Here is a 43,618-nt window from a genome sequence, read left to right as displayed (position 1 = left end):
TTATCAAATTTGGAGAACGATGCAAACTAAAACTCTAATAGCAAAATATAATTGACACAGTTTAATGAACACTACCGTTAGATGTTTGTAATGCCTTATTTAAAGTGTATCGGATGAGTTATCCGATAGGTTTGCAAAACACAATAAAGCAGGTGATTTCAAAAACATAACGAATTGTAAAATAGTGTTATTCTCTTGGTATCGGTTCTTCATCGGCTGTTGTTTAACGTCGGGTTTTTCGGTAATGACTAATGTATCCTTTATAACGCTGGGGATTTCGTCAAAATAGATATTTCCCGGCATCTCGGATTTCATCAACCAACTCTTTCAAATAAGTATAGGCTTTGTCTCGCAATAATTTCGATTGATTTTGATCGGCTTTATCGCCATTGGCCAAGCCTAATAGATTGCCCATTTCTTCGGCTTTAGTCGCTGCAAGATCTAATTTTGAGAGGTCGAAGCCAATCTTTACGATAAGTATAGCGGAAAGTATGGAGCAGTTCATTGCGAAGATCATAGGCTTGCGGAGAGAGTCGTGACCAATCACGTTGGGCTTCTTGTTGCGAATAGCGGTCCTTAAACCAGATGGATTGAGTTTCGCGGCAGGCGCCGGTTCTGACTGGGAGATCCTCTATTTGCTCGGAAGTAATTCCTATTGTTGCCAGTTGTTCCTGGTCGTCACGGCTCCAGTGGTAGAGGTTTTCGGCTTCCTGTAAGTAAACATCAACAGAAATTGTTGAGTGTTGAGAATGGGGATATTCTCGATATGGCTCCTCATAAAATACCTCAACGCAAAGCTTTCATAGGAAAATGTCTGTTGTTATTGAGATCCACTGATACTCCGGGTGATATTACAATTTCGGCATATGCAAAAGGATTAAATTCTGCAACGTTGATGTTAAGGTCACATTAACATCTTTATATAGGTGTTTAAAGAGATGCTGAGAAATTAGGCATCAATTTCTAAAAGTATCATTTTTGTAGGTTAATTCTAACTATTAGAAAAAGACTTAAATATTTTTTTTAAAAAGACGATATGAAAAAGTTACTTACCCTGTTTAGTCTTATGTTTTTTTTTACAAGTGTATGCAGACCATCAACCTAGATTTTCCAAAGCAAGGTTTTGTAAACGTTGTTGACCAATTTATGTTGGGTGAAGACATCCTGGTTGCCCCAGTTGTGGAAAAAGGTGCTCGGAAACGTACGGTTCAATTGCCAAAAGGAAAATGGGAAACCCCTTCAGGCAAAGTCATAAGAGGAGGTAAAAGCCTGGAATTTGATGTTGCCTTGGATGAATTGTTGTATTTTAAATTGAAATAGAAAATAAGACAAAATGGTAAACAAAGTACGAAGTTATTCCAAATATTTTTTAGTCAATATGGGAGTATTAGGCTCTCTAGCCGGTTTCGCTACCGAGCCACGAGATTCCTTAACGACAAATAACCAGATAGAAAATGAATATGCTAAAGTGTGGCCACAAGTAGAGTCTGTTACTAGTGTTGCTAATAGTCCTAATTTACTATTGATTACAAGTGACCAGCAGCATTGGATGAGGATAGGATACAATGATCCTAATATACAAACGCCCAATTTAGACCGATTGGCTAGTCGAGGCGTTATTTTCGATCGGGCCTATACTGTTAATCCAACTTGTACGCCAACAAGAGCCAGTTTAATTACCGGAAAGTTTCCGTCCCAACACGGAGCATGGTCCTTAGGGACGAAACTACCTGAAGATGAAAAATTCATAGGAGATTATTTATCCGATGCCGGATACTTTACGACTCTCATTGGGAAAGCTCATTTTCAACAGCTAAAAGGAACTTCGGAATACCCATCGCTGGAAGCATACCCGGTGCTTCAGGATTATGAATTTTGGGAAGAGTTCACAGGTCCTTTTTATGGGTTTGATCATGTCGAGCTATGCCGAAACCATACCGATGAGGCGCATGTTGGGCAACACTACGTGCTTTGGATGGAGAAAAAATTAGCGGCAGAAGGAAAAGATCCAAAAGCATGGAAAGCATGGTTTCGTATGCCTACAGGAACAAGTAAGGCTCAGTATGGAGAATGGAATATTCCGGAGGAGTACCATTACAATGTGTTTATTGCTGAGCGAACAAACGCCATGTTGGAAGAAGCCGTAAAAAATGATCAAAAATTCTTTGCCTGGGCAAGCTTTTTTGATCCGCATCCATCCTACATTGTTCCAGGGAAATGGGCAAGCATGTACGATCCAGAGGATATGCAAGTTCCTAAGTTAGTACCTGGTGAATTGGATGATATGCCGGAACATTATCAGATGACGCAGGCTTCGCCCAAAGAAGCGGATGCGTATTTTAAAAAGTTTCAGGAAGAAAATGGGAACTGGTGTCATGGATTTCATTCACACACAACTTACGCTGGAGCTAAAGTTACCGAAGCGCGAAAAGCCAGAGATATGGCTATTTATTATGGTATGATCTCAATGATGGATCATTATATTGGTAAAATCCTCGATAAAGTTGATGAACTGGGAATTGCTGACAATACATTAATTGTATTTACAACAGACCACGGACACTTCCTCGGAGAACACGGCTTGGTTGCCAAAGGCCCTTTTCACTATGAAGATGTGCTAAAAGTACCGATGATCGCATCTTGGCCGGGAATTATCCCCCAAGGAAAGAGAACAGAGGCCTTACAGTCCTTAGTTGACATAGCACCAACATTAATGGCTGCAGCTGGGCTAAAAGTTCCATTAACCATGGCCGGTCAAAATAGGCTTGAAAACTGGAAAGATGACACCGTTGATGTCCGTAATCATGTTTTGATAGAAAACAGGCATCAGCCAACAACAATCTATCAAAAAACTTATATCAACAATCGGTACAAACTTACTTGGTATATGCTTCAAGATGAAGGGGAGTTATTTGATTTGAAAAATGATCCTCAAGAGCTTCATAACCTATGGAATAAGCAGGAGTATAAAGAGCTTAAACTAGAACTTTTACTCAAGGCTCTAAAAGCTGATATGCAGAAAGAGCCATTAGTTATGCCAAGAGTGGGAGCTGCGTAGTTAATATTAATTTCCCACCCTTTTCCGCCTTCTTCCAGCTATGGGGGAGGTGCTCTTCCAAGGGGGAGCAGGATTTCCAATACATTTTGTAAGTTCTTCCAGCTAAAAAGCCAATCTTTCCAGCCAGGTGGGGGATCACTCCTCATCTTGTGGCTGTAGGGATTGGCTTTTGTTATTATTATTTTGACTTCATCGATGCATGTCTATCCTTTCTTCTCTGCTTTTATTCGTTTTTTTATAGCTTTAAGCCTTTGAAATTATGCTGTCGGAAAGAGAGTCATTGACTAAACAATTCTCTTCCAGGGACAGCAACCTGATAAAACGCTACTCATGAATACACTAAGAAAAAAGATTCCGGGGCTGGTTTCAGCTTCTATGGCAAGTTTAATGCTTGCACCTTCCTGCACTCCGGGAAGTCAATCCGAAACAAGTTCGCCAAAAACGCCCAATATTGTTATTATCTATGCGGATGATTTGGGTTATGGTGATGTCAGTTGTTATGGTGCAACAGAACTAAAAACGCCCAATATTGATAAGCTGGCAGGCGAGGGAGTAAGGTTTACGCAGGGCTACTGTACTTCGGCTACCTGCACGCCCAGTCGGTATGGAATGTTAACCGGGCAATATCCGTGGCGCAATAAGCGCGCTCAGGTACTCCCCGGCGATGCGCCGTTGTTAATTGAGCCGGGTAGTGTAACCCTTCCATCGATGCTAAAAGAGGCCGGATACCGGACGGGGATTGTCGGTAAATGGCATCTGGGTTTAGGCGAGGGAAGTATTAACTGGAATGAAGAAGTTAAGCCCGGGCCCCGGCAAGTGGGGTTCGACTACGACTTCATTATGGCTGCTACGAATGACCGTGTTCCAACGGTTTATCTGGAAAAAGGCCATGTGGTTGGCTTGGATCAAAATGATCCGATTGAAGTTAATTACAGAGAGAATTTTGAGGGGGAACCATCGGTCCCCGAAAATCCGGAGTTGATCAAGATGAAATCAAGTCATGGACATGATAATTCGATTGTGAACGGTATTGGTCGGATTGGTTTTATGAAGGGCGGCGAAAGTGCCCGATGGATTGATGAGAACATGGCAGATACTTTTCTGGTGCGTGCTCAAAAATTTGTTGAGTTAAATAAAGACGAACCTTTCTTCCTCTATTATGCTTTGCATCAGCCTCATGCTCCCCGTGTTCCTCATCCTCGTTTCGCCGGAAAGTCAGGACTCGGACCAAGAGGAGATGTCATTGTTGAAGCAGATTGGTGCATTGGAGAGTTTATGAAGACTCTGAAAGAAAATGGGCTTGACGAAAACACGATTGTCATATTTTCGAGCGATAATGGGCCGGTTGCCGATGACGGTTATCACGATGAATCCGAAACCTTAATGGGAAATCACACACCTGCCGGACCTTTACGCAGCGGAAAATACAGTTTGTATGATGGTGGTACGCGTGTCCCATTTATCGTGCGCTGGCCAGGACAGGTAAAACCAGGGGTGTCTGATGCCATGGTTTGCCAAATGGATTTCCTGGCATCTTTTGCTTCGTTATTGGGGATTCAAATTGAAACAAAAGATAGCGAAGATATCCTTCCTGCTTTGTTAGGAAAGACGGAGAAAGGACGTGAAGACCTGGTTGTTCAGGGAATGAGGACCACGGCATACCGTAATGGCGACTGGTCATTGATTCTTCCACAGAAAGGGCCCAAAATGGTGCCATGGGGAGTGAAAAATGAAACAGGTTTCGACACCGATGTACAGCTTTACAATCTGGCCAGCGATATTGGTCAAAAGGTTAATGTTGCCGAAGAAGAGGTGGAAAAAGTAAAGGAACTTACCACTAAGTATCAAGAGATCTTGGACGATGAGCTGTAGTTAAGTTTTAGGAAAGGTCATTTTCCAAGCTTTTTCGCCTGCCTGTAGCGCTGGGAGCAGGCTTTCCAATTCATTTACAAGCAAGATGAATTAAAACATCCCAATGTCAACAACAAAAGCGCCCAAAGCCCGATTCCCATAGGCTTTGGGCGCTTTTTGCTTTAAGGGTAGAACCATCATCTTCCATAAGATCGTCATGATCTTCTACCAGAGAATGCCTCGCTGACGGGGTAGCGTCATCATCTTATACCCGATAGCCTCCATCGGGCGGGGTAGGATCATCATCTTCCATAAGATAGTCATCATCTTATACCAGAGAATGCCTCGCTGACGGGGTAGCGTCATCATCTTGTGCCCGATAGCCTCCATCGGGCGGGGTAGAACCATCATCTTCCATAAGATAGCCATGATCTTCTACCAGAGAATGCTTCGCTGACGGGGTAGCGTCATCATCTTATACCAGATAGCCTCCATCGGACGGGGTCGGATCATTCGCTGATGGAAGATGACTTTCCTCTTTTAATGCTGAAAACAGGGGGTTTAGTTGGGAGCAACGGGGCAAAAAAAATTCCGCCTCGGTAGTGAAGCGGAACTTTTAACGATTGCAAAATTACTTTTTGCGTAGCTGGCGCAATTGATGCACCAAACTGTTGTCCTTCCCCAGTAAACCTTCAATCAGGTTTATGAAAGCCGATGCATCGTCGTAAGCTACTTTAAGCGTAGCATTCGCATGTTTGGTGGCATCAAGCGCAATGGCCTGGGCTTTTTGTTGTTCTCCCTCGGCTTCATCGGCTGTTTGCAGTTTTGTTTTTAGCTCGGCAGAGCGCGCGGTCGGATCGTAACCCGCATCGGTAAGCATGCTGGCATTTTGATCGACCATGACAATGACCTGCGAAACAAAATCACGACTTTCTTTTTCATTAAGTGTTGCCATAATGATTAAATTAGGCGATTAGAATAACGAAGAATTTCGTTGTTAACTGTGGGCCGCCCGAAGTTTCGAAGGCCGAGGGCGGCCTCTTTATCAACCGGTCTTATGAAAGGCGGAGTACATACCAATGCCTTGGTATGTGAACAGAGCTGGTTAAAAATTGAAACGATAAACGAGGCTAATCGTGCCGTTATTTTTAACTAATCCACAAATTATGAATATTATTCATAATGGGCAAACTGTTTTGGAGCATTCAAAACTGAAAATGGAGTCTTGACACGGCACGGGATTAAGGGGCTACACACATCTGGCAGTCTGAAATCTGAAAATCGAAGGAGCTATTTTAATGATTTTGGCTAGCTTTAGAGGATCTAAATAGACACTTAATTACTACTAAAACTATGAATTTTAAAACGCTCATTGGTCTGTCAGGCCTGTCTTGCCTTTGCTTTTCACATTCAACAGCACAGGAAAATACCTTGAAGCAACCTCCCAATTTCATTCTGATTGTAGCTGACGATTTGGGCTACGGTGATTTGGGCTTTACCGGAAGTACGCAGATTAAAACGCCCAACATCGATCGGTTGGCGGCCAACGGGGCTGTCTTCTCGCAGGGCTATGTTTCATCGCCGGTTTGCAGCCCTTCGCGGGCAGGGATATTAACCGGGAGAAACCAGGTCTCATTTGGACACGACAATAATATTGGAGGCAATCAGCCCGGTTTTGATGAGGCGTTTTTGGGCTTGCCTTTAACCGAAAAGACCATTGCCGATCGCTTACATTCCCTGGGGTATATCAATGGTCTGGTGGGGAAATGGCACCTCGGCGGTCAGCCTCATTTCCACCCCTTAAAACGAGGCTTCGACGAATTTTGGGGCTATACCGGCGGCGGTCATGACTACTTCACTTCAGAACCGGATGGAAAAGGTTATAAAAGTCCGATTGAATGTAATTATAAAGAACCATCAGCAATTACCTACATTACGGACGACAAGGGGGCCGAATGTGTTGATTTTATCGGGCGTCATAAGGACGAGCCTTTTTTTCTGTTTGCTTCGTTTAATGCACCTCATACGCCCATGCAGGCTACCAAAGCAGATTTGGAATTATATCAGCACATTGAAAATCAAAAGCGGCGAACCTATTGTGCCATGGTGCATCGCCTGGATGTAAATGTGGGCCGGATTATGGATGCTGTTGAGGCAAACGGAATAGCCGATAATACCTTGATTGTTTTTATCAGCGACAATGGTGGGCCTACGAATTCCAATGCTTCAATCAATGCCCCATTTAACGGGCAAAAAGGAATCTTACTGGAAGGCGGTATCCGAACCCCGTTCATCATGAACTGGAAGAACACTATTCCTGCAGGGACTGTGTCAGCAGATCCTGTTATTTCGCTGGATTTAGCTCCTACTTTTTTTGAATTGGCAGGCGGCAAAACTACCGGGGAAGAACAATTTGATGGCGTTAATCTTTTGCCATACATCAAAGGAGAGATTGATGGGAAGCCGCATGATTCTTTTAACTGGCGGTTTACCATTAGTGCTGTTATTCGGGAAGGAGACTGGAAGCTGATTCGACTGCCTGATCGTTTTCCTGTCTTGTATAATTTGAAAGAGGATTTATCCGAACAACATGATCTTGCGCTTGAAAATATCGAATTGACAAAGGCATTGCTAAAGAAACTGGGGACTTGGGATGTTGCTCAACCGCATCCGGTATTTCTGGAAGGAGCTGAGTGGCGAGCGAATCAACTAAACTTGTACGATAGAACCTACCAGTTAAGTCAACCAGAATGAGATGTCATTGGGATATTAATTCCGCTTAACGATAGTATATGCGAGCGTGAGCAAGTCTATATCTTAAAAAGAAGTAAAGATTCTAGATGTTAGATATTAGACGCTAGAACGTGGACTCTAGTAATTCGCCCCCCTGGAAATTGTCAATGAAAAAAACGATCTGATTAATCTTTCAGTTTTTTTCTAATTTTATCAGTTCAAAAGTTCCATGACAATAGTTTTTTGTCGCACCAGAAGCCCGATAATGAAAGGAAGGAGCAGGCTAAGACTGAAAACTATTGATGGATATCTAAAAATCTAAAGTCTAGTGTCTAACAGCTAGTCTCTTATTTGAAAAAGGATGGAAATTTCGCCGGATAAACTTCAAAAACTAGCAACCCGAATTCGTGGTGGTGAGATCAAAGCTTTTGATGAACTCTACGAGCTCTACAGCCAGCGGTTGTATGGCTTTGCATTTTCAATGCTGAAAAACAAGGAGGATTCGAAAGAAATTGTGCAAGAGACTTTCTTGAAAATTTGGAGTCGACGAGCTGAGATAGATACTTCGCATTCATTAAAATCATTTCTGTTTACGATTTCCCATAACCTAATTATTGACCTTTTTCGCAAAAGGGTAAAAGAAACAGAATTTCAGTCTTATCTGAAATATTATTTTAGCCTGAACAGCTCTGAATCAGCAATCATGGTGGAGTTTCAGGAGTTGAATGAGGAAGTTCAGCGCTTAATTGCCGAATTGCCTGAAAAACGTCGTCAGATTTATAAGATGAGCCGGGAGGATGGACTAAGCCACAAGGAAATAGCATCAAAGTTGGGGTTAAGCACGAAAACGGTTGAAAACCAAATCAATTTGACCTTAAGGCATCTTCGTGCTCATATTGATTCCAATAGTCTATTGGTGTTACTTTTTATGGCTTTATTTAGTTGATAGTCTGTTTTCGGTTTTCAGATACTATCGTCATCACGAGTGAAACGAAGTGATCTGTCAACGGAGAGGACTTAGGTTTCAAGTTCGAAGTGCTTAAAGTTGAGGAAGAAGTTTGAAACGGTTTGAAATAGTTTGAAGGGGGGGATGGGTTCGAATTCCCAATTTCCAGTTTGTCCGAACATCTGAGAATCTGAAAGTCTAGCATCTATTGTCTTCTTGTCTTGGCTCTTGAGGCCTAATGTCAGGAATTTTCAAAAAAATAATAATTTCTTTTGGGGGGTAGACCACGTTTTGGCGTAATGCTTTTGACCGGGCTTAGAATGAAGATCTAAAGTAACAACAGCATGCCGAAAACGAGTTGGATAAAAGCATCAAACAAGAAGAAGTATTTTGAAGAAAATACATCAAAAAAAGGTTTGTCACAGATGATCACAAATAATTTCAATCAATGAAGAAAAAAGATGAAATAACGACTTTAATCCAGAAGTATCTGGAAGACAACTGCAGCACGGAAGAACTGGACGAGCTCATTCATCTTTTAAATAAAGATGGGGATCATCAACAAGTTGAAGGCGCGCTTTATGCGTATTGGAAAAATAAATCGTCCTATAAAAATGAACTGGAAAAAGAAGAGCTGGATGAGATGTTAGCGCTTATCCATCAGCAGTTGATTACGGCAAAACCTCGCTCTAAAGCACCCATTCTAAGAAGCCTGAAAAATTATTTTGTGCGGGCTGCAGCCATTTTATTTATTCCCTTATTGCTTGGAACACTTTGGCTGACTGTGGATAAACTAAAAAGTAAGCAGCCAGCAACCATGGTTGAACTGGCAACGCCTTTCGGATCAAAGATTAGAACAACTTTACCCGATGGAACCGAAGTGTGGCAAAATGCAGGAACCATATTGCGGTACCCAAGCTATTTCTCCGGAAAAAATCGCGAAGTGGAGTTGATTGGAGAAGCCTACTTTCATGTTGTGTCAGACAAAAGCAATCCGTTTTATGTGAAAACAAAAGCCGGAAAAGTGAAAGTAACCGGAACGCGATTTAACCTATCTGCCTATGAAGAGGATGCTTATTCGTCGTTAGTCCTGGAGGAAGGAGAAGTCCATTTCCTTACTGAAAAAGGGCAGGAGATTAGGTTGCTTCCAACCGAAAAGCTTGTTTATACGAAGCAAACGGGAGAGTTGGTCAAACAAAAAGTGGATGTGGAGAAATACACTGCCTGGACTGAAGGAAAACTGATTTTTAGAAATGATCCTTTGGCCGATGTGGTTCAACGGCTGGAGCGCTGGTTTCATGCAGATATTGAGTTGGTGGATCCCGATGGTAGCCTGGCAAATCACACGTTTACACTTACCATTGAGCATGAAACCTTACCTCAGGTGCTGGATTATATCACGCAAGCTGCTGATTTGAATCTGGAGAGTAAGCGAATAAAATCCACAGATGATAAATCAATACATAATGCACAATATCGAATATCAAAACATAAAAACTAGGAGCCTATGTAAATACGGAAAGGAATTAAAAAAACTAAAAAGGAGGATGCTGGAACATCCCCCTTGCAATTAGTTAATTAGACAATCTTCTGGAAAAAATTGTAAAATTCTAACGATCACAAAATTATGAAAAAAAATCGAAACCGGTTTGGCTTGGTTCTGCCTATTTGTCAAGTCCGGAAAATTACACGGATTATGAAACTATTCGTATTATTAATGACTATTTTAATTAGCCAGACTTTTGCTATTAGTAGCTATTCGCAAGATAAGCTGCTCTCATTAAGACTGACTAATTCCACGGTAAAAGATGCTTTAATCGAAATTGAAAAAAGCAGTGAGTTTTATTTTTTGTACAGCAACCTTCTTGTTGATGTTGACCGACAGATTAATGTCGATTTGAATAACAAGAAAATAGAGGAGGTGTTGGCCGATATTTTTCAGGGAACAGAAACGATTTTTGTCATTAACGACCGACAAATCATTCTCAAACCTGATTCGAAAGATGCTGATTGGCTGGGAATGCAACAGAAGCGAACTGTAGCAGGTAAGGTGGTGGATGAAAATGGTCAACCCCTTCCCGGAGTAACCGTGTTGGTGAAAGGAACCACTCAGGGAACAGTTACCGATTTTGACGGAAACTACACGATTGATGATATCCCCTCCACAGGCGTATTGATTTTTTCTTTTGTAGGAATGCAGGCGCAGGAAATTGTTGTTGGGAATCAAATGACTGTTAATGTGACGATGGCAGAAGATGCGATTGGAATTGAGGAGGTTGTAGCTGTGGGTTATGGAGTGCAGAAAAAGAGTGATATTACCGGAGCAATAACATCTGTCGATAAAGAGGTGTTGGAAAAAGGAACTTCAGCAAATTTACTGCAAACCTTGCAAGGAAGGCTTGCCGGTATTAACATCACTAACCAATCTGCAAGTGCCGAACAAAATGCGGTAATGATGGTACGCGGTCCCTCTTCTCTTAAATCATCATCTGGAGAGTTTAATACAGCAAATGCTCCGTTAATAATTGTTGACGGAATTCCATACAGTGGGAGTTTATCGTCTATAAACCCAATAGATGTTGAATCAATAGAAGTATTAAAAGATGCATCATCATCAGCAATTTATGGAACCCGGTCATCAAATGGAGTAATTCTTATTTCGACTAAGAAAGGAGAGAAGGGCAAAATTTCTTTACAATATCGGGGTACTTACGGAATTTCTGAAATTACCAATATCCCTCATATGATGTCGGCTCAGGAATTTTACGACTGGAAGCTAGCCTATGATGAATCGGCATCAAACGATCCTACTAAGGCTTTTACAACAAGCGAACTTGAGAACTACAACAATGGTGTGTTTACGGATTGGATTGATCTTGGAACACGAACAGGAAACCAGCAAGAGCATACTTTTTCTATTTCTGGAGGTTCTGAACGTAACAAATATTATTTCTCGGCAAATGTACTTCAGGTAGAAGGAATTGCTGAAAACGACAAATTTGACAGATATAGTTACAGGCTAAATTTGGAACAAGAAATTACAAAGTGGCTGAAATTTGGAACCAATACCAATATGCTTTATGCAAACAGAGATGGGAAAAGCATCAGGTTTCACGATGCTTTTTATATGAATCCACTTGTTAGCCCATATGATGAAAACGGTGAGATTAAAATAAATCCCTGGCCTGAAGATGTTTTCTTCGACAACCCTCTGGAACCATTAAATCATGATAATCAAGACCGTGAATACAAGGTAATCACCAATAATTATATTGATCTCGATGTCCCGTTCGTTAAAGGATTAAATTACCGATTAAATACCGGTATTCTTTTCCTGTATCGTAATATGGAAAACTACGAAGGAGCTGGAACCAAAAAAGGATTTACAAATAATGGAGCACTGAGTGTTGATAACAGGAATACAAACAATTACACTGTTGAGAATATCTTAACGTATAAACGTAGGTTTGATGATCATTCGTTGTACTTTACTGGTCTGTATAGCTTTGAAATGAACGAGCTAAAAATCAGGAAACTGAGTGCTTCAAATTTTCCTCTCCATATTCTTGGCACCTATGGGGCGCACACCGGAGGTTTGATAATTCCTGATGACGGATACTCAAAATCTACTATTTCATCGTTAATGGGACGTTTAAACTATAACTATAAAGGGAAATATCTGCTGACAGGAACAGTGCGACGTGATGGATATTCTGCATTCGGAGATGATACAAAATACGGGATTTTCCCATCGGTTGCAATTGGATGGAATATTGGAGATGAAGCTTTCATTGATGACAATATCTCATGGATTGATCAAATTAAACTAAGAGGATCTTGGGGAAGAAACGGGAACCAGGCAGTTAGTTCATATTCAACTCTTGCAAAAACCATAGAAAGAAGTTATCTGGGAGGGAGTAATGCCACCGAAACTGCAATTGGCTACGTGCCTGGATCTCTTGCCTCTCCTGATTTGGGCTGGGAGTTTTCAACAACTATTAATGCAGGTATTGATTTTAGTTTAAATAAAGGACGTTTTTCTGGAAGCTTTGAGATATACAAAAAAGAATCAGAGCAGATACTTGAGGAGAGAATTCCTGCAATTTATGGGGTAATTGGGAATAAACGCTTGCGTAATATTGGTATAACAGAGGTGAAAGGACTAGAACTAACTCTGAATACAAAACTAATAACTAATAGGGATTTTAGCTGGGATGCTGGTATTGTTATTGATGGATTCAGGGATAAAATTGTTTCTTTAACACAAGGCCAAACCGACGATGTTGCCAACAAGTGGTTTATTGGTGAGCCGTTCATTGTTTATTACGGCTATGAATTTGATGGAATATGGCAAGAGGGTGATAATATTGTTGAGGGACGTGAACCCGGAGATGTAAAAGTGAAAGATTACTTTAAAGATGGTGTCGTCGACATGAATGACAGACATATTATAGGACAATATTATCCTGATTTTTCTTATTCAATCAATACAAATTTTAAATACAAAAATCTGAGTGTTGATATGCTGTTCCAGGGAGTATACGGTAATGAAAGACCTAATGGACTATACGATTACGAACAGCACTGGGATGCAAGGAGAAACAGTCTTTTCATTAAGGAATACTGGACCCCGGATAATCCAATTAATACATATCACTCTAATAAATTATATGGAAATCATCCAACCTACCATGTTGACTTTTTTGAAGATGCTAGTTATCTGCGCTTTAAGAATTTGAATATTAGCTATGATTTTACACATTCAAAACTTAATGTAGCGAATTTTGCACAATTAAACCTATTTTTTAACGGAAGTAACTTGTTTACCCTTTCCAAATGGACTGGTTTAGATCCTGAATTTTCCGATCAAACAAGTCAACCACTATCCAGGACATATTTAATTGGAGTAAATGTTACATTATAAAATTTAGAACAATGAAAGGAATAAAATATACTATAATACTGGGCATATTTTTATTTGTGATGCCGTTGTTTAACGCTTGCACAAATAATGATTTTTTAGATGAAGACGTAAAAGACAGGATTCTGATAGATAACCTTTACCAAAATCATGTTGGTTTTGAGGTTGGATTAAATGGACTTTATGCAACTTTGCTTCAAGAACATCGTGGCAGTATAGGGGGTGGTACTGCATATCCTACATTTACAATGATGAAGGGAGGAATGGATAATGTTTTTGCGGTCCTTTGGCCAGATGATAATATAGCAGTTCAAGACCTTAAGGATAAAAGTAATCCGGAAGTTTTTTTGTATTATCACACATGGTCATGGCTTTACGAGGTTATTAATGCGGCTAATACAATCATTTCACGTGCAGAAAATGAGAATGTTGATTGGGGGGGAGGTAAAGATGACGCAAAAAACCTCTCAAATAAAAACATTGTTATAGCAGAAGCTCGTTGTATAAGGGCATGGGCTTACCGTCACTTAACAAACCTTTGGGGCGATGTCCCTTTGCGGCTGGAAGAGTCTGGAAGTAACAATATCACAAGGACTACTGAAAGAACAAATGTTCGGGAGATTGAAAATCAAATGGAGGAAGATTTTAAATTTGCTGTACTCCACTTACCCAATGTTCCAGAAAGGCCTGGTAAAGTATCTAAAGCAGTGGCACAACATTACCTTGCAGAGTTATACCTGAAATGGGGAGATTATGCGAAAGCAGAACAAATGGCTGATAATGTAATCAACAGTGGAGACTATACGCTTGTAACAGACAGGTACGGTGTAACTCAAAATAGACCTGGCACGCCATTCTCTGATCTATTTTTGGAAGGTAATGTTGGAAGAAGCCAGGGGAATACCGAGGTTTTGTGGTCATGGCACAGGGAGTTCAGCGTTATCGGAGGTGAAAACTTTTCAATTCACCGAAGGTGGTGTGTGTGGCCTTATGACCGTTATTATTACGACGATGTCAGTGGAAAGAAACTGAAAGTTACTTATGAACGGGGAGGCCGTGGCCTTGCTGCTATGGCTATGACCAAATGGGCATTGGAATTGTACGAAGATGGTGATGATCGTAACAGCGAGCACGCAATGCGCAGGTTCTTTATTTTGGAAGATTCGGAAGAGGTTAATCTTGAATACAATAAGTTGGGCGACACCATTTGGATTGACATAACAAATACAGAAGAGAATTTTACGTTGAAAACAATGTGGCCTTCTGCAAGGAAAAATGAATGGGCTCTGAAGGAGAATCCTAGTGATGCCTATCAATATGATGACAGCAACTATCTTCGGTTGGCGGAAACCTATTTTTTACGCGCAGAAGCAGAAATAAAGCTTGGCAAATTGGATGAAGCAGCTGAAACTATCAATATAATAAGAAGACGGTCAAATGCTTCAGATATAACAGCAACAGAAGCAACTATCGATTTTTTGCTTGATGAACGATCAAGAGAGCTTGTTTGGGAAGAACACAGAAGATATGTACTGGTTAGGAATAATAAATATGTTGAGCGTCTTCAGGCATATAATCCTCTCGCTGCTCCAAATGTAACCGAGAGAGACAGATTATTTCCAATCCCACAGGTAGAGATGGATCTTTCGCCAGAGACAATGGTTCAAAATCCTGGATGGAAATAGTAATCTTAGGCAAAACATTTAAAACAGGAAAGAGTAATCCTTTCCTGTTTTAAAACAAAATTAACTACAATTATTAAGAAAAAATTGTTTAAAATATTGATGCGTACTGCATAAAAACGTTGATGGAAAAGGGGAAACATCAGTAGAGTTTGTTACTGACTGTTTGCTCTTTTTAATAAAACAAAATATTAATTGAGAAATATGAACTCAAAAAAGAGCTTTCTAATTATTTTGATGGGAATAACAGCATCAGTATTCTTTGCTGGATGTTCATCAGATAACACCGGTGAAAAGGCAGATAATACAAAACAAAGAGAATGGTACAACCTAATCTACGATAGAATAGGTACTGCTCCTGTTGATGGTGGTTTACAAATGGAAGATTACTGGGTTTGGGGAAGTGCTGTGGTAAAAGGTGATGACAGTTTGTATCATATGTACGCCAGCCGTTGGCCTAAAAAAAATCCATTTCATCCAGGGTGGATGGTGGCTTCTGAAATAGTTCATGCTGTATCAGAAACACCTGAAGGGCCATATGAATTTAAAGATATAGCTTTGGGTGCCAGGGGAGCACAATATTGGGATGGCCGCTCGGTGTTTAATCCGCAGGTGGTAAAATATAATGATTTGTATGTATTGTTTTATGCTGGTACTACGTATCCTTTTGATGATGTTACCAATCCCGATACATTAAAACTGGGTACATCTTACCCGGTAGTAGCCCGTTCGAATAAACGTGTTGGTATTGCGACCTCAAAAAGTCCGTATGGCCCATGGGAGCGAAGAGATACACCTGCTTTGGAAACAAAACCTAATACGTTTTATAGCTTTTTAACGTCGAATCCAACTCCGTGGATCAATGAGGATGGTAGCGTTATACTGATGTTTAAATCACGCGCCTATCGTGACAAGTACCCTTATCAATCGAGGATGCAGATTGGTATGGCCACGGCCCCTGATATAAACAGTGTTTTCGAAGTGGTTTCCGACGAACCGGTATTTAGTGAAGACAAATTCGGTATTATTGAAGATCCTTTCATCTGGAAAGATGAGAGCGGCTATCATATGATTGCCAAGGATCAGTACGGAAAAATTACAAACCATCATCATGCAGGTGTTATGGCTCACTCTAATAACGGAATAGACTGGGAGCTGGATAAACAACCTCTGGCCTACGAAAGAGTTATCAATTGGAGCGACGGCAAATCCATCAAGATGGGACAGTTGGAGCGCCCGTTTGGTTTAATTGAAAATGGAAAAGTAACCCATTTGTTTTTTGCAACAATGGATGGTCTTGGAGGCTTTAACAGATCTACAAAATCGTGGAATATGGTGTTGCCATTAAAGTAATTGAAAAGTGCAGATTAATTTGAAAATAAAAAATCTTGTTGAAATGGAAAAGTTTTTATTAATAGTTCTATTGCTTTTGGCAATGTTAGGAGTCAAAGCACAGGAAATCACTAGTGCTGATCAGAAAGTAAATAAGAGTTTTGCCGATCAGCTGGTTTTTAAAGAGGTAATAATCGAAGATGACGACTTTCATATCTGGGGATCCTCGCCGATATGGGGAAATGATGGGCGTGTACATGTATTTGCCTCACGAATTCCAATAGTTAACGACAAGGAAACACAATATGGTTTTAACCATTGGTATGCTACTTCGGAAGTTGCACACTATGTGGCAGACAAGGTTGAGGGACCTTACAAGTATGTAAAGACCTTACTTAAGCCAGGACAGGCCAAAGAGGGAGCCTGGAACACTGGATCGCAGCATAATCCATTTATAACAAAGATTGGAGATGAGTTTGTACTGCTTTATGTAGCAAATGCCTCAACGATAAGCAATAGGAATGCTTCAAGTTTTCGGATAGGAATGATGAAAACCCGGGATTTGAATGACGCGTGGGAAGATTGTGGGTATGTTTTGTCGGCACCCGAAAAAGACGATACCCTTGCCTGGAGTTATCCGCTGCGGGCAGCCGGCAGGGGCGTCGACAACCCAGCGTTGTTACATCATCCAAATGGTAAATTCTATCTTTACTACCGTGTGAAATGGAAAGGATTGGAAGGAGATAATACTTATGTAGTGGCCATTGCTGATAAGCTGGAAGGCCCTTATGTTCATGGTCAGAAGCGTTTAATAAATAACACACGCTATATCGAAGATCCTTACGTTTTTATGGATGGCAATACAATTTGTATGTTAGTTACCGATAACTACCGCAATAAAGGGCTTTTGCTGCGTTCCGATGACGGACTTTCTTTCGATTTCAACCAGGCTGAAGAAGGTTTTCATGTGATGGAGCGGTACATTGATAAAAACATTGTTAAACAGGCAGCCAATTACCGTCATCCTAAGTTTGAACGACCTCAGCTGCTTCTTAAAGATGGAAAACCAACTCACCTTTTTGCTCCGGGGGGATGCAATATTAATAACGGACCCGGGACGTGTTGTTACTTGCTGGAAATTACTCAGTAAATGATGTTGTAACTAAATTTAAAGACTATAATTTAGTGATTTGTGATTTCCAGATAACAGTATTACTTATAAAAATTAATATCATTATGAGATTAGTTTTAAGTTTATTACTTGTAACATTCCTGATAATTGAGTGCCAACCCGCAAAAACAGAATATGACACAAAACTCTGGTACAACAAACCCGCAACAGATTGGTACGAAGCCCTGCCGATAGGTAACGGAACACTTGGAGCTATGGTTTTTGGTGGAATAAAAACCGAACAACTTCAATTAAATGAAAATACGCTTTATTCGGGTGAGCCCGGGCAACGCCACGTTAAAATTGATGTGAGCCAAAGCCTCGGAAAAGTAAAAAAGCTTATTAAAGAAGGTAAGCTCGATGAAGTAAACAAAATTGTAGCAAATGAGTGGATAGGTAGGGCACAACCCTGCTACCAGCCTTTCGGAAACCTTTTCATTGAATTTGACCATACAGACAGTGTTCTAAATTATAGACGTGAACTGGATATTTCGGAAGCCATTTGCCGGACTTCCTATTCTATTGATCAGGTTGATTATGAACGTGAAACTTTTGCAAGTTACCCCGATCAGGTAATTGTAACAAACTTGTCTTCATCTGAAAAGGGGAATTTATCTTTCTCCATCGAATTGCAAGGAGCACATCCAACGGCCAGTTCAAAGGTTGAAAATAACGTAATTGTCATGAACGGGCAGGCTCCGGCATTGGCACTTCGCCGATCTATAAAGCAGGTTCAAGACTGGGGGCAAGAGTGGATGTATCCTGAATTGTTCGACGAAAACGGTAATCCAATTCCTGGAACCGAAACGACCATGTATGGCGACAAGCTGGATGGCAAAGGTACTTTCTACCAGGGGCGTGTTGGAATTGTGTTGCAAGGTGGCACCTTAAAAGTTGAAGGTAACAGACTAGTCGTTTCAAATGCAGACCAAGCAAAAATCATTCTTTCAGGCGATACCAGCTATAATGGTTTCGATAAAAGTCCTAGTAGACAGGGTGTTGATCCCTCTATTATGGCTTCATTCAATCTGAAGAAAGCTTTAACAAAAAGCTATGGGGAATTGAAAAAGGCTCACCTAGATGATTATAAGGAGTTATTCGACAGGGTAAGTTTTACTTTGGGCGAAATGACCGAACAAAGTAAGCTGCCCACCAACCAACGTCTTGAACTGTTTAAAAACGGGAAAGATCCTTCAATGGCCGCACTTTTCATGCAGCATGCCCGTTATCTTACCATTGCATCGTCGCGTCCCGGAGGTCAGCCCATTAATCTTCAGGGAATGTGGAATGATTTGATTATCCCACCTTGGGCCAGTGCTTATACCATGAATATTAATACCGAAATTTACTATTGGATGACTGAATCGGCGAACCTAAGCGAATGTTCAGAACCAATACACCGCTTTACCCAAGAGTTATCGGTAGATGGAACAAAGCATGCAAGGGAAAGCTTTGGCTACAACGGTTGGACGGCTCACCACAATACAACTATCTGGCGTTGTGCGCAGCCTGTTGATAATGGGTGGTGTTCGTTTTGGCCCATGGCAGGAGGTTGGTTATGCCAGCAAATTTGGACGCACTACCGTTACACTAAAGATCAAGAGTTTTTAAGAGAATACTGGCCGGTAATGAAAGGTGCAGCACAGTTTTTTAATGACTGGCTCATTTTTTCAGATAAAGGTTATTATACTACCCCAATTGGATCATCTCCGGAAACCGGATATTATCCGGAAGGAGCCGATTACAAAACTCCTTTTAGTGAGGGGGCTACCATGGATATAATGATTGTCAAAGAGCTGTTTTCGAATTGCATTGCGGCAGCTGAGATTCTGGATACAGACAGCGATTTTGCCCAAGTGTTATCTTCAAAACTTAGCAACATGCAACCCTACCAAGTTGGCTCTAAAGGGCAGCTACTGGAATGGGATAAGGAATACAAGGAGATAGATCCGAAACACAGACACATATCTCATCTTTATGCGTTGTCACCAGGTTATGAAATCACCAAAGATAAAACTCCGGAGCTGTTCGATGCTGTAAAGCGGACGCTTGAAATTAGAGGGGATGAAGCAACGGGATGGTCGATGGCTTGGAAAACGCATTGCTGGGCGCGACTAAAAGATGGAAACCATGCCTATAGAATTCTAAATAACCTGTTTGTTCCAGGAGATAGGCGCAAAGCAGGATTATTACCAAGTTTACTTGCTTCTTGTCCTCCATTCAATATTGATGGAAATTTTGGTGCTGGTGCTGGGATCATTGAAATGTTGCTTCAAAGTCACGAGACGAAAGAAGTTGCCGGAGAAGAAGTTCCGATCATTGAATTGTTGCCGGCCTTACCAGATGTGTGGGGTGAAGGAGAAATAGAGGGATTAAGAGCAGCAAATGGCTTTGAGATAGCTATAAAATGGAAGGAAGGAAAAATTGTAAAGGCTACTGTGAAGTCTCTATTAGGAGAGCCGGCGATTGTTCGATATAATAGTAATGATATGCTACTAGATATAAAAAAGGGCGAATTGTTTTCATTAATTTAAATAAGCATTTTACGGAGAAACATTGCATAGCCTTTCCCGCCTTCTCTCAGTTCTGGGAAGTAGGCTTTCCAATACATTTTGTAAGTTCTTCCAGCTAAAAAGCCAATCTTTTCAGCCAGGAGAGGAATTATTCCTCATCTTTTGACTGTTCGGATTGGCTTTTTTTGTGCCGTCTCTATGGACGAATCATTCGTTAAGCTTTTATCGTTATTTGATCCATTGTGTTTGATCTTTGGTGAGGACGTTGGTGGACTTGCATTGAAAACAATGTATTCTAAAAGTCTGGCAGTCTGAAGAGAGAATGATCTATTCTGTTTAAATTGAATCTTCAGGATAAAGGAGGGGTGAAGCATAAGACCTGTATTGCTCTTCTCCGCTGATTTTATTCGTTTTTTTGTAGCTTTAAGCCTTGAAGATGGTGCTGCTTGGAACGAGAATCATTAGAATAATTCGCTCAAGGAGGCAGCAACCTGATAAAACACTACTCATGAATACACTAAGAAAAAAGATTCCGGGGCTGGTTTCAGCTTCTATGGCAAGTTTGATGCTTGCCCCCTCCTGTACGACAGGGAGTCAATCCGAAACTAGCTCATCACAAACGCCCAACATCATTTATATCTTGGCAGATGATTTGGGCTATGGTGATTTAGGCTGTTATGGGCAAACAAAAATAGAAACGCCCAATATTGATGCCCTGGCCAAACGGGGAATGCGCTTCACCCAACATTATTCCGGAGCGCCAGTGTGTGCTCCTTCACGCTGCGTTTTACTGACGGGTTTGCACACTGGGCATGCTCAAATTCGAGGCAATGATGAGTGGGCCGACCGTGGGCCAACCTGGGATTTTGAGGCGATGGCCAAAGATCCACGGCTGGAAGGCCAACGTCCGTTAAAGGCAGGAACCCAAACGCTGGGAACCGTATTGCAACAGGTTGGTTACAAAACGGCAGTTATCGGAAAGTGGGGACTGGGGGCTCCGTTTACTGAGGGAGTTGCCAATAAACAAGGGTTCGACTTTTTCTATGGCTACAACTGCCAACGTCAGGCCCATACCTATTTCCCCCTGCATTTGTGGCGCGATACAATTAAAGAACCGCTGGACAACCGCCTAGTTGCACCGCACAAAAAATTAGCCAAAGAGGTTGATAAATACGATCCGGCATCTTATGAAGATTTCTGGTTAACCGATTATTCGGCTGATTTGATGCAAAAAGAAGCCATTCGTTTTGTTAAGGAAAATAAGGAAGAGCCTTTCTTTTTGTATTATGCAAGCCCAATTCCGCACGTGCCTTTGCAGGCGCCTAAGCGTTGGGTTGACTACTATGTGAAAAAGTTTGGGGACGAAGAGCCTTATACTGGAAATCAAGGCTATTTCCCGCACCGAAATCCCAAAGCTGCCTATGCCGCTATGGTTTCTTACTTGGATGAGCAGGTTGGCGAATTGGTGGCTACCCTAAAAGAAGAAGGAATTTATGAAAATACGGTGATTGTATTCACCAGCGACAATGGACCAACCTTTAATGGAGGAACAGACTCGCCTTGGTTTGATAGCGGTGGCCCCTTCAAAAGCGAACGAGGGTGGGGAAAGGCTTTTACCACCGAAGGAGGATTGCGTGTTCCGATGATCATTCAGTGGCCGGGGAAAATTGAGGCTGGTTCTGAAACCGATCATATTTCTGCTTTTTATGATGTTTTGCCAACCTTCAGCGAACTAACCGGTGCTGAGCTCAAAGATCCTGTTGATGGAATTAGCTTTTTACCAGAGGTAATGGGGAAAACTGATCAAGCGAAGCATGATTTTCTGTATTGGGAGTTTCCCGCATCGGGCGGTCAGCAAGCTGTTCGAATGGGAAAATGGAAAGGCATCCGCCGGAATATTTTCAAGGATAGCATGCAGGTACATCTATACAATTTGGAAGAAGATATTCAGGAGTTGAATGATGTTGCTGACCAACATCCGGAAATCGTTCAGCAAATTGAACGTATTTTTGTGCAGGAACATGAAACAGCTGAGCTTGATAAGTTTAAAATAAGGCAGTTGGGAGATTAGTTTCATTGTTCATCTGTGAGGCATTTTGCTAAATCCTCAAAGTTAAGTAGATTACTACAAATGTCTCCCAGTATGAAATCAGAAGAACGAACAAGCTATTAGAGAATGAATTTGAATGGGAATTGACTGGAAAGGATTTGAAGAATGCTGTGAGGTCGATTGCTACAAACGCTAATAAATAAAACAAAAACATGAACCATTCAGTATTATCAGCAGGATTATTGCTTTGTACGGGTGTAGCAGCGGTAGCTGCTCCTGCTAATAAAAAGAAGCCCAATGTCATTGTTATTTTAACCGATGATCAGGGAAGTGTCGATGTCAACTGTTATGGAGCCAAAGATTTGACGACTCCTAACATGGATAAGTTGGCGAAAACCGGTATTAAATTTACACAGTTTTATGTGGCGGCACCTGTTTGTTCGCCTTCAAGAGCATCCATGCTCACGGGAATGAATCCGCATGCTGCTGGCTTGCCGGGCAATGCTTCTTCGCAAGAAGGGAGTTCGGGCATGCCAACTGACCGGGCTACCATTGCCGAAGTCATGAAACAAGCTGGCTACGCGACAGCCCATATTGGTAAATGGCACATTGGTTATACGCCGGAAACCATGCCTTTGGGACAAGGTTTCGACTATTCATTTGGACACATGGGCGGATGTATCGATAATTATTCGCACTTTTTTTACTGGAATGGCCCAAACCGTCATGATCTTTGGGAAAACGGCAAGGAAGTTTACCGTGAAGGAGAATATTTTGGCGACCTGATGGAGCAGAAAGCCAAGGATTATATTGAAAATCATCAGGATGAGCCATTCTTTATGTACTATGCGATCAACATGCCGCATTATCCGCTGCAGCCCAAGGCAAAGTGGCGGGAGCATTATAACGATTTAGACATGCCCCGGAGGGACTATGCCGCTTTTGTTTCAACGGTTGATGACCATATCGGACAGTTGATAAACAAGCTTGAAGAGTTGAAAATGCGGGACAACACCATCATCATCTTCCAGTCCGATCATGGACACTCGACCGAGGTGAGAACCTTTGGAGGTGGAGGTAGTGCAGGCCCATTCCGTGGCTGTAAATTTTCCTTATTTGAAGGAGGAATCCGTGTTCCGGCTATTATCAGTTGGCCTGGTCACCTTCCTCAAAACGAAGAGCGCCATCAAATGGCTTTCAACATTGACTGGTTGCCAACCATTGCTGAATATTGTGGAATTAAAGAGCTGCCTGAAGGCGTTGAAGGACACAGCCTTTCACGGGTGATTGAAAAGAAGAAAGAATCACCTCATCAGCTTTTCTTTTGGAAGAGTGGCCCCGGTTGGGCTGTCCGGAAAGGCGATTGGAAATTGATCGGTTATCCACAGGATCCATCCAATGAAACAAAGTTGGACTTTGACAAAGATTTGTTGTTCCTGGTGAACCTGAAAATGGATTCTACGGAGATGACCAACCTGGCAACTCAGTATCCAGAGAAAGTAGAAGAATTAAAGAATGACTATTTGAACTGGGAGTATGCCAGTCCGGAAGATATTCCAACCAAGCGTCTTCAGATAAAGCATAAAGCCAATGGCAAGAAGGTAACGATTGAGTCGGCTCCGCATGCGAAGTATAAAGCTAATGGAGCAGCATCGCTGGTTGATGGCGAAACAGGAACCCGCTTTTTTAGTGATGGATTTTGGTTGGGCTTCGAAGGAAATGACCTTGTTGCTACAATTGATATGGGCAAAACAGAAGTCATTAATGAAATCTCAGTTGGTTCTATTCAGGATGCAGAATCATGGATTTTCTTCCCGGAATACATTGAAGTTGCCTGGTCAGCTGATGGAAAACAGTACAGTAAGCCGGTACGGAAAATGGTAGAGCCTCTGAAAAGTGCAGGCCAAAAGTCCATCCGGAGAATTACACTTCAGCAAGAGGATATTAACGCTCGCTTTTTGAAAGTGACAGTTAAAAGTTACGGGAAAGTTCCAGAGTGGCATTCCGGAAAAGGTGGAAAAGCCTGGCTGTTTGTCGACGAAATTGCTATTCAGTAAACGGTACAGTTAAGAGTTGGTAATTTTCAATTAAGCACCTAGGGTTAATTCAGATTTCAGAGTTGTTTAAACCCTAGGTGACTTATTTAAAGATTAAGGCAGTCCAACCATCTGAATATCTATTATCTAACATCTGACGTCTGTTGTCTTTATTCTTGACTCAAATTCCAATTTTTTAATTTCCAATCCAATCCAATTCAAAATTGTCCGGGAACCCGAAAATCCAAGCATCTCAAGTCTTGGTTTTTGATTATCCTCCAATTCTTCCATTCCTGAATTAGCAAGAGCTGGCTCCCCTTAAGTAGCTTTGGGGAGTGTAACATAGTAATAACAAGTTAACGGTAATTGAATAATAGTGTATCTAAAATAGAGAATAAAAAAATGTGACTATACTAATGTATCTGTATGAGCATTTTTTGCAATAAGACTAGTCCTAAATAGGAGTAATTGATTATTTAGGACTAGTCATAAAGAAGACTTAATAATTATTTATGCCAAAATAACTTTTTATTTGAACTATTATTTCCCTGTGTTGCATTTTGAAAGTTATCGCTATTATATAACTTTTCACTCTCGGGATAAATTACATTGTAAAAATTATAGTCTCCGTCGTTATAGTTTCCAGATTCATCTCGCGGGGTTAGTTTAGTTCTACGATAAAGGTTAAAACCGACCCAAGGCTGCATAAAGGAATCAATCCAAATCTGTTTGTAAATTTGATTTAAAGCTGTTGATTCATCTGAACTGTAAGCAGCAAATTCTAAATAATCATCAATCTGAGTTTGTGATAAAGATGGTTTATTAATTTTCCATCGTTCACATGGCTCAACAACCTGGTTGTACCAAAAATCCAACGATGCTTTTATTCCGTTCTCATACTCTTCTTTGGCTAATGAGTTATTTTGAGACACCCCAATGCCCCTGTTGTAAAGTTCTGCTTTCAGAAAGTGGACTTCTGCTACAGTTATAAACATTTGAGGGATAAACTCGCGATCGGATACCAGGTAGAAGTTTACGGGAGAGTAGCGGCATCCTGCTCCTTTGTTGTTCCACTCTTGCTCGGTAGCCCCTTCACCTCTTCCCTCAGGATAAGATGCAGTTAAGTATGCTCCACGGTCTTGTACCGGAGTCGATGCATCCGGGTTTTGTGGATATGCTTTCCACTCACCGTCAATATTTGTTTCAAAAAACACGTAGCATCGCGGATCAATAATTCCGCTTCCGTCTACATTGTCATTTTTCGACATCTGATTCCACATGGCAGTCCCCATACAAGAGTTATTATTTTCTCTGAATGAAGCCGACCTAGAATCGACACTCCAGTTTCCCATGTTACCGGGCCACAGACCTATTGATTCGTCTCCTTCTATTAATGGTCTATTGATAGCTTCGGTTAATAAGGGGACATAGAAATCTGAATTGGTATGCTGTACCTGTAAGGCGTAGCGAAGTATTATTGAATTGGCAAATTTTATCCACAACTCAAAGTCTCCTTTCAAAAACGTGTCATTATTCCCAAATGTTAATTGGTCTGTATCACTCGTATTCATTAATGCCTTAACAGCATCATTCAACATCGTCAAACATTCTTTGTATATCTGTTCCTGATCATCATATTCAACCTTGTAATATTCTGCCCCCAAGTCAGCTTTACCAGCATTAGAAAAAGGCATATTCCCCACGTAATCAACTGTCCTTAGTGTTTTATATGCCCAGAGAATATTCAAACATGCATGTGCTTTGTCTGTCTTTAAGCTTTGTGTTTCATCCAGCATTTTTTTCAGCAGGTGTATGTTTTTTAGTGGGCCGTAATAAATATTCCATATATCATTGGCACCACTGCTTAAAGGACGTGCAGGAGTAACATTCCCCAATTGTTGAGATTGGAAACAGTATTGCTCATTATGTATAGCTGCTATTTCGTTGTATCCTAATGGTAATGATTCTTTTATAATTCCATTAAACAAGGTGTAAACTGATGTTTCTGTTGGGTTCTTAGGATCAGTATTTAATTCTTCAAACCCATCCGTACAGCTTCCTGTCAATAGGAACAGGAATGATGCACATAGATATATTATATTTTTCTTCATTGTATTTTTTTTTACAGGTTGATAAAATTAAAATGCAGCTTTTAAAGTAAAGCTAAATGACCGTGTTCCAGGCAAAGCTCCAAACTCAAGGCCTTGTGCATTTCCAGCTGAATTACTCAGGGCTTCCGGGTTCAGGTTGTCAGGCAGAGAGCTGTATAAGTAAAACAGATCCCTCCCGGTAAAGCCAACACTCAACGATTGGAATACTTTGGTTTTACGGACAAAGCTTTGTGGTATGTCGTAATAAACAGATACCTCACGTAACTTAATCCAGTCGTTGTCCAATACTGATGGAGTTGTTAGGTTCCCAACGCCCCAAGAGCCTAAACGTCCGTATTTCCATGCATAATGTACCACATGATTATTGGGAGTGCCGTCTTCTAATACACCGTCCATTTTTACTCCATGGTTGGCAGTAGTACCGTCGGGATAGGTGTATGGCAGGCCTCCTCCGTTTCTCTCTAAAAGTGTTGACGGGCTTAAACCTGAAGATAATGAAGTGGCATAAGTTCCACTCCATAAATCGCTACCAAAACTAAAATCGGCCAGACATGAGAAGCTTAAATTCTTCCATCTTAATGATGAGCTGATACCTCCAATAAAATCGGGTGTTATATTTCCGAGTTTTACACGTTCAGGAGTTGTTTTATACTTGGTGCCAATTACTTTTGTGGCATCGGTTTTATCGTAGATAACCTCAATAATTTTTTGACCTTGTTCGTTTTTGAGGTAATCCCATCCGTAAATATTTCCGTAACTGTCTCCTACTTCAACCTGAATTACAGGGCCTGCACCTCCAAAAATCTGTCCAATTTCAAATACATCAACACCCTCACTCATAGATAGTAATGTGTTTTTATTCTTAGAAAGATTAAGTCCAATATTCCAGTCAAAGTCTTTTCTTCTAATTATGTCATAACCGGTTATGATTTCAATTCCTTTATTTTCCATCTCGCCGGTATTAAAGCGCAATCGATTATAGCCTGATGATAGAGCTACCGGTGCTTCCATAATTTGGTTGAAAGATCGGGTTTGATACCAAGTCATATCAAACTTGAACCGGTTTTCAAATAAGGATACATTTATTCCGGTTTCTATCGACTCTGAACGTTGTGGTTTTAGATTTACCGGCGGGAGTGTTGTTTTTAAAGATGTGTAAGAAGCTCCTCCAAATACTCCGGAAGAGAATGTTGGTACTACTTGGTATGGATCAGTGTCAGTTGCAGCACTGGCGTATGCTAAACGGAGTTTCCCAAAATTAAACCATTCGGGCATCGTTATAGCCTCGGTAAAAACAAAGCTAAAAGAAGCCGACGGATAAAAATAAGAATTATTGTTCATCGGTAGTGTACTTGACCAATCGTTGCGGCCTGTAAGTTGTAAAAACAACGTATTGTCGTAGCTTAAATCGATAAACCCGAAGACCGAGTTAATTCTTTTATTTAAGATGTCCTCTTTTGTAATTTGTTCGCCCCTAATTTGTCCGTTCTGTTTGTCGGGGTCGTAATTTCCAAATGTATATAGGTAGGGGTCTTTAAACCATTTTTTACCTGATGTTTGTCCGGATATTTCGTAGAAGCTACGTTCCCAGCGTGTCGCTCCCAACGAAAATTGGGCATTGAGTTTTTCTACAAACAGGCCGTTTTTTGATGCAGTAGCAAGAAAATCCGTATTTGTAATGACTTCTTTGTCTAATTTATGTTCATAAAATCCGTTTTGTAATCCCAGGTTATCTGTTGGTTTTTCTTTCAGTATTTTGTCGTCAATTCGCAAATCAATACTGTTTCTTACCGACAGGGTTAACCAAGTGAAAGGATTATACAGGAGGTTTAGGGAACCTAATAAATTATCCCTTTCATAGTCATAGGCATTCTCGTACAAATTCCAAAACAAGGAGTTTCCGGTACCGTAAGTATTCCCAAAGTCGAATCTTGACCCATCAGCTTTTTTATACATTGAGTATGCTAGCTCTGGTTTATAGTCGGTAGGGAAAATATAAAAATATTTACTGAATAGGTTGTCATTATTCCCTATATCTAAAACATTATGTCTGTAATAGTTATTATAGGTGGCATATACTTCAGTGCTTAAACTCTTTGAAATATTTAGGTTCGATCCCAGTGAAAAAGCGGTACGGTTGTAGTCGGTGTTATCTACGATGCTTTTACTGTCTTCTCGTGTAATACCAACCCTGACTGTTCCAAATTCCCCACCATTTGAAAATGAAATATTATGAGTGTTAGTAATCCCATTCCTATAAAAATACTTTTCACCTTCAGAGCTTGCTTCATGAGGTCGCATTTCTCCATCCCACCATTTTATCATTGATCCGTCTAATTTACGTCCCCATGACATGGAATAAGCATGCCAAGTAAAAGCAGGGTCTTCATATGTCATATAGCCACCTGGCATCCTTCCGTAGATTGCATCCCAGCGAGGGGAGCCCCAGGTTTGTTTAGGATACACAGTATTGCCCTCTTCATCTTTGGGATACTCTGTTGTCGCTGAATACATAGAATAATGAAGTCCTCCATAGCCATATTCCGCTTGCTGATCACGAAACCGGTAAGGGGTTGTAATTTTAGATGTAAAGGAATAGTCAATTCCGATACCGTCTTTCTTTGTTCCTTTTTTGGTTGTGATTAATATTACTCCATTGGCTCCTCTTGCACCATATAAAGCAGCGGCTGCTGGTCCTTTCAGTACGTTCATATCTTCAATGTCATTGCTGTTAATGAAATTGAGCGCTGAACCAAAATCCCTGACCCTGGATGTATTTTCGGATGTTTCCCCTTCTTTAATATTAAGGTTAACATTATTCTCCAGAGGCATTCCGTCAATAACAATCAATGGCTGGTTATTGCCTTGTATATTATTGTTTCCCCTTAGGACAATTCGGCTGGATCCACCATCTAGCTGGTTGGCGTTTGTAATATTGACACCAGCAACTTTGCCTGAAAGGGCACTGGCAATGTTTGTTGTGTTTGCTTTTACAATATCACTTCCGGAAACTTTTTGGGTGATATAACCTATGGCTTTTTGTTCACGTTTAATCCCCAATGCTGTTACAACAACTTCATTTAATCCGGTTGTCTCTTCAATCATCGTTATGTTGATAACAGATTGTCCTGAGAGTTGAACTTCCTGGGCTTTCATCCCAATAAATGAAAATTGGAGCGTAGAGGCATTTACAGGAATCAAAAGCGAATAGTGCCCATCAATATCAGTTGAGGCTCCAATTGTTGTTCCTTTTATAACGATAGTTGCTCCGACTATTGGTTCACCGTCTTCGCTAACTACTTGCCCGGTTATCTTTCGTTCTTGTTGCGAAGCCAACTTATCTCCAGAAGGAACAAGGACAATTTGTTTGTCGATGATCATATAGCTGGCATCTGATTTGGTAAATAACAGGTTAAGTACTTCTTCAATATTTGTTTGGTCCATTTTTAGAGAAACCTGCCTGTCAACATCTACTTTTTTACTATTATATAGAAAGCAAAATTCTGTTTCTGTTTCAATTTGGCTCAGAACTTGTTTGACGGTCGCGTTATGCATGTTTAGATTTATCTTGACCATTTGAGCGTAGCTTTCTGATGCGACTCCCTGAAGGGCAAAGGCAAATAATAGAATGCTAATTAGTTTCATAACGAGTAATTCTTTATCGAATCGCCTGATACTACAGACAATCCAGTCGTAAATACGTTTTTTTTTCATAATTTTGACAACTTACATTTTTAATTGATTGCTTCTTTTTTTTATCAAAAAGGAGCAGTTAAAATTTCTGAAAGGGAGGAGGTGGAGCTCTTCTCTTTCTTTTGTACAACATTAACTATCCGGTTTATTTCATAGGCATATTATTTATAGATTTTTATTTGCATTTTGTCATAACTACCATCTGTTTGTATTTCTCTTGGCAGTATATCATATTTTAGAGGAACGGAAACTTTCATTAGTTCCATGATTTGTATCAAAGATTCTTCTTTGAAGTTTGCATTTAATAAAAAATCATCCCAATCGGACTCTTTATATTCGAGTTTTATATTGAAGTAACGCTCCAGTTTGTCAACAACAACAGGCATTGGGTCATCTTCGAAAAATAGCCTGCCATTAATCCAGCCTATATGTTTTTCGATATTATCAGTTTTAATGGCTAGATTATTTGCTTCCTGATTGTAGGTGGCCAGTTCTCCAGGTTTTAATTGTAGTAGAGGAAAAGGACTATTTTTGTCTCCAGTAAACAGCTCGATTTTGCCATGAGCTAATGCAATCTTAGTCAGCCGGTCGGTTGGGCTATATAGCACATTAAATTTTGTCCCTAGTACTTTTACATTGATTTTGCCACAATTGACAATAAACGGTTTTGTTTTTTTAGGGGCTACATCGAAATATACTTCACCGTATGGTTTTACTTCTCTGATGTTTGTTGAAAAGTGACTCGGAAATGACAATTTTGAGCCAGAATTAAGCCAAACTTTAGTCCCATCTTCAAGAGTAAATGAAGTACGCGTCCCAAGTGGAGTCGTTATGGTTTGCCAAGGTTGGATTAATGCAGTTTGTTTATTATGGAAGTATAAAAAAGAGAAATACAGGCTTCCTAGTAGTATGGGAATAATGAGAATCGCTGCAATCCTTCGTATAAAGTAGATATTATCCGGCCTATTGTTGTTGTAAAAACATGATTGATTAAATCTGGAAAGGGCAACGTTTGCATCAAACCGTTTCATTTGTTCTTTTAATAAGAAAAAATGCCATGTTTTTTGGTAGTCATTGAAAATGGATTGGTTAGACTTGCTCCATTCTTCAACGTAGGCTTTTTCTTTTGGCGATAATGTATCGTCAAAATATCCAGCAATTAACTCTTCTCGTGATTTTTGTTGATCAGACATTCAGTAAATTGTAAAATGGACTAACTTTTTTTACTATTAAGACGTGTTTCAAATCAACTACACGTAAGCCGAATGACATTTTTTGTCAACTTTAAAAATGCAAATTAGAAGGATGCGTAAAAAAATAGCGATATGTATTAAAAGAAGATGGCGGTTAGTAGGGAGTTTAAGCTTGGTTTAATAAAGTTAAAATTCCCATTGCAGCTATAACGCAATGAGGTAAATAATCGGCAAGTTCCACTCGGAGGATCTTTAAAGCGTTGCTAATATGTGTTTCAACTGTTCTCTTGGAAAGGCTTAAGCTAAGAGCAATTTCATTATTTGTTTTTCCTTCAAAGCGGCTTAAACAAAATATGTAACGACATTTTTCTGGGATTTTTTTTAAGGCTCGTTCTAAAATTACATCTAACTCTGATTCTGTATAGAATTCATTAATAAAAACGCTTTGCCAGAGATTTTTAGATATAGATTGCTCATATTTTTGTTTGACTTCTTGGTGTCGAATAAAATCAGTACAACGGTTTTTTATAGCTGTGAAGAGATAAGCTTTTAGAGATGTATTGATTATAATATCAGACTTGGCTAACCATAGCTTTAAAAATAGTTCTTGAACAAGATCTTCAGAGCTGCCTTCATCGTTCAGGTAGGAATAAGCATAAGTACATAATCCAGAGTAGTAGTACTTGAAAACCAGATCGAAAATGGTTTTATCTTTCCTATTTAGCCCTTCTATTAGATAGCTTTCGTTCAATGAGTAGGTGTTTTTTGAGGAGTGACAAGTTAGTTTTTTTGTATAGAAACTTTAATTGTTTTCCTATTCTCTTATGAATTTTGTTTTGGGATATTTTTTCATAAAAGGAGTAAAGCGTTTAAAATTGCTCCGGGCCTTTATTTTTATGATAAAAATTTAGTTGTCAGATTGACAATGCTAGTTTCGATTCCTTCAAACGGTTTGCCGTTGCCTTGGTTGTCATCTTCAACAAATAAGTATTTGGTTCCGGCAGTTTCTTTAGTAGCTAAAATGCGTTTGAAGTCAATCACTCCTTCTCCTACACTGCATACATCTTCTTTATATACATTGTAGAAAGGATCTTCGTTCGTACGCATATCTTTCATGTGTAGCAGTTGGAAACGTCCTGGATACTTGTTAAACATTTCAACCGGATCTTGTTCTGCTTTTGAGGCCCAGAATAAATCAAGCTCCATGGTTACCAGATCAGCATCCAACTCAGGCATGAACAGGTCGTAATAAGGAACCAATCCGTCCAACGTATCAAATTCAAAATTGTGGTTGTGGTAGCCAAACTGAATTCCTCGTTCTTTCATTATCGCACCAACTTTATTCCATTCGGCAATCATCTTTTTATAGGTCTCAACTTGTCTGTCTTCATCATTTACCCATGGCTGAATGCAGTATTTTACACCAAGCTTGGCGTGTGCATCAGCCATCAGGTTGGCATTTTCAAGGGTAATTCCCGCCGCTTCAACTTGGGTATGACTACTGATGATCTCCATGCCCAAATCGTTAACCATTTTTTTGAACTCAGCAGGTGTGTAACCATAAAATTTTCCGTTCGAATAGCCTGCCAACTCCAGGTTTTTATATCCAAGATCCGAAACTTTCTTTAATGATCCAGGAGCGTCGGCACTCATCGCATCACGAATGGTGTAAAGCTGTATTCCAACTCCGTAACTTTTTCGGTCGGCAGGAGCGGTGGTGCAGGCTGAAAATGACCCAAGTAAAGCGATCCCAACAGAACCTGCTGCTGAAATTTGTAAAAACTCTCTTCTACTCTTCATAGGTTTTAATTGTGTTTAAGTATCAATTTCGAAAGAAACCCTAAAATACAAAAAAGAATTAAAGTGCAGCGACTTGAGCTTATGTTAGGGGGCTTTTGTTTTTGGATGTTGACGATTGGAGTTTAACGACTGATTAGGCATTTGTTATCATTTGGCTGCAAAAAGGACTAAGATTGACTTTTAGTTATTCTGAAGTCATTTTATGTTTTAAAACAATTTAATACGATGTACCTTGCAATACTAGGAATGGATATGCAACAAAACCCTGCACGATTAGTTAAGAGTCATGCTGCTCTTCTCTGATTATTATTTATTAATTTAAATTCTTCCATTGTTTTATAACCCAAAGCTGAGTGTCTCCTTCTACGATTGTACCAAGTTTCTATCCATTTGAATAAGGATAGTTTTGCCTGGTTCTGAGTTGAAAACTGATTTTTATAGACAAACTCAACTTTTATTGTTTTAAAGAAACTTTCGGCAACTGCATTGTCCCAACAATTTCCTTTTCTGCTCATACTTCTTTTAAGCCATTTGTTTGTATTCAACACATTGGTAAATGCCGAACAAGCATATTGAATACCCCTGTCTGAGTGAAAAATAAGTTTTTGCGTAATCGGTCTGTTTCGAATAGCCATCCTCCATGCAGCAATTGTAGTTTCTTCAGCACTCAATCCTCTGCTCATTGCCCATCCTAAAACTTTGCGGTCAAAAAAATCAATAATAACCGTTAAATATAACCAGCCTTTGCAGGTTCTGATGTAGGTAATATCGGACACCCAAACCTGAGCTGGCCTTGCTTCCGTAAATTCCCTTTTTAATATATTGGGGGCTACTGGATAGCCATGTCTGGAATCGGTAGTTGCTACAAACTTTCTTTTTGCCTGTATTCCTGCCGCTTTCATAATCCTTGCGGTTCTCTGTCTTGACACCTGAAAGCCCAGTGTATTTAATTCTGTAGCAATCCGTGGACTCCCATAGCTGCCAGAACTGGCCTCAAAGACTTTATTTATATTCACCAGCAACTCTTCATTTTCAAGCCAACGTTTAGATGGCCCACTTTTCATCCATCGGTAATAACTGCTTTTGCTTATTTTGAACACTTTACACATCATCTCAATAGAAAATCTAGGGCGGTGGTCACTTATAAACAGGTAGATTTCCCATCGCTCACGGAGAAGATGCTGATTGCCTTTTTTAAAATGTCCCTTTCCATCTTTGCATCCCTTAGCTCTTTTTGCAATCGGGCATTCTCACGTTCCAAATCTGTCATCTTCAGATTTCCATGGCCTGGAAAGCTATTCTTGTCATATTGTTTAAACTCTTTACGCCAACGGTGAAGCAATGCTCTCTCAATTCCTAATTCTTCCGCAATCTCAGTAGCATTGCCTCTTGCATTAGAAAGTTCTACTGCTTTTTTCTTGAATTCCTTGTCAAACTTTTTTCTCATCTGGTTCATAGTTGTAAGTAAGTAAAAATAATACTTAACTTACCGTATACTCAAATGTAGCACTTCCTGAATGACTTTCGTTTTTTATAAGGAGGTGAGTAAATAAATAACAGAAGGAAGTACAATCGATTGCACTGTTGCTGTAAATTCTCTAGTTTTACACCATTGAATAAAGAATGAATTAGCAACTCTCAGTTTGAAGATGAACTTATGAAGAATCGATTTATAACATTTCTGGCTTTGGCTTCTTTGTTTTCGTCTTGTGTGAAAATGCAAGCGGAAGATGAGCGCAAAGCTTCACCAAACCTGTTATTTATTTTTGCAGACCAGTATCGTCGAGCCTCTTTAGGTTTTTTGAATGAAGATCCGGTCAACACTCCCAACCTGGATGGTTTGGCCTCAAAAGGAGTGTTTTTTAGCAAGGCGGTGGCTAATCATCCCTTGTGCAGTCCTTACCGAGGCATGTTACTTACCGGGAAGTATCCGCTTTCAAATGGCGTTATTTCGAACTGTAATTCTGCAAGAACGGAGTATGGAAATTACCTGAAAAAAGAGGAAACCTGTTTCTCGGATGTGTTGGTCGAAAATGGTTACAGTGCCGGGTATGTGGGTAAGTGGCATTTGGACGGACCAGCTCCGACAGCCAAAGGTGAACCGGTTATTTGGGATACCTGGTGTCCGCCAGACCATCGGCATGGATTTAGCTTTTGGTATGCTTACGGAACGCATGGGCGGCACAATCAACCGTATTATTGGGCAACCAATTCTCCGGAGGACGAGCCAGTGGTGGTTGATCAGTGGTCGCCGGAACATGAGGCGGATGTTTTGATTAATTACCTGAGGAATAGCCAGCAAGAGCGCGATTCGGACAAGCCTTTTGCAATGTTTTGGTCCATTAATCCGCCACATACACCTTTCGACGAGGTGCCAGAGAATTACAAAAAAGCCTATGGCGAACGGAATTATCGTGAAGTACTGAATCGGGAGAATGTCGAATTTACATCAAATCGAGATGTCAAAGGAGGTGATCGTGGCGTTGAGCAAAAAATTCATTTAGCTCCGGATTATTTTGCGATGGTTGAAGGTGTTGATGACCAAATCGGACGGGTGATTGCAGAGTTGAAACGCTTGGACTTATACGAAAATACCATCATTGTTTTTTCAGCTGATCATGGCGAAATGATGGGCAGCCATGGCTTAATGCACAAAAATGTATGGTTTAAAGAAGCCTACGAAATTCCGCTCATTGTTCATTACCCCAAAGCGCTGAAGGCAAAAACAGACGATTTGCTGATCAGTGTTCCGGATTACATGCCAACCATGCTGGGGCTAATGGGCTTAGGTGAGTCAATTCCAAAGGAGGTGGAAGGTAAAGATTATTCCGGGGTGTTTACTGACGAAAAGATTGTTCGACCCGATAAGCAGCTCTATTTTGGTGCCAATCCGGACAATCCGGGAGGTGGCAAAAGAGGATTCCGGAATAAAGAATACACGTTTGCGGTATCTAAAGGAAAAGATGGCGAGAAGTACTATTACTTGTATCACGACAAAGAAGATCCGTACCAGTTGACGAATATCTGGGGTCAGAATTCGGAGCTGGATCAACAAATGGAACAAGAACTGGAAGCTTTGCTAAAAGACATGAATGATCCTTGGCTTTAGGGCTAAAACGAGTATGTTAAAATGGAAACAGGCAGTCAACTAAAATGGAGTTGGCTGCCTGTTTTTGTTTGGTTGGGTGTCAAAGTCATTTTCTATTTTGATTTGGATAATTTTTGCAAATTGAACTGGAACAATTTTGTATATTGGCCCTCACAAAATCAGCTAAACATCATCTCTTTGAGCCTGACACTAACCCATAAAAAACTATTCTTCGATGTTTCTTCCGGCAATGAACAAGCTTTTGAAAGTCTGTATAACCTGTATTTCCCTCGTTTATATGCTTTTTCCTTAAAAATTATTGGTGATCAAGGATTAGCAAAAGATATCGTTCAGAATGTTTTTATAAAACTATGGGAAAATCATGCTTCTCTGAAGCACGAAAATCCGGAAGCTTATCTGTATCGCATGGTTCGGAATGCCAGTCTGAATTATATCCGGCACCTTAAGGTTGTGGATAAGCTGAATATGAACTGGAAGGATCAAATGCTTGGCGAAGAGCTTTACTACATTGATATGGTAGGTGATGAACCCTATGTTCTAATTGCTCGTGAACTGCAGGATGAAGTGATCAGGGTGCTTGATTCACTTCCTGATAAATGCCGACAGGTTTTTAAGATGAGTCGAATTGAAGGGAAAAAAAATCAGGAGATTGCGGAATACCTTAATGTAAGTATAAAAACTGTTGAGAAGCACATTTCTAAAGCACTTTCCATTTACCGGACACATTTTTCGGACTATCTTCCGATGCACCTTTTACTGCTGATTCTGAGTGGGATTGAATAGCACTTGTTTTCCAAATTGTTATTTCTGTCAATTTTTTCTCTTCAAAAAGGTAGGGTAGGGTCTGATTCGAGGTGTTCTTGAGGTAAACACGGTAATATGAACCCAACAGACTCAATACATCGCAAAATTCTTAGTTACTTCAATGGTCAGCTTACGGATGAGGAAGAGGCCGAACTTTTGGAGTGGATAAAGCAGAGTGAGAAGAACAAGCAGTACTTTTTTAAAGTGAAAGAGGAGCTTGATCCGGACAAGATGTCCAACGAATTTGTGAAAAGCTCTTATGCTGAACTGAAAAGCAGGTTAGTTATCAACAATGAATTTAAACGTTCGGTCTCCAGTGGCTTCCGCCATCTAAGAATTTCCCTGCCCCGAGTTGCGGCAATGTTGGTACTGGCTATTGCTTTGGGCTTTTCCTTGGCTTATCTGCTTACCAATACACAATTTCAGAAAGAAGAGATTGTTTGGTTTGAGTCTCAAACACCACGCGGCGAAAAATCCCGGGTATTGTTACCCGATGGCTCGTTAGTATGGCTTAACTCCGAATCCAGTATTTCATATCCTGCTGATTTCATGAAAGGAAACAGGATCATTAAATTGACCGGAGAAGCTTATTTTGATGTGGCCAAGTTACCTTCTCATGCGCCATTTATTGTACAAACACCAAGTTATGCGATACGGGTGCTTGGAACTCAGTTTAATGTTATGGCTTATGCCGATTTTGACCGGACAGAAACCACCTTGATTGAAGGTAAGATTGAGATTCAATATGCCAACCAAGTCATTGATGTTGCCCCGGGAGAGAGCTTTGTATACAAAAACAATAAGTATCAGTTGAAGAAGACCAATGCCGCACAATCGGCCATGTGGAAAGATGATGTGTTTGATTTTGATCAGATTACATTCGAAGAACTGGTTCGCCGTTTGGAGCGTTGGTACGATGTTGATATTGAAATTAAAAGTGAGCAGTTGAAAAGTACCACCTATTCCGGAGCATTTAAAAATGAAGAAACTCTGGAGGAGGTGTTAACCACTTTTGAACTGAGTATGCCTGTTCGTTTCGAGCGGGAGGATTTCAGAAAATTCAGTATTGATTTGAAAAAATAAGAGATAAACAAATAATGGGGAATGCCCACCATTCCCCATTAAAACAGTTTGTATTAACGCAATATTAATGACAAAACTTAAAACAAAAGTATGAAAAAAAACAGATGCATCAATGGGAGAGGAATGCCTTTCCTGCGATGGAAAATTTTTCTGATTATGAAATTCCAACTGGTTCTTATTTTGGGGCTTTTAATGAACTCCTATGCCTCCGTTTCTCATGCGCAAACGAAGCGATTAAACTTTCAATTTGAAGATAAAACCTTGAAAGAAGTACTCCAAACTTTGGAAGAACAGAGTGAGTTTTCATTTATTTACCAGGATAAATTGGTGAGTACGAAAAGTCGGATCTCGGGAAGTTTTAAAGAGGAGCTGGTTACCGAGATTCTAGGGAAAGTTCTTTACAATGAGGGATTAACTTACACGGTAAAAGGGAAGGCAATCGTAATCCTTTCGGACGACCAGAATGCAGATGCCATTCAGCAGGTCAGAAGGGTCTCGGGTCAGGTAACCGATGCCTCGGGACAGCCACTGCCGGGAGTGACCATCGTTATTGAAGGAACAACCAAGGGGGCCATAACGGACACCGAAGGGAATTTTTCTTTGAATGACGTTCCATCTAAAGCTCACCTGTTGTTCTCGTTCGTGGGGATGGAAAGCCAGCGTGTTGCTGTTTCAGGGAAAACATCGATCAATGTGGTGTTGGAAGAAGAAGCCATTGGAATTGAAGAGGTGATTGCCGTGGGGTACGGAACCATGAAAAAAAGTGACCTGACGGGAAGTGTTGCTTCCATTAAGGCCGATGATATTAAGGTGACACCTTCCGGTTCTGTTGAAAAACTTTTGCAGGGGAAAATTGCCGGGGTTCAAATTATCAACCCATCGGATGATAATCCGCAAGGGGGAGCAACGGTTCGTGTACGTGGAGCCAGTTCAATCAATGGTTCGAAAGCGCCATTAGTGGTGGTTGACGGTTTTCCGATGGGCGATGCAGGAAGCCTGAATATGATCAACCCAAACAATATTGCCAGCATTGAAGTTTTGAAAGATGCTTCGGCAACAGCGATCTATGGTTCAAAAGGGGCAAATGGAGTCATTTTGGTTTCAACAAAAAGAGGGCGTGTTGGAGGAACGAATGTCTTTTTCAATACAAAAACAAGTATTTCGCAATTCAGCGATGAGCTCGATTATTGGAAGGACCCGGTGAAAATGGCGAAGCTTGAGAATGAAGCGTTCATCAACCAAGGGCTTGAGCCACTTTATCGTGGTGCGAGAAACACGCTGGGGATTTATTATCCGTCTGTTGAGCAGTTGGAAAGTGGTGCCTGGCCTTATTACACCGATTGGACCGATTACGTTTTCCGTACGCCTTTGAACCAGGAATACAATGTTGGCGTGGAAAGCTCAAACGATAAAACCAGCTTTTTCCTGAATGTTGGGTACTACCAGGGAGAAGGGATGCAGGTAAAAGATGACTACAATAAATTCAGCGCCGATGTGGTGGTCGAGCATCAGTTGCTTGACAATCTAAAGGTTCAAACGAAGTTTGGAATGGTGTCAGGCAATCGGAACCGAAATGGCGGTCTGAATTATGGCCGAAATCCAATCTTCCCGGTTTATACAGGGGATGGTTCTTATTTTAAAAGCTATTCCAAAGATTATGGCAATGTAGTGGCTTTGCTCAATGAGCGCACTAGTTACAATAAGACCAAAGAGCAGTTTGCTCAGCTTAAGTTTGATTGGGAGATCAGTCGAAAATTCCGGCATACCACTCAGCTTAATTACCGTCATGTGAGTTATATGGCAACATCTTTTTACCCGATTATTTATACCGAAGAAGGAGATCAGAATCATGGGCGGGGAACTTTGACTATGACGACAAATGATGCCGTGGTTGGTGATACTTACCTGACTTACGAAGATGCTATTGGAAAGCACAACTTTTCGGTAATGGCCGGAGTGTCGTACGAAAATGATACCTATCGAAGTTCATTTTTAGAGAGCCGCGAATTTACCAACGATATCTTGCGTGAAGAAAACTTGTCGGCCGGGTCAATCAAATACCTGGGCAATGGCTACGGTTCACCTAAACTATTGTCTGGAATCAACCGGATCAACTATTCCTACAACAACAAATACCTGTTTACATTTACTTCTCGATTAGATGGTTCTTCAAAGTTTGGCGAAAACCATCGCTGGGCGTATTTCCCATCGGGGGCTTTTAGTTGGAGAGCTTCAGAGGAGGGCATGATTAAAGCATTGGGCGTTTTTGATAACCTGAAGTTTCGTGCAAGCTATGGTATTTCCGGAAACCAGGGAATTCCTTCAGGCTTAACTTATGAGCGTTTTGGAGAGAGTTATTACTACACCGATGGTGAAGAAAAGATCATCAACGGAATCGGTTACATTGCATCGCGCGGGCGTTTTGCCGAGTGGGGCGGAATTGCCAATAAAAGTTTAGGTTGGGAGCAAACAGCTCAGGCAAACCTTGGGGTGGACATGTCCTTTTTCGATCAACGTTTGAATGTGGTGATGGATGTGTACAGCAAGAAAACAACCGACCTTTTGCGGAAGAAGTTTTTACCACCAAACACTGGGTTTGATGAAATCTGGATAAATGATGGAGAGGTTCAAAACAAAGGGATTGAATTGTCATTGTCCGGCGACATTATTCGTGGGAAAGATTTCAACTTTTCAGCCGACCTGATTTTCTACAAGAACAAGAATAAGGTGGTTAACATTGGTACCAAAGAAGGTGCCGGCTACAATGTTGACGAGTATGGTAATCAATATACATTCTACGGCTCACGAAGAGTGCTCGGAACCGACCAGGTGGTGAATGTGCTGGCGATTGGCAAACCCATCAACGTGTTTTATGGCTACAAGGTTGATGGCATTATTCAGGATGGCACTAAAGAAAGTGAGTTGCTTCAACCCGGTGAATACAACTATGTGGATTTGAATAACGATGGTGAGATTACTTCTGCCGACCGGACGATTATTGGTGACCCGAATCCGGATTTTACAGGGAGTGTAAACCTGAATTTAAGTCATAAGTCGGGACTTTCGTTAAGTATGATGTTCTACGGCGTGTATGGCAATGATATCTTTTCACTTCGTAAATTAACCACTCCAAGATTAGTGGAAGGGCGCTGGACTCCTACTAACCCCAATAACGATCGTCCAAGCTTGCGCTCCGGAAGACAATATAAAATTTCGGACTGGTTTGTTGAAGACGGTTCTTTCCTGCGTCTTCAAAATGTGACGCTGGGCTATGATTTTAAACGGAACTTCCTGGGTTTCTTCAAGGAAGCTAAAATCTATACCAATGCAACCAACTTGTTTACCATTTCAAATACGAGTGAATATGATCCCGAGGTGGGCGAAAATGGTATTGGCGGAAATCCTTATCCAAGGGTAAGTGCTTTTACTTTAGGAATCAATGCTAAATTCTAAAACAACGAAACAATGAGAAATAAAATAGTCATTCTAATTCTGGGAATCGTACTTTTTTCATCTTGCGAAAGCTGGGTGGAAGAGAATCCCTACGGAGTTTACTCCAACGACAATTTTTTCGAATCGGCAGATGATGCGCTTTCCGCTTTGCTTTATGCGTATGATCCACTGAACTACATTGAATATGGATCGCGGTTCATTTTTGATATTGCCGATGCGACTACCGACCAGATGATTACTTATGGAAAAGGAGAGCAGGCTTATCGTATTGAGATGTTCAACTGGACGTTTACCTCTTCGAATACGGTTATCTCAGGCTTCTTTAAATATTGCTATTTGTCTATTGCCCGGTCCAACTCTGTCTTGGAGAATATTCCGAAAATTGAGTCCATCCAGGATGGTGTAAGGGATCAATACATGGGAGAAGCTTATTTCTTGAGAGCTTTTAACTACTTCTATCTCGTTCGAACTTATGGCGAAGTGCCGGTGAGAACTAAAGTTGTGGCTGACATCAATGACGTTAAAGTTGATTTTTCTTCGATTGAAGAGGTGTATGCTCTCATTATTGAAGACTTGGAGAAAGCCGCTGATTTGATGAGTGTGCGCAAGCAACAGGGGCGGGCCGATCGGGTGGCTGCTCAGGCTTTGCTGACAAAGGTATATGCTACTTTGGCTTCGTCTAAAATGACTGGAGCAGAAGGCTATGACTGGGTTACGGACTATGAAACCATGTATGCCGAAGCAAAGAAATACGGACAGCTGGTTGTTGAAGGGCAGGGTGATTATCGACTTGATCCGGATTTATTGGGACTGTACGAAGTTGATAACCATGAAACGAGTCCGGAGCATATTTTTATGCTTTCGCAAAAACGGTTTTTAAGTGGTGAAGAAGGCAACTTTTCGCAGATGCCTCAAATGTTTGTCATTAGTTTGCCCAAAGTGTATGTAAGCAGCGAGCTGGATATGGTGGGGAATGTGTACCCCATGGTCAACAATCAAAGCTGGGCCGTTTTCCGGACCGATTCAACTTTTTATAAAAGTTATGCTGAAAACGATAAACGTCAGGATTTGTTCGTATCAAAAATATACGATGCCAATGGTTCGTTATTGGCTGAATATCATCCCTCGAACATCGATAGCGAAGATCAGATATTGAGCGCTTTCTATTATCCGTTTTGCCGGAAATACTCCGATCCTGAATCAGACGGAACAAAAACCAGTGCCAATCCTTACTTCATTCGTTTTGCTGATGTGGCCTTATTGTATGCCGAGGCTTGTGGCAATACCGAAGAGGGCTACCATTGGGTTAACCAGGTGCGCTCGCGGGCCGGACTCGACGAGCTGGATACGGGTTTGTCGTTGGATGATTTTAGGAAAGCAGTGTGGAATGAACGGAAGTATGAGTTGGCTTTTGAGGGACACCGTTTGTACGATTTGAGACGGACCAACCGCGTGGTTGAAGAAATCACGAATAAGACTGTTGACGCTAACTATGCCAACTTCTTCCCGATACCACAAAGAGAAACTGATTTAAACCAATAACACCAGAACCAATGAAAAACAAGATAATAAGTGGCCTGCTGCTTTTGGCATTTGTGGTGGGGCAATACAGTTGTAAAGAAGATGAGTTTTCGCAAGGAACTCAGGTTTCCTTAACCAGCCAGGAAGAGGTGAATAGCTTTAATTATCCTCGGGAGATTGATGTGCTGAAAATATCAGGAGAAGGAATTACCGATCTTTCTGCGGTCTCTGTTCAGGTTGTGAACACGTTAATTGTTGAAAATACAGGAATAACCAATGTTGATTTGCCGAATTTAAGTGCAGTGCGGGTGGCTTTAGTGGTTAAGGATAACCCTGCATTGACTCGGTTTAACGAAGTTCCGTCCTTGAAATTTTTAGGAGGAAGTGTTGAGTTTGACAACAACGACAATCTGGAAGATATCTCAGGGTTTGACTCGTTTGAGTTTGTGAAGGGAGAACTGATCATTCGCAATAATGACAAGCTTGGAGAGGATAAAGATTGTGCCATTGAGGAAGGAAGCTTCTGCGGATTGTTGAATCTATACAATGCGGGAGTGC

The 43,618-nt window shown here is 40.8% G+C and carries 28 protein-coding genes (1 of these 28 running past the window's edge); 20 read left to right on the top strand and 8 right to left on the bottom strand.

Going from position 1 to position 43,618, the window contains the following annotated elements; all coding sequences use genetic code 11:
• Positions 1 to 280 precede the first annotated feature (280 nt).
• Positions 281 to 415, bottom strand: a complete 135-nt coding sequence (locus tag Q1A18_RS16375) for a hypothetical protein (protein WP_299583090.1) — start codon at positions 413 to 415, stop codon at positions 281 to 283.
• A gap of 240 nt (positions 416 to 655) precedes the next feature.
• On the opposite strand from Q1A18_RS16375, the gene Q1A18_RS19140 reads away from it, so the two are divergent.
• From Q1A18_RS19140 to Q1A18_RS16360, 4 genes are all read left to right on the top strand, one after another.
• Complete coding sequence (locus Q1A18_RS19140) at positions 656 to 913, top strand: hypothetical protein (RefSeq protein WP_363322899.1); 258 nt, start codon at positions 656 to 658, stop codon at positions 911 to 913.
• Between the two features lie 173 nt (positions 914 to 1,086).
• The gene (locus tag Q1A18_RS16370) at positions 1,087 to 1,320 is read left to right on the top strand and encodes a TIM-barrel domain-containing protein (protein ID WP_299583087.1); all 234 of its coding nucleotides are present in this window, start codon (positions 1,087 to 1,089) and stop codon (positions 1,318 to 1,320) included.
• A 13-nt stretch (positions 1,321 to 1,333) separates the two neighbouring features.
• A complete protein-coding gene (locus tag Q1A18_RS16365; RefSeq protein WP_299583084.1) occupies positions 1,334 to 3,058 on the top strand; it encodes a sulfatase-like hydrolase/transferase in 1,725 nt (574 codons plus the stop codon).
• A 330-nt stretch (positions 3,059 to 3,388) separates the two neighbouring features.
• A complete protein-coding gene (locus Q1A18_RS16360) occupies positions 3,389 to 4,930 on the top strand; it encodes an arylsulfatase (RefSeq protein ID WP_299583081.1) in 1,542 nt (513 codons plus the stop codon).
• Between the two features lie 610 nt (positions 4,931 to 5,540).
• Here the strand turns inward: Q1A18_RS16360 and Q1A18_RS16355 are convergent.
• Positions 5,541 to 5,864 (bottom strand): hypothetical protein, encoded by a 324-nt coding sequence (locus Q1A18_RS16355; protein ID WP_299583078.1) that lies wholly within the window; start codon positions 5,862 to 5,864, stop codon positions 5,541 to 5,543.
• A gap of 398 nt (positions 5,865 to 6,262) precedes the next feature.
• Between Q1A18_RS16355 and Q1A18_RS16350 the strand changes: the two genes are divergently transcribed.
• The 10 genes from Q1A18_RS16350 to Q1A18_RS16305 all read left to right on the top strand — a co-directional run bounded on the left by Q1A18_RS16350 (position 6,263) and on the right by Q1A18_RS16305 (position 24,314).
• Positions 6,263 to 7,663 carry a sulfatase gene (locus tag Q1A18_RS16350; protein WP_299583075.1) on the top strand — a complete coding sequence of 467 codons (1,401 nt, stop codon included), beginning with the start codon at positions 6,263 to 6,265 and terminating at the stop codon, positions 7,661 to 7,663.
• Between the two features lie 340 nt (positions 7,664 to 8,003).
• A complete protein-coding gene (locus Q1A18_RS16345; protein WP_299583072.1) occupies positions 8,004 to 8,588 on the top strand; it encodes an RNA polymerase sigma-70 factor in 585 nt (194 codons plus the stop codon).
• A gap of 448 nt (positions 8,589 to 9,036) precedes the next feature.
• Positions 9,037 to 10,089: a FecR family protein gene (locus Q1A18_RS16340; RefSeq protein ID WP_299583069.1), complete on the top strand. Its 1,053-nt coding sequence runs from the start codon at positions 9,037 to 9,039 to the stop codon at positions 10,087 to 10,089.
• A gap of 195 nt (positions 10,090 to 10,284) precedes the next feature.
• A complete protein-coding gene (locus Q1A18_RS16335; protein WP_299583066.1) occupies positions 10,285 to 13,512 on the top strand; it encodes a TonB-dependent receptor in 3,228 nt (1,075 codons plus the stop codon).
• An 11-nt stretch (positions 13,513 to 13,523) separates the two neighbouring features.
• Complete coding sequence (locus Q1A18_RS16330) at positions 13,524 to 15,194, top strand: RagB/SusD family nutrient uptake outer membrane protein (RefSeq protein WP_299583063.1); 1,671 nt, start codon at positions 13,524 to 13,526, stop codon at positions 15,192 to 15,194.
• Positions 15,195 to 15,395: 201 nt separating this feature from the next.
• Positions 15,396 to 16,544 carry a glycoside hydrolase family protein gene (locus Q1A18_RS16325; protein ID WP_299583059.1) on the top strand — a complete coding sequence of 383 codons (1,149 nt, stop codon included), beginning with the start codon at positions 15,396 to 15,398 and terminating at the stop codon, positions 16,542 to 16,544.
• A 43-nt stretch (positions 16,545 to 16,587) separates the two neighbouring features.
• Positions 16,588 to 17,673: a glycoside hydrolase family protein gene (locus tag Q1A18_RS16320; protein ID WP_299583056.1), complete on the top strand. Its 1,086-nt coding sequence runs from the start codon at positions 16,588 to 16,590 to the stop codon at positions 17,671 to 17,673.
• Positions 17,643 to 20,228 carry a glycoside hydrolase family 95 protein gene (locus Q1A18_RS16315; protein ID WP_299583053.1) on the top strand — a complete coding sequence of 862 codons (2,586 nt, stop codon included), beginning with the start codon at positions 17,643 to 17,645 and terminating at the stop codon, positions 20,226 to 20,228. Before Q1A18_RS16320 ends, Q1A18_RS16315 begins: the two co-directional genes overlap by 31 nt.
• Before the next feature lie 487 nt (positions 20,229 to 20,715).
• Positions 20,716 to 22,278: an arylsulfatase gene (locus Q1A18_RS16310; protein WP_299583050.1), complete on the top strand. Its 1,563-nt coding sequence runs from the start codon at positions 20,716 to 20,718 to the stop codon at positions 22,276 to 22,278.
• Between the two features lie 191 nt (positions 22,279 to 22,469).
• A complete protein-coding gene (locus tag Q1A18_RS16305) occupies positions 22,470 to 24,314 on the top strand; it encodes a sulfatase-like hydrolase/transferase (protein ID WP_299583047.1) in 1,845 nt (614 codons plus the stop codon).
• A 485-nt stretch (positions 24,315 to 24,799) separates the two neighbouring features.
• Here Q1A18_RS16305 and Q1A18_RS16300 read toward each other — a convergent pair whose 3' ends face one another.
• The 6 genes from Q1A18_RS16300 to Q1A18_RS16275 form a co-directional block, all read right to left on the bottom strand.
• On the bottom strand, positions 24,800 to 26,404 hold the full coding sequence (locus Q1A18_RS16300) for a SusD/RagB family nutrient-binding outer membrane lipoprotein (protein WP_299583044.1): 1,605 nt from the start codon (positions 26,402 to 26,404) through the stop codon (positions 24,800 to 24,802).
• Between the two features lie 27 nt (positions 26,405 to 26,431).
• On the bottom strand, positions 26,432 to 30,118 hold the full coding sequence (locus Q1A18_RS16295) for a SusC/RagA family TonB-linked outer membrane protein (RefSeq protein WP_299583041.1): 3,687 nt from the start codon (positions 30,116 to 30,118) through the stop codon (positions 26,432 to 26,434).
• Positions 30,119 to 30,258: 140 nt separating this feature from the next.
• A complete protein-coding gene (locus Q1A18_RS16290; RefSeq protein ID WP_299583038.1) occupies positions 30,259 to 31,290 on the bottom strand; it encodes a FecR family protein in 1,032 nt (343 codons plus the stop codon).
• 166 nt (positions 31,291 to 31,456) lie between these two features.
• Positions 31,457 to 32,041 (bottom strand): RNA polymerase sigma-70 factor, encoded by a 585-nt coding sequence (locus Q1A18_RS16285; protein WP_299583035.1) that lies wholly within the window; start codon positions 32,039 to 32,041, stop codon positions 31,457 to 31,459.
• 143 nt (positions 32,042 to 32,184) lie between these two features.
• Positions 32,185 to 33,090, bottom strand: coding sequence for a sugar phosphate isomerase/epimerase (locus tag Q1A18_RS16280; protein ID WP_299583032.1), 906 nt, complete (start codon positions 33,088 to 33,090; stop codon positions 32,185 to 32,187).
• 284 nt (positions 33,091 to 33,374) lie between these two features.
• Positions 33,375 to 34,546 (bottom strand): IS3 family transposase gene (locus tag Q1A18_RS16275; RefSeq protein WP_299583029.1). Its coding sequence is split into 2 segments (ribosomal slippage): positions 33,375 to 34,288 and positions 34,288 to 34,546, totalling 1,173 coding nucleotides; the frame shifts between segments, so codons are not numbered across the junction.
• Between the two features lie 201 nt (positions 34,547 to 34,747).
• On the opposite strand from Q1A18_RS16275, the gene Q1A18_RS16270 reads away from it, so the two are divergent.
• From Q1A18_RS16270 to Q1A18_RS16245, 6 genes are all read left to right on the top strand, one after another.
• Positions 34,748 to 36,199, top strand: a complete 1,452-nt coding sequence (locus tag Q1A18_RS16270; protein ID WP_299583026.1) for a sulfatase — start codon at positions 34,748 to 34,750, stop codon at positions 36,197 to 36,199.
• 21 nt (positions 36,200 to 36,220) lie between these two features.
• A complete protein-coding gene (locus Q1A18_RS16265) occupies positions 36,221 to 36,982 on the top strand; it encodes an RNA polymerase sigma-70 factor (RefSeq protein WP_299583023.1) in 762 nt (253 codons plus the stop codon).
• Between the two features lie 96 nt (positions 36,983 to 37,078).
• Positions 37,079 to 38,086, top strand: a complete 1,008-nt coding sequence (locus Q1A18_RS16260) for a FecR family protein (protein ID WP_299583020.1) — start codon at positions 37,079 to 37,081, stop codon at positions 38,084 to 38,086.
• Between the two features lie 90 nt (positions 38,087 to 38,176).
• Positions 38,177 to 41,539 (top strand): SusC/RagA family TonB-linked outer membrane protein, encoded by a 3,363-nt coding sequence (locus tag Q1A18_RS16255; protein WP_299583017.1) that lies wholly within the window; start codon positions 38,177 to 38,179, stop codon positions 41,537 to 41,539.
• Positions 41,540 to 41,551: 12 nt separating this feature from the next.
• Entirely contained in the window at positions 41,552 to 43,081 is a 1,530-nt protein-coding gene (locus tag Q1A18_RS16250; RefSeq protein WP_133463551.1) for a RagB/SusD family nutrient uptake outer membrane protein, read from the top strand.
• 11 nt (positions 43,082 to 43,092) lie between these two features.
• Positions 43,093 to 43,618: the start of a hypothetical protein gene (locus tag Q1A18_RS16245; protein ID WP_299583007.1), read on the top strand. The gene runs 1,649 nt beyond the window's last position; the window shows 526 of its 2,175 coding nt (coding positions 1–526); its start codon is at positions 43,093 to 43,095; the stop codon falls past the right edge of the window.

The sequence above is a fragment of the uncultured Sunxiuqinia sp. genome (assembly GCF_947495665.1).
GTDB classification, from domain to species: domain Bacteria; phylum Bacteroidota; class Bacteroidia; order Bacteroidales; family Prolixibacteraceae; genus Sunxiuqinia; species Sunxiuqinia rutila.
The sequence above is the reverse complement of the archived record's forward strand: the minus strand, read 5'-3'. Positions and strand labels throughout refer to the sequence as shown.

Bases quoted from the DNA above. Each gene is read 5' to 3' on its own strand.
- Q1A18_RS16290 (WP_299583038.1), bottom strand. From the start codon at position 31,290: ATGTCTGATCAACAAAAATCACGAGAAGAGTTAATTGCTGGATATTTT.
- Q1A18_RS16295 (WP_299583041.1), bottom strand. From the start codon at position 30,118: ATGAAAAAAAAACGTATTTACGACTGGATTGTCTGTAGTATCAGGCGA.
- Q1A18_RS16330 (WP_299583063.1), top strand. From the start codon at position 13,524: ATGAAAGGAATAAAATATACTATAATACTGGGCATATTTTTATTTGTG.
- Q1A18_RS16270 (WP_299583026.1), top strand. From the start codon at position 34,748: ATGAAGAATCGATTTATAACATTTCTGGCTTTGGCTTCTTTGTTTTCG.
- Q1A18_RS16310 (WP_299583050.1), top strand. From the start codon at position 20,716: ATGAATACACTAAGAAAAAAGATTCCGGGGCTGGTTTCAGCTTCTATG.
- Q1A18_RS16340 (WP_299583069.1), top strand. From the start codon at position 9,037: ATGAAGAAAAAAGATGAAATAACGACTTTAATCCAGAAGTATCTGGAA.
- Q1A18_RS16255 (WP_299583017.1), top strand. From the start codon at position 38,177: ATGAAAAAAAACAGATGCATCAATGGGAGAGGAATGCCTTTCCTGCGA.
- Q1A18_RS16365 (WP_299583084.1), top strand. From the start codon at position 1,334: ATGGTAAACAAAGTACGAAGTTATTCCAAATATTTTTTAGTCAATATG.
- Q1A18_RS16360 (WP_299583081.1), top strand. From the start codon at position 3,389: ATGAATACACTAAGAAAAAAGATTCCGGGGCTGGTTTCAGCTTCTATG.
- Q1A18_RS16335 (WP_299583066.1), top strand. From the start codon at position 10,285: ATGAAACTATTCGTATTATTAATGACTATTTTAATTAGCCAGACTTTT.
- Q1A18_RS16320 (WP_299583056.1), top strand. From the start codon at position 16,588: ATGGAAAAGTTTTTATTAATAGTTCTATTGCTTTTGGCAATGTTAGGA.
- Q1A18_RS16305 (WP_299583047.1), top strand. From the start codon at position 22,470: ATGAACCATTCAGTATTATCAGCAGGATTATTGCTTTGTACGGGTGTA.
- Q1A18_RS16250 (WP_133463551.1), top strand. From the start codon at position 41,552: ATGAGAAATAAAATAGTCATTCTAATTCTGGGAATCGTACTTTTTTCA.
- Q1A18_RS16375 (WP_299583090.1), bottom strand. From the start codon at position 415: ATGGGCAATCTATTAGGCTTGGCCAATGGCGATAAAGCCGATCAAAAT.
- Q1A18_RS16325 (WP_299583059.1), top strand. From the start codon at position 15,396: ATGAACTCAAAAAAGAGCTTTCTAATTATTTTGATGGGAATAACAGCA.
- Q1A18_RS16345 (WP_299583072.1), top strand. From the start codon at position 8,004: ATGGAAATTTCGCCGGATAAACTTCAAAAACTAGCAACCCGAATTCGT.
- Q1A18_RS16300 (WP_299583044.1), bottom strand. From the start codon at position 26,404: ATGAAGAAAAATATAATATATCTATGTGCATCATTCCTGTTCCTATTG.
- Q1A18_RS16355 (WP_299583078.1), bottom strand. From the start codon at position 5,864: ATGGCAACACTTAATGAAAAAGAAAGTCGTGATTTTGTTTCGCAGGTC.
- Q1A18_RS16350 (WP_299583075.1), top strand. From the start codon at position 6,263: ATGAATTTTAAAACGCTCATTGGTCTGTCAGGCCTGTCTTGCCTTTGC.
- Q1A18_RS16280 (WP_299583032.1), bottom strand. From the start codon at position 33,090: ATGAAGAGTAGAAGAGAGTTTTTACAAATTTCAGCAGCAGGTTCTGTT.
- Q1A18_RS16265 (WP_299583023.1), top strand. From the start codon at position 36,221: ATGGAAACAGGCAGTCAACTAAAATGGAGTTGGCTGCCTGTTTTTGTT.
- Q1A18_RS16370 (WP_299583087.1), top strand. From the start codon at position 1,087: ATGCAGACCATCAACCTAGATTTTCCAAAGCAAGGTTTTGTAAACGTT.
- Q1A18_RS16260 (WP_299583020.1), top strand. From the start codon at position 37,079: ATGAACCCAACAGACTCAATACATCGCAAAATTCTTAGTTACTTCAAT.